The 56,707-nt window shown below is 65.9% G+C and carries 53 protein-coding genes (2 of these 53 only partly in view); 28 read left to right on the top strand and 25 right to left on the bottom strand.

The features are described 5' to 3' along the window. Window positions 1–1,710: the 5' portion of a beta-glucosidase BglX gene (bglX, locus tag FHS94_RS15360; protein ID WP_184059464.1), read on the bottom strand. 576 nt of this gene lie to the left of the window's left edge; 1,710 of the gene's 2,286 nt are visible here — the first part of the coding sequence; it begins with the start codon at window positions 1,708–1,710; its stop codon lies beyond the left edge, outside the window. A 153-nt stretch (window positions 1,711–1,863) separates the two neighbouring features. Between bglX and FHS94_RS15365 the strand changes: the two genes are divergently transcribed. From FHS94_RS15365 to FHS94_RS15390, 6 genes are all read left to right on the top strand, one after another. Further along, complete coding sequence (locus FHS94_RS15365; protein ID WP_184059466.1) at window positions 1,864–2,859, top strand: LacI family DNA-binding transcriptional regulator; 996 nt, start codon at window positions 1,864–1,866, stop codon at window positions 2,857–2,859. Continuing rightward, window positions 2,856–4,274 (top strand): glucoamylase family protein, encoded by a 1,419-nt coding sequence (locus FHS94_RS15370; protein ID WP_184059468.1) that lies wholly within the window; start codon window positions 2,856–2,858, stop codon window positions 4,272–4,274. The genes FHS94_RS15365 and FHS94_RS15370 overlap by 4 nt, the downstream gene beginning before the upstream one ends. Window positions 4,275–4,278: 4 nt before the next feature. Beyond that, window positions 4,279–5,808: a tryptophan halogenase family protein gene (locus tag FHS94_RS15375; RefSeq protein ID WP_343055317.1), complete on the top strand. Its 1,530-nt coding sequence runs from the start codon at window positions 4,279–4,281 to the stop codon at window positions 5,806–5,808. Window positions 5,809–5,953: 145 nt separating this feature from the next. Continuing rightward, window positions 5,954–8,977, top strand: coding sequence for a TonB-dependent receptor plug domain-containing protein (locus FHS94_RS15380; protein WP_184059470.1), 3,024 nt, complete (start codon window positions 5,954–5,956; stop codon window positions 8,975–8,977). A gap of 13 nt (window positions 8,978–8,990) precedes the next feature. After that, a complete protein-coding gene (locus FHS94_RS15385; protein WP_184059472.1) occupies window positions 8,991–9,668 on the top strand; it encodes a DUF6445 family protein in 678 nt (225 codons plus the stop codon). Then, a complete protein-coding gene (locus tag FHS94_RS15390) occupies window positions 9,668–11,485 on the top strand; it encodes a family 43 glycosylhydrolase (RefSeq protein ID WP_184059474.1) in 1,818 nt (605 codons plus the stop codon). The genes FHS94_RS15385 and FHS94_RS15390 overlap by 1 nt, the downstream gene beginning before the upstream one ends. A gap of 9 nt (window positions 11,486–11,494) precedes the next feature. Here the strand turns inward: FHS94_RS15390 and FHS94_RS15395 are convergent, their stop codons facing one another. Beyond that, window positions 11,495–12,898 carry a glycoside hydrolase 5 family protein gene (locus FHS94_RS15395; RefSeq protein WP_184059476.1) on the bottom strand — a complete coding sequence of 468 codons (1,404 nt, stop codon included), beginning with the start codon at window positions 12,896–12,898 and terminating at the stop codon, window positions 11,495–11,497. 119 nt (window positions 12,899–13,017) lie between these two features. On the opposite strand from FHS94_RS15395, the gene glf reads away from it, so the two are divergent. Together glf and FHS94_RS15405 are read left to right on the top strand one after the other, a co-directional pair. Then, window positions 13,018–15,321, top strand: a complete 2,304-nt coding sequence (gene glf / locus FHS94_RS15400) for a UDP-galactopyranose mutase (RefSeq protein ID WP_184059478.1) — start codon at window positions 13,018–13,020, stop codon at window positions 15,319–15,321. Then, window positions 15,318–15,743, top strand: coding sequence for a hypothetical protein (locus FHS94_RS15405; protein ID WP_184059479.1), 426 nt, complete (start codon window positions 15,318–15,320; stop codon window positions 15,741–15,743). The genes glf and FHS94_RS15405 overlap by 4 nt, the downstream gene beginning before the upstream one ends. On the opposite strand, the gene FHS94_RS15410 is transcribed toward FHS94_RS15405, so the two are convergent. Beyond that, a complete protein-coding gene (locus FHS94_RS15410) occupies window positions 15,740–16,312 on the bottom strand; it encodes a PRC-barrel domain-containing protein (RefSeq protein WP_246348653.1) in 573 nt (190 codons plus the stop codon). The genes FHS94_RS15405 and FHS94_RS15410 overlap by 4 nt on opposite strands. A 97-nt stretch (window positions 16,313–16,409) precedes the next feature. Between FHS94_RS15410 and FHS94_RS15415 the strand changes: the two genes are divergently transcribed. The 3 genes from FHS94_RS15415 to phbB are packed head-to-tail and all read left to right on the top strand — an operon-like array spanning window position 16,410 to window position 20,380. Further along, window positions 16,410–18,626: a xanthine dehydrogenase family protein molybdopterin-binding subunit gene (locus tag FHS94_RS15415; RefSeq protein ID WP_184059481.1), complete on the top strand. Its 2,217-nt coding sequence runs from the start codon at window positions 16,410–16,412 to the stop codon at window positions 18,624–18,626. Further along, window positions 18,623–19,630, top strand: coding sequence for a ferrochelatase (hemH, locus tag FHS94_RS15420; protein WP_184059483.1), 1,008 nt, complete (start codon window positions 18,623–18,625; stop codon window positions 19,628–19,630). The genes FHS94_RS15415 and hemH overlap by 4 nt, the downstream gene beginning before the upstream one ends. A 27-nt stretch (window positions 19,631–19,657) precedes the next feature. Continuing rightward, window positions 19,658–20,380, top strand: a complete 723-nt coding sequence (gene phbB, locus FHS94_RS15425) for an acetoacetyl-CoA reductase (RefSeq protein WP_184059484.1) — start codon at window positions 19,658–19,660, stop codon at window positions 20,378–20,380. A 346-nt stretch (window positions 20,381–20,726) separates the two neighbouring features. Here the strand turns inward: phbB and FHS94_RS15430 are convergent, their stop codons facing one another. Next, the gene (locus FHS94_RS15430; RefSeq protein WP_184059486.1) at window positions 20,727–21,086 is read right to left on the bottom strand and encodes a glycine zipper 2TM domain-containing protein; all 360 of its coding nucleotides are present in this window, start codon (window positions 21,084–21,086) and stop codon (window positions 20,727–20,729) included. Between the two features lie 139 nt (window positions 21,087–21,225). On the opposite strand from FHS94_RS15430, the gene FHS94_RS15435 reads away from it, so the two are divergent. Next, window positions 21,226–22,239, top strand: a complete 1,014-nt coding sequence (locus FHS94_RS15435) for an esterase-like activity of phytase family protein (RefSeq protein ID WP_184059488.1) — start codon at window positions 21,226–21,228, stop codon at window positions 22,237–22,239. Between the two features lie 72 nt (window positions 22,240–22,311). On the opposite strand, the gene rpmB is transcribed toward FHS94_RS15435, so the two are convergent. Next, window positions 22,312–22,614: a 50S ribosomal protein L28 gene (gene rpmB, locus FHS94_RS15440; RefSeq protein ID WP_184059491.1), complete on the bottom strand. Its 303-nt coding sequence runs from the start codon at window positions 22,612–22,614 to the stop codon at window positions 22,312–22,314. A 142-nt stretch (window positions 22,615–22,756) separates the two neighbouring features. Here rpmB and FHS94_RS15445 point away from each other — a divergent pair, with 142 nt between their 5' ends. Together FHS94_RS15445 and FHS94_RS15450 are read left to right on the top strand one after the other, a co-directional pair. Beyond that, window positions 22,757–22,978 (top strand): hypothetical protein, encoded by a 222-nt coding sequence (locus tag FHS94_RS15445; RefSeq protein WP_184059493.1) that lies wholly within the window; start codon window positions 22,757–22,759, stop codon window positions 22,976–22,978. A 58-nt stretch (window positions 22,979–23,036) separates the two neighbouring features. Then, window positions 23,037–23,465, top strand: coding sequence for a nucleoside deaminase (locus FHS94_RS15450; protein ID WP_184059709.1), 429 nt, complete (start codon window positions 23,037–23,039; stop codon window positions 23,463–23,465). 45 nt (window positions 23,466–23,510) lie between these two features. Here FHS94_RS15450 and FHS94_RS15455 read toward each other — a convergent pair whose 3' ends face one another. Further along, a complete protein-coding gene (locus tag FHS94_RS15455) occupies window positions 23,511–24,191 on the bottom strand; it encodes a YiaD family glycine zipper/OmpA-like lipoprotein (protein ID WP_184059495.1) in 681 nt (226 codons plus the stop codon). 123 nt (window positions 24,192–24,314) lie between these two features. On the opposite strand from FHS94_RS15455, the gene FHS94_RS15460 reads away from it, so the two are divergent. Continuing rightward, window positions 24,315–25,616, top strand: a complete 1,302-nt coding sequence (locus FHS94_RS15460; protein ID WP_184059496.1) for a hemolysin family protein — start codon at window positions 24,315–24,317, stop codon at window positions 25,614–25,616. A 39-nt stretch (window positions 25,617–25,655) separates the two neighbouring features. Here the strand turns inward: FHS94_RS15460 and FHS94_RS15465 are convergent, their stop codons facing one another. The 4 genes from FHS94_RS15465 to FHS94_RS15480 all read right to left on the bottom strand — a co-directional run bounded on the left by FHS94_RS15465 (window position 25,656) and on the right by FHS94_RS15480 (window position 29,722). After that, entirely contained in the window at window positions 25,656–25,796 is a 141-nt protein-coding gene (locus FHS94_RS15465) for a hypothetical protein (protein ID WP_184059498.1), read from the bottom strand. Window positions 25,797–25,831: 35 nt separating this feature from the next. Then, a complete protein-coding gene (locus FHS94_RS15470) occupies window positions 25,832–26,839 on the bottom strand; it encodes a glycosyltransferase family 4 protein (RefSeq protein ID WP_184059500.1) in 1,008 nt (335 codons plus the stop codon). Between the two features lie 77 nt (window positions 26,840–26,916). Beyond that, complete coding sequence (locus FHS94_RS15475) at window positions 26,917–28,557, bottom strand: alpha-amylase family glycosyl hydrolase (RefSeq protein ID WP_184059502.1); 1,641 nt, start codon at window positions 28,555–28,557, stop codon at window positions 26,917–26,919. A gap of 49 nt (window positions 28,558–28,606) precedes the next feature. Then, window positions 28,607–29,722 (bottom strand): glycoside hydrolase family 130 protein, encoded by a 1,116-nt coding sequence (locus FHS94_RS15480; RefSeq protein ID WP_184059710.1) that lies wholly within the window; start codon window positions 29,720–29,722, stop codon window positions 28,607–28,609. A gap of 157 nt (window positions 29,723–29,879) precedes the next feature. On the opposite strand from FHS94_RS15480, the gene FHS94_RS15485 reads away from it, so the two are divergent. The 7 genes from FHS94_RS15485 to FHS94_RS15515 all read left to right on the top strand — a co-directional run bounded on the left by FHS94_RS15485 (window position 29,880) and on the right by FHS94_RS15515 (window position 38,765). After that, window positions 29,880–30,713 carry an HpcH/HpaI aldolase/citrate lyase family protein gene (locus FHS94_RS15485; protein WP_184059504.1) on the top strand — a complete coding sequence of 278 codons (834 nt, stop codon included), beginning with the start codon at window positions 29,880–29,882 and terminating at the stop codon, window positions 30,711–30,713. Next, window positions 30,710–32,857 (top strand): penicillin acylase family protein, encoded by a 2,148-nt coding sequence (locus tag FHS94_RS15490; protein ID WP_184059506.1) that lies wholly within the window; start codon window positions 30,710–30,712, stop codon window positions 32,855–32,857. The genes FHS94_RS15485 and FHS94_RS15490 overlap by 4 nt, the downstream gene beginning before the upstream one ends. A gap of 46 nt (window positions 32,858–32,903) precedes the next feature. After that, the gene (locus FHS94_RS15495) at window positions 32,904–33,131 is read left to right on the top strand and encodes a hypothetical protein (RefSeq protein ID WP_184059508.1); all 228 of its coding nucleotides are present in this window, start codon (window positions 32,904–32,906) and stop codon (window positions 33,129–33,131) included. Between the two features lie 14 nt (window positions 33,132–33,145). Next, on the top strand, window positions 33,146–33,664 hold the full coding sequence (locus FHS94_RS15500; protein WP_184059509.1) for a ferritin-like domain-containing protein: 519 nt from the start codon (window positions 33,146–33,148) through the stop codon (window positions 33,662–33,664). Between the two features lie 75 nt (window positions 33,665–33,739). Continuing rightward, window positions 33,740–34,984, top strand: coding sequence for an NAD(P)/FAD-dependent oxidoreductase (locus tag FHS94_RS15505; RefSeq protein ID WP_184059511.1), 1,245 nt, complete (start codon window positions 33,740–33,742; stop codon window positions 34,982–34,984). A 93-nt stretch (window positions 34,985–35,077) separates the two neighbouring features. Then, the gene (locus FHS94_RS15510; protein WP_184059512.1) at window positions 35,078–37,960 is read left to right on the top strand and encodes a TonB-dependent receptor; all 2,883 of its coding nucleotides are present in this window, start codon (window positions 35,078–35,080) and stop codon (window positions 37,958–37,960) included. A gap of 25 nt (window positions 37,961–37,985) precedes the next feature. Next, complete coding sequence (locus tag FHS94_RS15515) at window positions 37,986–38,765, top strand: SDR family oxidoreductase (RefSeq protein ID WP_184059514.1); 780 nt, start codon at window positions 37,986–37,988, stop codon at window positions 38,763–38,765. Between the two features lie 18 nt (window positions 38,766–38,783). Here FHS94_RS15515 and FHS94_RS15520 read toward each other — a convergent pair whose 3' ends face one another. Together FHS94_RS15520 and FHS94_RS15525 are read right to left on the bottom strand one after the other, a co-directional pair. Then, window positions 38,784–39,479, bottom strand: coding sequence for a Crp/Fnr family transcriptional regulator (locus FHS94_RS15520; protein WP_221234805.1), 696 nt, complete (start codon window positions 39,477–39,479; stop codon window positions 38,784–38,786). 311 nt (window positions 39,480–39,790) lie between these two features. Beyond that, on the bottom strand, window positions 39,791–40,084 hold the full coding sequence (locus FHS94_RS15525; RefSeq protein ID WP_184059518.1) for a 4a-hydroxytetrahydrobiopterin dehydratase: 294 nt from the start codon (window positions 40,082–40,084) through the stop codon (window positions 39,791–39,793). A 39-nt stretch (window positions 40,085–40,123) separates the two neighbouring features. Between FHS94_RS15525 and FHS94_RS15530 the strand changes: the two genes are divergently transcribed. Genes FHS94_RS15530 through FHS94_RS15540 form a run of 3 tightly spaced genes read left to right on the top strand, consistent with a single transcriptional unit; the run spans window position 40,124 to window position 41,741 of the window. Then, window positions 40,124–40,525 (top strand): metallopeptidase family protein, encoded by a 402-nt coding sequence (locus FHS94_RS15530; RefSeq protein WP_246348654.1) that lies wholly within the window; start codon window positions 40,124–40,126, stop codon window positions 40,523–40,525. A 32-nt stretch (window positions 40,526–40,557) separates the two neighbouring features. Then, window positions 40,558–41,094 (top strand): ABC transporter ATP-binding protein, encoded by a 537-nt coding sequence (locus tag FHS94_RS15535; protein WP_246348655.1) that lies wholly within the window; start codon window positions 40,558–40,560, stop codon window positions 41,092–41,094. Then, the gene (locus FHS94_RS15540) at window positions 41,091–41,741 is read left to right on the top strand and encodes a heme exporter protein CcmB (RefSeq protein WP_184059522.1); all 651 of its coding nucleotides are present in this window, start codon (window positions 41,091–41,093) and stop codon (window positions 41,739–41,741) included. The genes FHS94_RS15535 and FHS94_RS15540 overlap by 4 nt, the downstream gene beginning before the upstream one ends. A 123-nt stretch (window positions 41,742–41,864) precedes the next feature. On the opposite strand, the gene FHS94_RS15545 is transcribed toward FHS94_RS15540, so the two are convergent. The 9 genes from FHS94_RS15545 to FHS94_RS15580 form a co-directional block, all read right to left on the bottom strand. After that, on the bottom strand, window positions 41,865–42,077 hold the full coding sequence (locus tag FHS94_RS15545; RefSeq protein WP_184059524.1) for a hypothetical protein: 213 nt from the start codon (window positions 42,075–42,077) through the stop codon (window positions 41,865–41,867). A gap of 19 nt (window positions 42,078–42,096) precedes the next feature. Then, entirely contained in the window at window positions 42,097–42,288 is a 192-nt protein-coding gene (locus tag FHS94_RS15550; protein ID WP_184059526.1) for a hypothetical protein, read from the bottom strand. Between the two features lie 42 nt (window positions 42,289–42,330). Beyond that, on the bottom strand, window positions 42,331–43,215 hold the full coding sequence (locus FHS94_RS15555) for an RsmD family RNA methyltransferase (RefSeq protein ID WP_184059528.1): 885 nt from the start codon (window positions 43,213–43,215) through the stop codon (window positions 42,331–42,333). After that, window positions 43,212–44,606, bottom strand: a complete 1,395-nt coding sequence (thrC, locus tag FHS94_RS15560; protein ID WP_184059530.1) for a threonine synthase — start codon at window positions 44,604–44,606, stop codon at window positions 43,212–43,214. Before thrC ends, FHS94_RS15555 begins: the two co-directional genes overlap by 4 nt. Before the next feature lie 63 nt (window positions 44,607–44,669). Continuing rightward, complete coding sequence (locus FHS94_RS15565; protein WP_184059532.1) at window positions 44,670–45,290, bottom strand: SURF1 family cytochrome oxidase biogenesis protein; 621 nt, start codon at window positions 45,288–45,290, stop codon at window positions 44,670–44,672. Between the two features lie 314 nt (window positions 45,291–45,604). Next, complete coding sequence (locus tag FHS94_RS15570) at window positions 45,605–46,540, bottom strand: cytochrome c oxidase subunit 3 (RefSeq protein WP_184059534.1); 936 nt, start codon at window positions 46,538–46,540, stop codon at window positions 45,605–45,607. A gap of 44 nt (window positions 46,541–46,584) precedes the next feature. Then, on the bottom strand, window positions 46,585–47,118 hold the full coding sequence (locus FHS94_RS15575) for a cytochrome c oxidase assembly protein (RefSeq protein ID WP_184059536.1): 534 nt from the start codon (window positions 47,116–47,118) through the stop codon (window positions 46,585–46,587). Window positions 47,119–47,122: 4 nt separating this feature from the next. After that, entirely contained in the window at window positions 47,123–47,257 is a 135-nt protein-coding gene (locus FHS94_RS19705) for a hypothetical protein (protein WP_281396923.1), read from the bottom strand. Further along, entirely contained in the window at window positions 47,254–48,153 is a 900-nt protein-coding gene (locus FHS94_RS15580) for a heme o synthase (protein WP_184059538.1), read from the bottom strand. Before FHS94_RS15580 ends, FHS94_RS19705 begins: the two co-directional genes overlap by 4 nt. 119 nt (window positions 48,154–48,272) lie before the next feature. Here FHS94_RS15580 and FHS94_RS15585 point away from each other — a divergent pair, with 119 nt between their 5' ends. Then, entirely contained in the window at window positions 48,273–48,689 is a 417-nt protein-coding gene (locus FHS94_RS15585; RefSeq protein ID WP_184059540.1) for a cupin domain-containing protein, read from the top strand. Between the two features lie 308 nt (window positions 48,690–48,997). Further along, window positions 48,998–52,096, top strand: a complete 3,099-nt coding sequence (locus FHS94_RS15590; RefSeq protein ID WP_184059542.1) for a TonB-dependent receptor domain-containing protein — start codon at window positions 48,998–49,000, stop codon at window positions 52,094–52,096. Between the two features lie 59 nt (window positions 52,097–52,155). Here the strand turns inward: FHS94_RS15590 and def are convergent, their stop codons facing one another. The 4 genes from def to FHS94_RS15610 form a co-directional block, all read right to left on the bottom strand. Beyond that, complete coding sequence (def, locus tag FHS94_RS15595) at window positions 52,156–52,695, bottom strand: peptide deformylase (protein ID WP_184059543.1); 540 nt, start codon at window positions 52,693–52,695, stop codon at window positions 52,156–52,158. A gap of 40 nt (window positions 52,696–52,735) precedes the next feature. Further along, window positions 52,736–53,677, bottom strand: a complete 942-nt coding sequence (epsC, locus tag FHS94_RS15600; RefSeq protein ID WP_184059545.1) for a serine O-acetyltransferase EpsC — start codon at window positions 53,675–53,677, stop codon at window positions 52,736–52,738. A 188-nt stretch (window positions 53,678–53,865) separates the two neighbouring features. After that, window positions 53,866–54,960 (bottom strand): cellulase family glycosylhydrolase, encoded by a 1,095-nt coding sequence (locus tag FHS94_RS15605; RefSeq protein WP_221234806.1) that lies wholly within the window; start codon window positions 54,958–54,960, stop codon window positions 53,866–53,868. A 630-nt stretch (window positions 54,961–55,590) separates the two neighbouring features. Beyond that, window positions 55,591–56,343, bottom strand: a complete 753-nt coding sequence (locus FHS94_RS15610; RefSeq protein ID WP_184059549.1) for an HAD family hydrolase — start codon at window positions 56,341–56,343, stop codon at window positions 55,591–55,593. A 143-nt stretch (window positions 56,344–56,486) separates the two neighbouring features. On the opposite strand from FHS94_RS15610, the gene FHS94_RS15615 reads away from it, so the two are divergent. Beyond that, on the top strand, window positions 56,487–56,707 hold the 5' portion of the coding sequence (locus tag FHS94_RS15615) for a cysteine hydrolase family protein (RefSeq protein WP_184059551.1). Its footprint extends 367 nt past the window's final position; the window shows 221 of its 588 coding nt (coding positions 1–221); its start codon is at window positions 56,487–56,489; its stop codon lies beyond the right edge, outside the window.

A 56,707-nucleotide genomic window follows, 5' to 3' on the forward strand; every position in this document is an offset into this window, starting at 1 on the left:
GCTTTCCGAACCCAGGAACCAGGTGACAAGGACAGCAGGCGCATCGCGCACGGCGCCCTGAAGCGCGAGTGCGCGGCCATTCTTGAGCACCACGACCACCGGCTTGCCGGTCGCCGCGACAGCCTCGGCCAGTGCCATTTGCGGCGCGGGCACGACGATGTCGGTGCGAGATTGCGCTTCGCCCGACATGCCCTCGCTTTCACCAATGGCGAGCAGCACCACATCAGCCGCCTGTGCCGCCGCAACCGCAGCTTCTATGCCGCCGGCCAGCGGCTCCTCGACGCCCGAGCCGGGGGCCACGGTGACACGGCCATTGCCGACGACGGCGCGAACACCCGTTGCGAGATCCACGGCTTGTACGTTGTCGCCGTACACGACCCAGGGGCCGTTCAGGTCGTGCTGACCACTGGCGAACGGGCCGATGATCGCGACGCGGGCGTCGCGGCGCAGCGGCAGGATGTCGCCTTCGTTCTTCAGCAGCACGATCGACTTGCGCCCTGCCTCGCGCGACAGGGCAAGGCTGGTGCGGGTGCGCGAGCGCGCCTTTTCACGACGCGGGTCGATGCGGCGAAAGGGGTCGTCGAACAGGCCGAGCTGATGCTTGGCCGCGAGCACACGGCGTACCGAGCGGTCGAGCAGTTCCTGCGACACGGTGCCATCGCGAACCAGGCCGGGCAGGTGCAGCATGTACAGGTTGGACTGCATCGCCATGTCCACGCCCGCCAGGAAGGCAATGCGCGCGGCATCGCGGCCGTCCTTTGCAAACCCTGCCGCGATCATTTCCTCGTCACCGGTATAATCCCCGACCACGAAGCCCTCAAAGTGCCATTGGTCGCGCAGCAGCGTCTTCAGCAGCCAGGGGTTGCCGTGGGATGGGATGCCGTTTATCTCGTTGAACGAGGCCATTGCCGATCCTGCGCCCGCATCGAACCCGGCCTTGTAGGGTGGCAGGTAGACCTCCCGCAGCGTGCGATCGGAAATGTCGACGGGATTGTAGTCGAGCCCGCTTTCCGCCGCACCATAAGCGGCGAAATGCTTTACGCAGGCCATCATGGAGTCGGTCGCGGCAATGCTGTCGCCCTGGAACCCGCGCACGCGTGCGGCGGCGAACATCTGGCCGAGCAAGACGTCCTCGCCCGCGCCCTCCATGGTCCGGCCCCAGCGCTGGTCGCGTGCGATGTCGACCATGGGGAAAAAGGTCCAGTCGATCCCCGCTGCTGCCCCTTCCAGCGCCGCGACCCGCGCGGTGCGTCGGGCGAGATCGGGATCGAAGCTTGCTGCTTCGCCGACCGGCACGGGAAAGATGGTGCGGTGGCCGTGGATCACGTCGGCGGCAAACAACAGCGGGATCTTGAGCCGCGAGCTTTTCATCACGGCCGCCTGCATTCGGCGGGCCATCTCCGCGCCGTTGCCATTGAACACGCCGGTCAGGCGGCCGGCCACGGCGTCCGCGATCTGCTGGTCAAAGCCACCGCCCTGCGACGGCGGATTGAGCTGGGTCGCAACGCCGCCGGACCAGGCGGCGGCGTTGAGCGTCAGCTGCCCCGCCTTTTCCTCCAGGGTCATGCGGCCGATCAATGCATCAACGGCTGGTTGAACGGGCGCACGGTCGGCTGCTGCGAGCAGCGCGCGCGCCGGACTTGTCGCCCAGGCCGCGATCGCGCCTGCGCCGATCAGTGCGCCGCGCCGCGTGATCCTTTGATCCGTCATAGCCTGTCCTCCCCTGCCGTCCGTCATCATGCTCCCTCGCGCCAATTGGGCGTTGACGGGTCCGTGTAACCGGTTACCTACCTTGTGAGTAGACGTGGCCCGGGCGAAAACGCAACGGGTTTCGAGCATCAAGGGAAGGGGGAAATCGCCCGAATGGCTTCGGCAACGATTCGCGATGTGGCGCGACAGGCGGACGTGTCCGTCGCATCGGTCAGTCGGGCTCTAAACGGTCACAGCAACGTCCACCCCGAAACGCGAGCGCGTGTGGTGGAAGCGGCCAAGGCTCTGGGCTATGTGCCCCATGCCGGTGCACGCAGCCTGTCCCTGGCACGCAATCATGCGATCGGCGTCGTGCTGCCCGACCTTCACGGCGAGTTCTTTTCGGAGATCGTGCGCGGCATTGATCGTGAGACGACGGCACGTGGCTATCACCTGCTCCTGTCCAACATGCACGCGGACGCCGAGCTAGCGGCACAGGCGATGCGTTCCATGCGGGGACGGGTCGACGGGTTGATCGTGATGGCGCCGCAGCTCGATCCCGCGGCGCTGAACGAAGCGCTGCCGAAGGGTACGCCCGCGGTGTTGGTCAACACGTCGGACGGGGGGGAGCGGCAGGCGATGCGGGTCGACAACCGCGCCGGCATGGAGACCATCGTTCGCCACCTGTTGTTCACCGGCCGACGCTCTCTGGTCCACATAGCCGGGCCGGCGGGCAACATCGACGCGCGTGAGCGGCGTGAGGCATTTACCGCGACCCTGGCCGAGCACGCGCCGAACGTGCCCGTTCGGATTGTGGAAGGTAATTTCCGCGAAGAAGCCGGCGCACGCGCGACGGCGGCGCTGCTGGATGCGGGCGAGCCGGTGGACGCAATCGTCGCGGCCAACGACATGATGGCGCTGGGCGCAATGAACGCGTTGAAGGATGCCGGTGTTGTGGTGCCGGGAGAGGTCGCGGTTACCGGCTTCGATGACATTCCGCTTGCCCGCTACATGGGACTGACCACCGTGCAGGTACGCTCCGCTGATCTTGGCGCGCGAGCGGTGGCGCGATTGATCGGTGCACTGGAGGGGGCGCGGGATGCCGGGGTCGAGTTCGTGACGCCCGAGCTTATCGTACGATCGACCAGCGACCGGCAGAGCGCGGCATGACCACGGGACGTCGCGATGTGCTGCGCGGCGCGCTTGCGTTGCCGGCGCTGGCGGCAACACCTGTGTTGGCCGCGCCCCTCGGCACCACGCTGCCGCCCTTGTTCGACGACATTGAGCAGCGCACGTTTCGCTGGTTCTGGGACACTGCCAACACGCGCAACGGGCTGGTGCCCGATCGCTGGCCGACCCCGTCCTTTTGCTCGATCGCATCCGTCGGCTTTGCGCTGACCGCGTACCCGATCGGGGTGGAGCGGGGCTGGATCACCCGGGCTGCGGCGCGCGACCGAACGCTGACCACCCTGCGCACCTTTGCGACCCTGCCTCAAGGGGCTGCGCCAAGTGGCACGGCGGGACACCAGGGCTTCTTCTACCACTTCATCGACATGAACACCGGGCTGCGCTTCCGGAAGGTCGAGCTGTCGAGCGTCGATACGACGCTGCTGTTCCTCGGCATCCTGTTCGCTGGCGTCTGGTTTGATCGCGGCGATGACCCGGCCGAGGCAGAGATACGGCGGCTCGCCACGCAGATCACCGATCGGGCGGACTGGCGCTGGTTCACCAATACGCGCGGGTCGGTGTCGATGGGCTGGCACCCGGAGAGCGGCTTTATCGAGCGCGCCTGGGAAGGCTATAACGAGGGCATGATGGTGTACCTTATTGGGCTCGGCTCAACAGGGGCGGGCGCGCTGGCGGACGGCGCCTGGAGTGCCTGGACGCGCACCTATCCGTCATTCTGGCGAGGGCAGGGGGACACGCGCCACCTCGCCTTTGCGCCCTTGTTCGGGCACCAATACAGCCAGATGTGGGTCGACTTTCGCGGCATCCGCGATGCGGCCATGCAGGGAGTCGGGCTCGACTATTTCGAGAACAGCCGGCGCGCAACCTATGCCAACCGCGCTTATTGCATCGCTAATCCGGGCAAATGGGCGGGCTATGGCCGGGACATCTGGGGGCTGACGGCGTGCGACGGGCCGGGCGGGTTCACGCTGCCCGCCGCGGGGCGGATCCGCACTTTCCAGGGCTATTCGGCGCGGGGACCGATCGGACAGCCGGACGGCAATGACGATGGCACGTTGGCGCCCACTGCGGCGCTCGGCAGCCTGGCATTCGCGCCGGAGATCGTCGTGCCCGCGGCACAGGCGTTGCGGGGCTGGCCGGGGCTTTACGGCCTTTATGGCTTTCGCGACAGCTTCAACCCGAGTTTCCGCGCGACCGACCAGGTGGTCACGACCGGCACCGTGCGCGCCAGGAGCGGATGGGTTGCGACCGATCACCTCGGCATCGATCAGGGGGCGATACTGGGCGCGATCGCCAACACCCGTAATGAGGGCGTGTGGCGTGTCATGCGGCGATCGCCGGTTATCCGCCGGGGGTTGAAGCGGGCGGGCTTCACTGGCGGATGGCTAGGGCACTGAGGCGGTGACGGAGCGCGCCAACCCGCCGATCCAGGAGATCACCATTGTTGGTGGCGGCACGGCCGGATGGATGGCGGCAGCGCTGTTGTCGCGGCTGTTCGTCGAGGGCGCCTACCGGATCCGGCTGGTCGAATCGGATGAGATCGGCACCATCGGGGTGGGCGAGGCGACGATCCCCGCCATCCGCACCTATTGCGGTCTCGCCGGCATCGACGAGTTCGAGATGGTGCGCGCGACCCAGGCGACGTTCAAGCTCGGGATCGAGTTCCGCAACTGGCGCGCGCCGGGCTCCAGCTACATTCATGGCTTCGGCAAGATCGGGCAGGACCTTTACTGGCTGCGCTGCCACCAGTTCTGGCTGAAGGAGCGCGCGGCCGGGCGCGCCAAGCACTTCGACCATTATTCGCTGAACACGCTGGCGGCGCGGATGAACCGGTTCTGCCTGCCGGACCCGGGCAATCCTACCTCCCCCATCGCCGATCTCGATTACGCCTATCACCTGGATGCGACGCTGCTTGCCCGCTTCCTGCGCGGGCGGGCCGAAGCGGCCGGGGTGGAGCGGATCGAGGGGCGGATCGTGGCCGTTAACCGCCGTCCTGCGGACGGCCATGTCGATCACCTGGTGCTTGCAGATGGGCGTCAGGTCGGCGGCGACCTGTTTATCGATTGTTCGGGCATGCGCTCGCTGCTGATCGGGCAGGCGATGGGGGTCGGCTTTGAGGACTGGAGCCACTGGCTGCCGTGCGACCGGGCGCTGGCGGTCCCGTGCGAGAGCGCTGGGGAGCTTACGCCCTATACCCGCTCCACCGCCGGCACGGCGGGCTGGCAATGGCGCATCCCGCTACAGCATCGCACCGGGAACGGGCTTGTCTATGCCAGCGCTCACCTGGGCGATGAGGACGCCGCCCGCGTGCTGCTTACCGGCCTGGACGGGCGTGCCCTGGCCGATCCCCGGCCAGTGCGGTTCACACCCGGCAAGCGACACCGCGCGTGGGAGGGTAATGTGGTCGCGCTGGGCCTGGCAGGGGGGTTCCTGGAGCCATTGGAGTCGACCAGCATTCACCTGATCCAAACCGGTATCCTGCGCTTACTGGCTCTCTTTCCCGGCCGCGGCTTCAATCCGGCGGACATCGCCGAGTACAACCGGCAGTTCGATTTCGAATATCGCGACGTCCGCGACTTCATCATCGCGCATTACAAGGTGACGGATCGCGAGGACACGCCGTTCTGGGCCTATGTCCGGAACATGCCGGTACCCGACAGCCTGCAGGAACGGCTGGATCTGTTTCGTGCCTCTGCCCGCTTCTTCATGCACGGCAAGGCGGAGCTGTTCCGGGAAGAAAGCTGGGTGCAGGTGCTGATCGGCCAGGGGCTCGACCCGCATTATGATCCCGTGGTCGACATGGTGCCCGAGGCGCAGTCGACCGCATTCCTTGGTGATGTCGAAGAGGTGGTCGCCGACGTGGCGCGTGCGATGCCCGGCCACGCCGCCTTTATCGCCCGCCATTGCCGAGCACCCAGCATTCAATCTTAACTCTGTTGCACTTCAGCAACAATCGGCTTGCGAATAATCGGGCCGGAGTGGCCCCCGGTTGTAACCGGTTACCGGTCGATGTAATCGGTTCCAGAAACTTCGCCCGTCGAGCGGAGTCCAATCAATGATGTGGGGGAGGAGCCTGATGACCGGCCATCGTCGTTCGATACTGGGACGCGGCATTTCGGCTGCCGCCGTGGCATTTGCGCTGGCGAGTGCCGGTCCGGCCCTGGCGCAGTCCAGTTCCACCCTGCGCGGCCATGTCGAGGGCGCAGCGGCCGGTACGGCGGTGGTTGCGACCGACCTGACCACGGGGCAGGTGGTGAACGGCCGCGTCAACGCGAATGGCGACTACACCATCCCCGGCCTTCGTCCGAGTACCTACCGCGTGGCGGTTCAGGGACAGCAGCCCCAACAGGTCGTGGTCCCGGTGGGGCAGACGGTCACGCTCGACATCGGAACACCTGCCGCCACTGCGGAAGCGGGAACCACCGAAGCGACGACGTCGGGTGACGCGGGCGCAGGCACGGGCAGCGACGTGGTCGTTCGCGGTCGCCGCACGCAGGAGGTGCGTACCGCGGAGGTCGCCACCAACATCTCGCAGCAGCAGATCGAAAGCCTGCCGCAGAATGATCGCAACTTCCTGAACTTCGCCGCGCTTGCGCCGGGTGTCGCCGTGTCGCCATCGGGTGGCAGTCGTCAGGTTCAGGCGGGCGCGACCAGCGCCGACAACGTCAACGTGTTCATCGATGGCCTCAGCCTGAAGAACCAGGTCAACCACGGCGGCGTCGCGGGTCAGAACTTCAGCCGCGGCAATCCCTTCCCGCAGCTTGCGGTGCAGGAGTTCAAGGTCGACACCCAGAACTTCAAGGCTGAGTATGAGCAGGCGGGCTCCGCGATCATCACCGCGGTGACCAAGTCGGGTGGCACGTCTTTCCACGGCGACCTGTTTGGCGAATGGCAGCCCAAGGCATTCCTTGGCCGCCCGTATTTCGACCGGCCGGGCAAGGCGAATAATCGCGACGGGTCGATCGCCAAGCCCGATTACGATCGCAAGCAATATGGCGGCGACCTGGGCGGACCCATCATCAAGGATGTGCTGCACTTCTATGCAGCATTCGAAGGCACGTCGCAGAAGCTGCCGTCGAGCTCGGTTATACTCAACACCACCAACGATAACCCGAACCAGGCGGTGCCACAGGCGATCGCCGACCAGTATAATGGCAGCTACGGACAGAGCTTCGATCAGAAACTGTATTTCGGCAAGCTGACCGCGTTCGTCACCGACCGCGACACGGTGAACCTGTCCGCCTTCCTGCGCCGCGAGAACAACCTGGCTGATTACGGCGGCACCGCCGTACCCAGCCACGGTCACAATCTCGAATCGCGCATCGACCTTTACCAGCTGGAGTACAACCACCGCGGCGACTCCTGGCTCAACGAGCTGATCCTCGCCTATAACAAGGTGTTCAACGGCACCCCGCGCGTGACCGACGGGCCGGAAATTAACCTAGGCAGTCCTGGCAGCATCGTTGCGGCCCTGGGAGCCAATGGATTCGAGCAGGCCGACAACCAGGAAACCTGGACCTTCAAGAACAACATCACCTTCTTCGGTGACGCACATGTTGTGAAGGCGGGGGTGAAGGCGTCGTACAACAAGCTGTCACGCCGCGAAGACAATATCTCCAATGGCAGTTATTACTTCCAGCCGTCGCTGTTCACCACGTTCGAGGCGTCCACGCCGACCGTCGGGCAGATCGCGCTGGTGCCGGTCGAGGCGGCGCGCGCCAAGGATACCCAGATCGGCCTGTTCATTCAGGACGACTGGACGGTGGACGATCACTTCACGATCAATGCCGGCATTCGTTGGGATTACGAGACCAACGCCAAGAACGACAAGTTCGTGACCCCGGCCCCGATCGCGGCGGCGCTGCGGGCGTATCAGCCTTGGCAGGCAGCCGGTATCGATCCCGAGGATTATATCTCCACCGGCAAGAACCGCGATCCGTACTGGAAGGCGTTTCAGCCGCGTCTGGGCGTGTCCTATGACGTCTATGGCGACCGCAACACCGTGCTGTTTGCCGGCGCAGGTCGCTATTATGACCGGCCGCTGTTCATCACCGCCGGCATCGAGACGGTGAAGGCGTTGTACCAGCGCACGGTGACGCTGAATTTCTGCGACGGCGGCAGCGGCCAGCCGACCTGTGATTCGGTGCGCGCCGGCAATGGCGGCGTGCTGCCCGCGACGACGCTTGCCTACAATCCCGCATTCAAGGATGTGGAAACGCTGCGTGCCGCCGCGACCGCGACCGGGGTGGGCGGCGACATCTGGCTGCTCAACAACGACACCAAGCTGCCCTTTTCGGATCAGTTCAACGTCGGCGTGCGCCAGCGGTTTGGCGCGATCCAGACCTCGGTCACCTTCAGCCACGTCCGCAGCCACAACATCTTCAAGTATGTGCGCGGCAACCGGCTGCCGACCGGAGAGTATACCAGCCAGGGCGACCAGTGGATCGAGGACAACTTCCCTGCGTCCGGTATTCTGCCCGGCTATAGTGGCAAGCTGAACATCGGGTCGAACGATGGCAAGTCGGTCTACAATGCGATCTTCGTCACCGCCGAAAAGCCGTTCGTCGCGGGATCGCGCTGGGGCTTTACCGCGGCGCTGACACTGCAAAAGGCGCGCAGCAACGTTGCGCAGGAGTTGCAGGGCGACGAATTCTTCAACGGGCCACGCGTCGACGCTTATGGCTGGAATTATGTGGCAGGCGTCGAGAAGTGGCGCTTCGTCGGTACCGGTATCGCGCGCGGGCCATGGGACACCAAGATCTCGGTCACGGGCACCTTCAGCTCGGGTCCGTCATTCGGGCAGGTCATCTTCCCGCCCAATCCGCCCGAAAACGCTAATGCCTCCGGGAACTTCGGTGGCGTGTTCTGGCCAGGCGAGATCGTCGGCTATGCCAATGTCGATGCGCGCATTGCCAAGAACTTCAAGCTGCCCTGGGGGCATGACCTTGAGCTCAACTTCGCGGCGTTCAACCTGTTCGACTCGGTCAACCGGGCCTATTCGGCATGGGGCGCGGGATCGGGGCTGCGGCCGACCAAGAAGGAGAACGGGACAGTGGGCAACGCCCGCTCGTTCCAGGTAGGCGCGCGCTACAAGTTTTGACGGAGAAGCCGGCGTGACGCCCGAACTGCGCCGCGTCGGCAATTCGCAAAGCCCCGTGGTCGTGATCGACGGCGCGCTCGGCGATGTCGCCAAAGTGGTCGACATCGCCGCTGCCCTGGCGCCGTTTCCGCCGATCCCGGACAGCTACTATCCCGGGCTGCGAAGGATCATCGACGCTGACGATATCGCCGCGCATGACTACGCCACCCGCCTGCTCGAAACGGTGGCGCCGTTCATCGGTGGCGCGTTCGAGATCGATCGGTTCGACTGGGTGGAGGCGAGCTTCTCCATGGTGACAGCTGCTCCCGAAACGCTGAGCCCGGCACAGCGGGCGCCGCATTTCGATAGCGTCGATGCGCGCCACCTCGCCATCCTTCACTATCTGTCGGACACGCCGGGAACCGGCACAGCCTTCTACCGGCAACGCTCCACCGAAATCGAGGTAGTGACCCCAGCCAATGTCGACCGCTTCGTCACCGCCGCCAAGCGGGAGAGCGCGGCGCTGGCCGGCTACACGGCGGGGTCGAACGCCGCCTTCGAGCAGATCGGGGCGGTGGAGGCGCGGGCCGATCGCGTGCTGATCTATTCGGGCAGCCTGCTCCATTCGGGTATCATCCCCGCCGACATGGATCGCAGCGCCGACCCGCGGCGTGGGCGGCTGACGGCGAACCTGTTCGTTCAGGGTCATTGATGCGTACGGCCGTCCTGGCCGCGCTGCAGCTCGTTGCCGGGCCGGCAAGGGCGCAGACCTATGCCAACCCGCTCGACCTCGACTACCGGTACAATTTCGAACAGATCAACGAGGGCATCTCCTACCGCACCGGCGCCGATCCGGTGGTGGTGCGCTTCGGCGACGCTTACTACCTCTTCGCGACGTTGGCTGACGGGTATTGGCGCTCAACCGACCTTGTCACCTGGCGCTTTGTCACGCCCAGCCGCTGGCCCGCGGAGAGCATCGTCGCGCCGGCGGTCACGTCCGATGGCGAGCGACTGCTGATCCTGCCATCCACCACCGAACAGTCGGCCATCCTGTCGAGCCGCGATCCAGCCGGTGGCAAGCTCGACTATTTCGTTCGTCGCCTGCCGGGGCTCCCGGGGGCGGTGATGTCGGGCCAGGAGGGGCAGATAAAGCCAGGCGAGGTGCCGCCAGGGCCCTGGGATCCCGACCTGTTCCGCGACAATGACGGGCGCTGGTACCTGTATTGGGGGTCGTCCAACGTCTTCCCGCTATACGGCGCGCCGATCACGTTCGCAGAGGGGCGGATGCGCTATGACGCGCGGCCCGCGCCGCTGCTGTCGCTGCACCCGGAATTGCATGGGTGGGAGCGGTTCGGGCCCGACCATAGCGGCGCCTTGCCCAATGGCACGCCGATCAAGCCGTTCATGGAAGGTGCCTGGATGAACCGGGTCGGCGACCGCTATTACCTGCAATACGGGGCGCCCGGGACCGAATACAATGCTTATGCGACGGGCGTGTACACCGCCTCTGCGCCACTCGGCCCTTTCACCTACGCGCCTTATAATCCGGTCGGGTACAAGCCGGGCGGCTTTGTTCAGGGAGCGGGGCACGGGTCGACGTTCCAGGACGTGTACGGCAACTGGTGGAACACCGGAACGCCGTGGATCGGGCAGAACTGGGCGTTTGAGCGGCGGGTCGGCATGTGGCCGGCAGCGTTCGAGGCGGACGGACAGATGCGTGTGTCGACCCGCTTTGGCGACTTCCCGCACCGCGTACCCAAAGGACGAAACGCCGATCCCGAGGCGCTGTTTACCGGCTGGATGCTGTTGTCCTATTGCGCAAAGGCGACTGCCTCATCCTCGCTGGACGGGCACGGGCCGGCGGCGGTGACCGACGAAGACCCGCGCAGCTTCTGGGTTGCGGGCGCGAACCGGCCGGGGGAGACGCTGACGCTGGACTTGGGCCACGCCAAAACGGTGCGCGCTGTGCAGGTGAACTTCGCCGACTACAAATCGGACCGGTTCGCGGACGGGCCCGACATCTACACCGAGTTCCGGCTGGAAGGATCGTTGGACGGGGAGCACTGGCAGCCGCTCGCCGCCACCGACACCGGGGTGGGGCGCCGCGACCGGCCGAACGCTTATTTCGAGTTGCCCGCGCCCCGCACGCTGCGATTCCTCCGCTATGTCCACGGCCATGTCGGGGCGGCGACGCTGGCGATCAGCGATGTTCGGGTGTTCGGTTCCGGAGGCGGGCGAGCGCCCGCGCAGCCGGGCGCAATCACGGCGGTTCGCGACAGCGACGCCCGCAACGCGCGAGTGTCATGGCGGCCGGTGCAGGGGGCGATCGGCTATAATGTGCGCTGGGGCATCCGGCCTGATCGATTGACGCTCACCTATCAGGTCTGGGCGGATCAGGTCCGACAGGAGGGCGGGCGCGCGGTGCTGGACCTGCGCGCGCTCACCAAGGGGCAGCGTTACGCCGTCGCCGTGGAGGCGTTCAACGACACGGGCGTATCGCCGCTCAGCGCGGTACGTTCGCTGCGCTGAGCGCCATCCTCAGCCCTCGATACGGCGAATGGCAAAGGCGCGATCGGCCCCGAGCGCCGGTGTCGTGAAGCTAAGGCCGCGTTCGTCGGCCACCCCCTGTGTCGGGGCAAGCGCCGCGCCCGCGGCAGTGTCCCACGACTCGACCCGATAGCGGCCCGGCGGCATGGGTAGGGTGATCTGCTGTTCGGGGGTGACCCGCGCCGGGTCGACCCGTCCGTCAGCCATCCGACCACCGCGGCGGACCAGCCATATGACCGCCTGGCGCTCGTCACCGCTCCCCAGCGCGTGAAAGCCGGGCGCGCGCACGGGGAAGGGCTGGCGACGGAAGCGCTGCCAGTCGACCAAGGGCAGGAACCGGGACATCGCCCCCTGTGCCTGGTGCATGCCTTGCGTCAGAACGTGGGGCTTCCGATTGGGCCAGCGCATGCCACCGCCGACGCCGCCGCTCGCCAGGTGCGCCCAGCTCATGTGGCGAAAATACTCGTCGTCGAACGCTTCTGGCAGCGTCTTGTGCTTGTCCTTGAAGCTGTGGATCGGGCCGTGTTCGGTATCAAAAAACGGACGCCCATCGGCGATCTCGCGCAGGCAATGCCGGACGATCCGCCCCATTGCGAGCGCCGGGCGTACGGTATCGGTTGGGTTGTCGATCGTGCCGCTGCGATAAATGTGGATGCTCGCGAAATCGAGGTCGGGGTGACGGAAGATCGGTTCGGCGAGCGGCAGGTCGGGACGCCACCATAGTTCGGGCCCGAACAAGGACACGGTTTGCGGGTGGCTGCGACCGTAAAGGCGCTGTTCAAGCGTACGGACGTGGTTCGACAGGTCCGCGATGAACTCCGGAAAGCAATCGGCGGTATCGCCTGCTTGCGCATAATGAATCTCGTTCCACAGATCCCAGGCGAACAGCGCGCCCGATCCGCCCCAGCGTTCCACCATGAAGGTCAGGCGCGCCTTGATGGCGGTGCGCGTGGTGCCGCACAGCAAAAGGCGGGATGGATGATCAAGGGGGCCGCCATTGGTCTTGTTCCACGGGTGGTGACGCCAGTGCAGCCACATCCAGAATGTATCCACCGGCGTCAGCAGGATCCGCATCCCGACTCGCTCGCACATGGCGAACAGATCATCCCACAACTGAACCATCGCCGGCACGGGTCGTCCAACGGGCCGTTCAAAATAGCGGTGGCGGACCTGCGCATATTCTACCATCAATCGCAGGCAGGTGACGCCATGGGCGACCAGATCGCGCAAGTGTTGTTCCACCGCCGGCAGGTCCCGCCGCTTGAACAAGGGCAGCAAATTCGCCCAGCTTATCGCCTCGTTATGGCCGATAGGCGTCCAATCTTCTCCCTGGTCAGTGATGAAATAAGGCGCGCCGGGCGCAACAGTGATCCAGGGCAGGTGATCGGAATTCATCGTACGCCCTGTGCCCGGTTCCACGGCGAAGGCAATCTTTTGTCATGATATGGATCAAAGACCGCGCCTTTCTCGTTGATTAACAAGGGTGACGGGCGGGGGCCTGACTGGAGTTGTCTATGAACGCTGCCCGCTTGCCTGCCAGTTCCCATCGACATGCAGGCACGGGCCTGTTGGTGTGCTTCTCCCATCTGCGTTGGAACTTCGTATTTCAGCGACCGCAGCACCTGCTTACCCGCTTTGCCCGCCACTATCCGGTTGTCGTATGGGAAGAGCCAGAGCATGGCGCGGCCGAGCCCGGCCTGCTGGTCCGGGAAGAAGCTGACGGGCTGCGCGTGGTTACTCCGCAGCTGCCCCACGGCCTTTCCACGGCGGCGGAGCGCGAGGCGCTGGGCACGCTTCTCGATGGCTTCCTCGCGGGCGAGCCGCCTGTGGCGGTACGCTGGTATTACACCCCGATGATGCTCGCCTTTTCGCGACAGGTCAGGGCTGCGGTCACCGTGTACGACTGCATGGACGAGCTGTCCGCCTTCCGCTTCGCGCCGGCCGAACTGCTCGCCCTTGAAGAAGAGCTCCTGCGCGCCTCGGACCTGGTGTTTACCGGCGGCTATAGCCTTTACGAGGCAAAGCAGGCTCGCCATCCCAGCGTGCATCCGTTTCCGTCGAGCGTCGACGTGCCGCATTTCGCGCGGGCACGCGACCGCGAACCCGGCCGTCAGGCGACACCGCGGCTTGGCTTCTATGGCGTGATCGATGAACGCATGGACCTTGAGCTGCTGGGCCATCTCGCCGCAGCGCGGCCCGAATGGCAGATCGAGGTGGTCGGCCCGGTCGTGAAGATCGATCCTTCCGAACTGCCGCGGCACGAGAACCTCCATTATCCCGGTTCCCGTTCCTATGACGAACTGCCCGCAACGGTGGCGGGCTGGGACGTGGCATTGATGCCGTTCGCCATCAACGAGGCGACCCGCTTCATCAGCCCGACCAAGACGCCCGAGTATCTCGCGGCAGGCCGCCCGGTCGTGTCGACGCCGGTGGTCGACGTGGTGCGTCATTATGGCTCGCTCGACGCGGTTCGGATCGCGGAAGCGGGCGACGCTTTCGTGCAGGCCTGTGACGAAGCCCTGGCGCTGGTGCGCGGCGGGGATCGTGGCTGGCGCAAGCAGGCGGATGCGGTGTTGGCCGCGGGATCATGGGACGATGTGGCCGCTGCGATGCTGGCGGCCATCAGGAAGGTTGGCACGGCAATGGCTACAACAAACACGACCACCACGGGAGGCGCGGACCGCCCCCATTACGACTATCTGGTCGTGGGCGCCGGCTTTGCGGGATCCGTGATGGCGGAGCGGCTGGCAGCGGACGCTGGCAAGAAGGTGCTGGTGATCGATCGCCGCCCGCATGTCGCCGGCAATGCTTACGATGTGCAGGACGAATCAGGCATCCTGATCCACCAATATGGTCCGCACATCTTCCACACCAACTCGGACGAGGTGTTCAGCTATCTGTCGCGTTTCACCGAGTGGCGGCCCTATGAGCATCGCGTGCTCGCCGAGGTTCGCGGACAGCAGGTGCCGATCCCGATCAACCGGACGACGCTGAACAAGCTGTTCGACGCGGGCCTGGAAACCGATGAGGATGCCGCAGCCTTTCTCGCGGCGCGTGCCGAGCCGGTCGCGGAAGTGCGCACGTCCGAGGACGTCGTGGTGTCCGCGGTGGGTGAGGAACTCTATCGCCTGTTCTTCCGTGGCTACACCCGCAAGCAGTGGGGCCTTGACCCGTCAGAGCTCGACAAGTCGGTGACCGCGCGCGTGCCGACCCGGACCAACCTGGACGACCGGTACTTCGGCGATACGCACCAAGCGATGCCAGCCCATGGCTTCACCGCCATGTTCACTCGGATGCTCGACCACCCGAACATCACCGTGATGCTCGACACCGACTTCGCCGAACTGGAAGGCACCGCGACCTGGGGTAAGATGGTCTATACCGGGCCGATCGACGAGTATTTCGGCCACCGCTATGGCAAGCTGCCTTATCGGTCGCTCCGGTTCGAGCATCGCACGCTTCAGACCGAGTGGCACCAGGCGGTCGCCGTGGTGAACTACCCGGACGAGGCGGTACCCTACACCCGCGTTACCGAATACAAGCACCTGACCGGCCAAGATTCGCAGGTGACCAGCGTCACGTTCGAATATCCGGCATCCGAGGGCGATCCTTACTACCCGATCCCCCGGCCGGAGAACCAAGCGCTGTTCAAGCGCTATGAGGCGCTGTCCCTGGCCGAGCCGGATGTGATCTTTGTCGGACGGCTTGCGACTTACCGTTACTACAACATGGACCAGGTCGTTGGGCAGGCGTTGGCGACGTATCGCCGGCTGAAGGCTCGCGAGGAAGAATCGGTGCTGGCCGACGCGGCTGAATGAACCGCAAAGGAGTGACGCGGATCGAAGCGGCGCGACCGGACGTCGCGCCCCCGGTCTGCGAAGTATTGCTGATCGGGCGCGACGGGTTCCTCGGTGACTATGTCGCCGAGGGTTTGCGGCGGGCAGGGCTGGTCGTGCTTACCCTGTCGCCCGGTGAGATGCCGCACCCTGGCGTGGAAGGCTGCGGCGGCGCGGTGATGGATATCGGGCTGCCTACCGACGACTTGCTGCGGGCCAGCAACTGGTTGGCCGAACGCAACATCCCGGTTGTGCTGATCGGCGGAGCTGCCGCCCGATTGCCCCCGGAATGGCAGCGCCGGCCGGTGTTGCTCCAGCCTTTTGCCAGCTTTCAGGTAGTTGAGCAGCTACGGCTGCTGGGTGTCCCCCTGCAGATGACGGTGAACCAGGCGATGCCCCTCTAGAGACTGGCCGGCCAGTTATCCGCCTCCAGGACCGGACGCGCCGCCAAGGCCGCGGCGTCCAGGTCGCAATGAACGCCATCTTCCGAAAAGCGCACGTCCTGCGGGGAGAGGGCGTGCAGGCGCTCGCCCAAGCCGCCGACGCCGCCCTCGCTCACCACCAGATAGGCAAGGCCGGTGCCGGCGCACTGCATCATCGCCTCGATCACCGTGCCGATCGCCGCGCCATCCTTTCCGGTGACCGTCGCCCCGCCAAGCCTGCCGATTGGAAACAAGGTCGGCACACGTGCAACGGCGGCGCTGCGCCGGGTCGCGGCCGCACCACCATCTTCATATCGGGCTTGCCGGCCCAGCCAGCGCCAGATGCCGATCAGGTTCACCAGGGTCAGAAAGCCGTTGCTCCAGAGCAGGTTGTTCTGGCCGGTGCCGATCGCGACCATGATCCACCCAATCGAACCGACTGTGAAGACGATGAAACCCCATCCCGTGACACGGGCGCCGAGATTCGCCGCGGTCATCATGGCCGCGATCATGGTAGCGGCCGGGGCGACCCAGCCGGCGATCTCCGTCATAGAAGCGTGTTCCTGGTATTGCCGTTGCGGCGCTTAACGGCCGGCCCGCCATTTTCGGTCCCTTTACGTCGGTCGCAGCGCCGCTAAGGCACGATCGATGGCGACGGGGCGGATTACCAGGCGCGGGCTGCTGGTTGGCGGTGGCGCGGGGGCAGGGCTGCTGGTCGCCTGGGCGCTGTGGCCGCGCCGCTACGCGGAAACATTGGTCACCGGCCCTGGCGAGCATCTGTTCGGCGCATGGCTGAAGATCGGCGAGGATGGTCGCGTGATCGTGGCAGTGCCGCAGGTGGAGCACGGCCAGGGCGTGTTCACCGCCCTGCCGCAGATCGTGGCGGACGAGCTCGGCGCAGACTGGCGCACGGTGGCGGTTGAGCCGACACCAGCCAGTCCGCTTTATGCCAATCCGCTTGCGCTCGACGAGCTATGGGGCGGCGCCTTCGACCAGGTGCCGGCCCCGGTGCGTGGTGAGTGGGCAAGGCGCGCGGCGCTGATGCTGACCGGTGGGTCGACCTCTGTGCGCCAGTTCGAGGATGACTTGCGCGTCGCGGGCGCCACGGCGCGGGCGCTGCTGCTGAAGGCGGCGGCACGCCGTTGGGATGTCGACTGGACGCAATGCCGGACCCAGGCGGGCTTTGTGGTCACCGGGCGAAACCGCCTCCGCTTCGCCGAGCTCGCCGCCGCCGCTGCAAGCGAGGAGGCGCCGGACCCGCTGCCCCAGGGCGTCCAGGGGGCGGGCGCGCTGGCGGGAAAGCCCCTGCCCCGGCTCGACGCGCCGGCCAAGGTGGACGGGTCGGCGAACTTTGCCGCCGACATCCGCCTCGCGGACATGGTGCATGTTGCCGTGCGGGCTGGCCCGCAGGGCGACACTCGCCTGGTCCACGCCGATCGGGCGGCCGCCGACCGCGTGGCAGGGGTGGTTGCTGTCGTCGAGAACCGGCGCTGGGTCGCCGCGGCCGCGACGACGAGTTGGGCCGCGCAACGCGGGCTGGATGCGCTGGCGCCCCGTTTCGAGTCTCGCGGCGCTCTCGCCGACGATGCCGGGATCGAGGGCGCGTTACGGCGGGCGTTGGCGGACAAGGGGCACCGGGTCGCGTCGGCGGGAAGCCTGGGTCAGCTTCTATCCGGGGGCGGGGTCGTCGAGGCGGAGTTTCAGGTCGCGCCCGCGCTTCATGCCGCGATCGAGACACCTTCCGCAACCGCGTCCTTTCATGACGGGCGGCTGGAGCTATGGCTTCAGACACAAGCGCCGACGATCGCGCGCGCCGCTGCCGCACGGGCGGCCGGCCTGGCCGAGCACGCTGTAACGGTGCATCCGATGATGATCGGCGGGTCATTCGGCGCCGCGCTGGACCATGAGGTAGCCGAACAGGCAGCCGTGCTGGCAATGACGCTGAAGCGGCCGATCAGCCTTATCTGGTCACGTGGCGAAAGCCTGATTCACGACCGCTGCCGCACGGCCGTGATAGCGCGCATGCGCGGAAGGTTGGCGGCGAACGGAACGCCCGTGGCGTGGAACGCCCAGATTGCAGCCCCGGCGACGGGGCGCGCCATGGCTCAGCGCATGCTGCCGGCGAGTGTGGCTGACCTTGCTGACCTGGGTCGCGGCGGTGACGCGCAAGCGGTCGGCGGCGCGGTGCCGTCTTACCGGATCGCGAACTGGGCGGTGGATCACCATCCAGCCGACCTTCCGCTGCAATCCGGCTATTTGCGGGGTGGGGCGGACGGCTACACTGCCTTCTTCAACGAGTGCTTCATGGACGAGCTTGCCGCGACGGCGGGAACCGAGCCGGTGTCGTTCCGGATCGGCATGCTGGGCGGCGATCCACGGCTCGCGCGCTGCCTGTCCACGGCGGCATCGCTGGGGGGCTGGGATGGCGGCGTTGCTGGCAGCGGGCAGGGGATCGCCTGCCACCGATTGCGCGGGAGTGCGGTCGCGGTGATGGCAGAAGCGCGTATCGAGCGTGGCCAGCCGGTGGTTGAGCGCCTGGTCGCAGCGGTTGATTGCGGCCGCGTGGTCAACCCCGACCTGGTACGGCAGCAAATCGAGGGCGGGTTGGTCTTTGGCCTGGCGCAAGCTCTTGGTGCGACGACAGGATATGAGCGTGGACTGGCACGGGTGCGCGGCTTCGACACGCTGCATCTGCCCCGACTGGCCGACACGCCCGACATAACGGTGGAGCTGATCCGGTCCGACGAGGCGCCGGGCGGCGTATCGGAAATCGGCATTCCGGCGGTCGCGCCGGCACTAGCTGGCGCCTTACATAGTTTAACCGGCAAACGTCTCCGCTCTCTCCCGCTGGTGATCCCTGCATGAACCGTCCTGCCAATCATCCCGCAATCCCGCCCGCCCGCATCGGTGTGCTGTTGATAAACCTAGGCACGCCGGACGCGGCCGATGCGCATTCGGTGCGCCGCTATCTCGCCGAGTTTCTATCGGACCGGCGAGTGGTGGAGATACCGCAGCTCTTGTGGCAGCCGATCCTGCGTGGCGCGATCCTGACCACCCGGCCCAAGAAATCCGCCCACGCCTATGCGCAGGTTTGGACGGAAGAAGGTTCCCCGCTGGCGGCGATCACGCGTGCTCAAGCCATCGCGTTGAAGGATGCGTTCGGGCCGGAGGTTAGCGTCGATTACGCGATGCGCTATGGCCGGCCCGCGATCGGCGACCGGCTGCAGGCGCTGAAGGATGCGGGGTGCGAGCGGATCCTGCTCGCGCCGCTCTACCCGCAATATTGCGCAGCAACGACCGCGACGGCGAATGACAAGGCATTCCTGGCCCTCGCCGGCATGCGCTGGCAGCCGGCAATCCGGACATTGCCACCCTATTATGACGACCCGGCCTATATCGACGCGCTCAAGACGTCGGTGGAGGCAGGCCTCGCCGCACTGGATTTCGAGCCTGACCTGCTGCTCGCCAGCTTTCACGGCATGCCGCAGCGAACGCTGGAGCTCGGCGACCCTTATCACTGCCACTGCCAGAAAACAGCGCGGCTGCTGAAGGAGGCTCTTGGGCGAGACCTGACGATCACCTTCCAGTCGCGATTCGGTCGGGCCAAGTGGCTGGAGCCCGCCACCGACACGGTACTGGCGTCGTTGCCGGCCAAGGGTGTGCGCAAGGTGGCGATTGTGGCCCCGGGATTTTCCGCCGATTGCGTCGAAACGCTCGAGGAACTCGCGATCCGGGGACGAGAAACCTTTGAAGAAGCGGGCGGTACCCACTTCGCGGCACTGCCTTGCCTCAACGCCAGCGATCCGGGCATCGATATGCTGCGCAGCATTGTGCGCCGCGAGCTTGCCGGGTGGACGGCCACGCCGTAGCGTCTTCCCCGAAACAGGGAGAGGCTCATGGCACGGGTTGCGATCGTCACTGGCGGCACACGCGGCATTGGCGAGGCGATCAGCCTTGCCCTGAAGGAAGCGGGGCTGAACGTTGCAGCCAACTACGCTGGCAATGAAGAGCGCGCACGCGAGTTCACCAGCCGGACGGGGATACAGTCGTTCCGCTGGGACGTGGCCGATCACGAGGCCTGCCTGAACGGGGTAAAGGAGGTCGAGGCGGCACTTGGGCCGGTCGACGTGCTGGTCAACAATGCCGGCATCACCCGCGACGGCACGATCATGAAGCTTACTTATCAGGCATGGAAAGAGGTGATAGACACCAACCTTGGCGGATGCTTCAACATGGCCAAGGCGGTGTTCCCCGGCATGCGCGATCGCAAATGGGGTCGCATCGTCAATATCGGCTCGATCAACGGCCAGGCAGGGCAGTACGGGCAGGTCAACTACGCGGCCGCGAAATCGGGCATCCACGGCTTCACCAAGGCCCTGGCGCAGGAGGGCGCGCGCGCAGGGGTGACGGTGAACGCGATCGCGCCAGGCTATATCGACACGGACATGGTCGCGGCAGTGCCAGGGGACGTGCTTGAGAAGATCGTCGCGCGGATTCCGGTCGGACGGCTGGGGCAGGCGGCCGAGATTGCCCGCGGCGTCGCGTTCCTGTGTTCCGAGGACGCTGGGTTCGTGACCGGTTCGACGTTGAGCATCAACGGCGGCCAGCACATGTACTGACGGTCGCAGCCCTGCGGCCGGCACGGCCGGCGGGTCGACGGCAACGCCGTTTGAACCCGTCCGACATCACGCCGGCGGCGTGGCCGTTGGCGGTTGACTGAGTCCTTGAAGGGGTTGAGACGGCGAAGCCGCCGCTTGCCCGTCAGACGGGATCGGCTGCGCCGACCCGCTGGCCGGTTCGGGCGCTGGCGGGCGCGACCGGCCGCAGTTGCGGCCTGCGCCCGAACAAAGGGGCCAGCTCCTTTCGGAACCGGCCCCCCGCTCCCCGATACGCTACGCGTGGGAGCTCACACACACTGCGCTGGTGGCGTGCCGGGCAGCCTTTCGGCCCGCCCGGCGGCCAGGATCAGCGGCAGTACCTCGGGTTATCCGACTTATCGATCGCGTGGCCCGCGAGGGCACCGGCGGCCCCGCCCAGAACCGTGCCGAGCGTCCGGTCACCGCGGCTGTCGATGGTGCGGCCAAGCAAGCCACCCGCAATCGCGCCGACAAGGGTGCCGCCGGTGTTGTCGCAACCGCGGCCGCCCCGGCGTGAATAGCCACGGTCACCCCGGTAGGAGCGCGGGCCATGGTTATAGCCGTCGTCATAGGCGCGGCTGTAACCCCGGTCGTAACCGCGATAGCGCTGCGCATCAGCCGGCGCAGAAGCGATGCTGGTGGTGCCAATGGCCAGGGCGGTGGCGGCGAGAGCAATCTTCTTAAACATGGTTCGAACTCCCATTTCGTCGGCGACGCGTTCGTCGTCGTTGAGGTGCTTATGGGTGATTCGCGTTGAGCCGACCCTGAATGCGCTCGTTATCCATCATTCATGCTGGCGAGGCCGGGCGTCGCCCCTAGAAGGCGCCATGCGTCGCCCGGTAACCCTGCTTCTTGTCACGGCGCTGGTGCTCGCAATCGTGCCTGGCTGGACCGGTGAGGCGCGCCTTCGCCTGTTAGGGCGTCGCGCGGAGGTGAAGGCGCGTGAAATTGCGCTCGATCCTGCCGACCCGGCGCACAATCGGCTGGGAGCGCTCGATTTCCTGGATGGCGTCGAACTGACCAGCCCTGACCCGGCCTCTGGTGGATTTTCGGCGCTGCTGGTAGCGGGTCGGCGCGTGACGCTGCTCAGCGACGGCGGCAACGTCGTTGCCTTCACGCGTGCCGCGGACGGTCAGGTGATTGCACCTGCCTTCGCCAACTTGCCTGACGGGCCCGGGATCGGGTGGGACAAAGTTGACCGTGACAGCGAATCGCTCGCCTTCGACGCTGCGACGGGGCGGCTGTGGGTCGGGTTCGAAAAGTATAACATGATCATGCGCTTTGCCCCGGGCTTCGCACGCAGCGATGGCGCGGTCAGGCCTGTGGCCATGCGGAAGTGGCCCGATGCGGGTGGGCCCGAATCGCTGGTGCGGCTGCCGGACGGACGCTTCGTCTCGATCAGCGAATCGGCAAGGCCGCCGGCAAAGTCATGGGGCGCGCGCGGTGGACGCGGTCAGGCGCGACAGGGGCTGATCTGGGCGGGTGATCCGGTCGACCCCGGACGGGAGCCTGCCCGCTTCACCTACATCGCGGAGGGCAAGTTCGATGTTGCGGACGCCGCGGCGCTGCCAGACGGGCGGTTGCTGGTCCTGGAGCGCGCATTCGACGCGCCATTCCGGTTTCACAACCGCATTGTGCTGGTGCCGGCCGGTGCAGTTCGGCCGGGAGCCGTTGTGAAGGGGGCGTTGCTCGCCGAACTCGACGCGCCCTTGGTCCACGACAACTTCGAAGGGATCACAGCCACCCAGGAGGGCGCGGACACGGTGATCTGGCTCGTTTCCGACGACAACCGCACACCGGTGCTCCAGCGCACGCTGCTGCTGCGCTTTCGCCTGCGCTAGATCGATGATCGCTCAAACGACTACGGCCCGCCGCCCGAAGGTGGCAGGCCGTTGTATCAGGAACGCGTCAGCTTAAGCGGCGACGGGCTCGGCCGCAGCAAGCTTCTTCACGATGTCGCGCTTCAGCCGGCGGCAACGCAGCGACAGCTTGTCGTCGGACGTCTTGACCAGCCAGTTATCCAGGCCGCCATTGTGCTCGACGGAGCGAAGCCCGTGCGTCGACACACGCAGGCGCACGCTGGTTTCGAGAGCGTCGGACAGCAGCGTGACATTCTGCAGGTTGGGCAAGAAGGTCCGCTTGGTCTTGTTATTGGCGTGGGAAACGTTGTTACCCACCTGCCGGCCCTTGCCGGTCAGCTCGCAGATGCGCGACATGACTGTTGATCCTGGTCGTCGTTGGACGGAAAGGCTGCGCCCCTACCGACCGGGTGCGCAAAGGTCAACCGTTGGCGTGCAACTTGCCCCGGATGACGGCGTTGTTACGGGCACGAACCGTTTTAGGGAAGGCTTGAAAGCGATGCGCGTGATTCTGGTATTGCTTGGCCTGGGGCTGCTGATCGTCGCAGGATTGCTGATGACGGGGATGCTCAGCATCGACCAGACTCGTTCGGCCGTGGTGCAGGCGCCCGAGTTCCGCGCGGACATGGGGAAGGTGACGGTAGGATCGGAAAAGAAGACGGTGGAGGTTCCCCGCATCAACGTTGAAAAGGCCGGGAACACCGCCCAGCCGGCGCAATAGCTTTACGACCCGGGCCCCGCCGGCCAAGAGCGGGGCCATGTTTCCCTTGCCTCAGCCGATGAAGATGGCGCTGGCCGCTGCGCGTGACGCGGCAGCGGCGGGGGAAGTGCCTGTCGGTGCGGCACTGGTCCACCGGGGGCAGGTCATCGCGCTGACCGCCAATGCGCCCCGGGCGCTGTGCGACCCGACGGCCCATGCCGAGATGCTGGCGATACGCGAAGGTGCGGCCCGGTTGGGGCGCGAGCGGCTGGAAGATTGCGACCTGTGGGTGACGCTGGAGCCGTGCGCGATGTGCGCGGGGGCGATTGCCCATGCCCGCGTGAGCCGGCTTTATTACGGCGCCCCCGATCCCAAGGGCGGCGCCGTGGAGCATGGGCCCCGCTTCTTCGGTCAGCCGACCTGCCATCACCGGCCGGAGATCTATTCGGGGATAGGCGAAGCCGAGGCCGGAGCGCTGTTGCGGGACTTCTTCACCGCTCGTCGATGATGAGAGGCACCCGGCGCGGCATTCCAGCCGGCCGGGCGCGATGGATCAGCCCTGCACGTCGGCCTGGGTGATCGGCACCAACTTGATTTCCACGCGGCGGTTGGCTGCACGGCCCGCGTCGGTGTCGTTGGACGCGATCGGCTGGGTTTCGCCATAGCCACGGGTGGCAATCCGGGCGGTCTGGACGCCGTGCCCGGCGAGGTAATCGGCGACTGCCGTCGCGCGCCGTTGCGACAGGCCGAGATTATAATCGTCGCTGCCGGTCGAATCGGTGTGGCCGTACACGTCGACAAAGGTTTCGTTGTACTGCGACAGCGTGCCGGCGACCTGATCCAGCGTCCGGCGAAACTGCGGCTGCACGTCCGAGCTGTCATAGGCGAAGGTGATGCCCGACGGGATATTGAGTACCAGGTTGTCGCCCTGGCGGATCACCTGAACATCGGTGCCAGCGGTGCGGGCGCGCAGGTCGCGCTCCTGCTTGTCCATGTACGCGCCGATACCTGCGCCAGCGAGGCCGCCAAGACCCGCGCCCACCAGCTTCTCCGTCCGATCGCGCCGTCCACCGACCAGGTCGCCCAGCAGATAGCCGCCTAGCGCACCGCCGATGCCGCCAATGGCGGTCTTGCTGATCCGCCGTTCGCCCGTCTGGGGATCGGTCGTACAGGCCGTGGTCGTGCCAAGCAGGGCCAACAGGGCCGCGGCGGCAACGGATTTGGTACGCAACATCGAGTATTCCTCCTTTTTGTTCGGGAAAACCGAAACGGCGGTGCGATTGTTCCGGACGCGCACCGATCCCGCGAAGGGCGTTGCCTCGTCCGCCATGCTCGGGCAAGGATGCTTCCCAAGCCAATGGCACCTCCTTTCCCCTGGACTGACGTTTTCATCATTCTCGCGCTGGTTGCGCTGAATGGTGTGTTCTCGATGAGCGAACTCGCCATCGTTTCCGCTCGCAAGGCGCGGATGGAGGCGCTTGCCCGGGCCGGAAGCCGCGGTGCGCGCACTGCCATCGAGCTTGCTGCCGATCCCGGCAAGTTCCTGTCCACCGTGCAAATCGGCATCACACTGATTGGCGTCATCTCGGGCGCTTATTCGGGCGCGAGCCTGGGCGGCCCCGTGGCCATTCGCCTGCAGGGGCTTGGCTTTGTGCCGAGCACTGCCGAGACGCTTGGTTTCGCGCTGGTGATCGGGGTCACGACCTTTGCATCGCTGGTGATCGGCGAACTAGTTCCCAAGCAATTCGCACTCCGCAACCCAGAGCCGATCGCGGCGGCGATGGCGCTGCCGATGCGCTGGTTGTCGATTGGAACGGCGCCGATCGTATGGCTGCTCGATTCAACCAGCGGCGCGCTGTTTCGGCTGCTCGGGCTGAAACGCGAGGCGGAGGATCAGGTAACGGCCGAGGAACTCCACCTCGTCGTCGCGGAAGCGTCGAAATCGGGCGTGATCGAGGAGCATGAACGCTCGATCATCTCGGGCGTGGTGCGGCTGGCGGATCGTCCGGTGCGCGAGGTGATGACCCCGCGAACGGAGGTCGACTGGCTGGATTGCACGCTGGACGAGGCAGGCGTTCGGGCGTCCCTGCTGGACACGCCGCACACGCGCTTGCCGGTGTGTGATGGCTCCATCGACGCGGTGGTTGGCGTCGTGCAGGCACGTGACATCGCCACCGCGTTGTTCCGGGGCGAGCCGCTCGACCTGCGTCGCCTGATGCGCAAGGCACCGGTCGTGATCGACCAGATCGACGCGATGGATGCCTTGACCGCCCTGCGGGAGGCTGAAGTGCCAATGGCGCTGATCCATGACGAATATGGACATTTTGAAGGGATCGTGACCCCGGCGGATCTGCTCGCGGCGATCGCGGGGGCCTTTGCTTCGGACGCGGACCCGGACGAAACGCCGGCGATTGTCGAGCGGGAGGATGGGTCACTGCTGGTCGCAGGGACAGCCGCGGCCGACCTGCTGGCTGAGCGTCTGGGGCTGGACCTGGACGAGGACCGCGACTTCGCCACCGTTGCCGGGTTGGCGCTGGACGTGCTGAAGCATCTGCCGGACGAGGGTGAGTATTTCAGCCTTCAGGGCTGGCGATTCGAGGTGATCGACCTGGACGGCCGGCGGATCGACAAGCTGCTGGTCAGCGCCGAGGAGCGCTGACGGGTGCCGCCCGCCGGCCAGTGAGATCGCGCGGCTGGGCTATTTGTGGCCGCCGTGACCCGCGTTCTGGTTGTTGTTGCGGCTGTCGGTGTTGTTAGGATTATCCTGCTTCTTGTTGCCGCCGACATCGCCGTGGCTGCTGGTCTTGTGGAAGTCGCCCTTCTTCTTGTGGTCGGTCATGATACGCTCTCCTTGGGCCGGAAGAACGCGCCACGTCAGCCGAGGATGCGCCGGTAGAGCGCCAGATACTCGTCAGCCATGCGATCAACGCTGAAGCGCTGTTCGGCGGCCCGGCGGCAGGCAGCCCGGTCGATGCCATCCAATTGCCCAATGGCCTCGATCGCTTCGGCGCTGTTGTTGACCAGAAATCCGGTGACGCCATGCCCGATCAACTCGGGCATCGAGCCCCGGTTGGTGGCGATCACGGGCGTGCCGCAAGCGAGCGCCTCGGCCACCGACAACCCGAATGGCTCATCGAAGTTGATGAGGTGCAGCAGCGCCTTCGCCCCGCCCAGGGCCCGCACCCGCGCCTCCCCACCGAGCGGGCCGTCATAGCGGATCTGATCCCCGTCGATCAGCGGCTCCACCTGCTCGCGGTAATAGCCCTCATCCTGGACGATACCGGCCATCAGCAGCCGCCGTCCGGTTGCCTTGGCGACGTCGATCGCCTCGCGGGCGCCCTTGTCGGGGTGAATGCGGCCAAAGAACAACAGGTCCTCGCTGCCCTGCGGATCAAACGGGAAGTCGACGATCGGGATGCCGTGGTGGATCGTGGCGGCGTAGCGAAGTTGCGGCGAGCGGTCGGCCTGCGAGATCGCGACATAATGCACCCTGTCCTCATAGGGCTTGTACATCGGCAGGATGCGGTCGGACGAGAAGCCGTGGATGGTGGTCACCATCGGCGTCGGCACCAGGTGCGAAAAGGCGTGGGCGGGAAAATCCGCCTGATTGTGGATCAGGTCGAACTCGCCAGCACGATCAAACAGATGGGCCAGGTGACGAAATTCCCAGACCTTGGCATCGACGGCGGGATCCTCCGAATAGCCGGCTGGCACCACCGCGGCGAGCGTGCCGGCGGTGATGCTGTCCTGCGTCGCAAACAGCGTCACATTGATCCCCTTGGCGACCAGCGCTTCGGTCAGAAGGCTCGTGACCAGCTCCCATGGGCCATAGTGCCGTGGCGGGGTGCGCCACGAAATCGGGGCAAGCATCGCGATCTTCATTGGCCGGCTTTGGCGTTGATGGCGGCTATCGCCAACCTCTTTGTGTCCACGGGCTGCGGCCTGTCGCAGAACACCGGTCAGGGCGCGGCGATGAAGACCAGCCCTTCGTTCGGTCGGAGCGTGAAAGGGCCGGCAACGGGTGGCGGAAGCGCTGCCAGGGTGGATGCGACGGGGTGCCACTCACCAGGCGGCGGCGTCAGCGGCGCGTCCGCGTTGCCGAGGTTGAGCGCGACGAGCACGTCCTCTCCACGGCGGTACGAAAGGACATTGGCTTCTGCATCGAGGAGTCGAAGGTCGCCTGTGGCAAGGGCAGGGTTTGAACGGCGAAGTCGAAGGAGATGGCGCACCAGCGACAGCATCGATCGCGGGTCCCCTTGCTCCGCGGCGATGTTGCGCGCCGGCCAGTCGGGGCCGAGCGGCAACCAGGGCGTACCGATGGTGAAGCCGGCGTTCTCGCTTGCGTCCCATGGCATGGGCGTGCGGACCGGATCGCGGCCAAGGCCGATGGCGGGCTCGCGCAGCTCACGCGGGTCCTGAACCTGATCCGCCGGGATCGCGACATCCGTCATGCCGAGCTCGTCGCCATAGTAGAGAGTCGGCGTCCCGCGCAGCGTGAGCAGCAGCATCTGCGCGACACGCGCCTGGGCCTCGCCCCGCTTGGTCGCGATGCGAGGGCGATCATGGTTGCCGAGCACCCAATTGGGCCAGCCATCGGCGGGCAACGCCGCCTCATAATCCAGGATCAGTTGATGCAGAGCGCGGGCGTTCCATGGCGCGTCGATCAACGTGAAGTTGAAGGGCAACTGCACCTCGGGCGCGTCGGCTGAGCCGTAATAGGTCATCAGCCGATCGAAGGGCAGGTAGATTTCCCCGATCAGCAGCGCGCCAAATTCGTCGCCGAGGGCCCGCATCCGGGCGGCGATCTCGTGTACCTCGGGCTGGTCGGTCGAGTGCGTCTGGTGAACGCGAAACATGTCGCCCATGCCGGGTTGCCAGTCGAGGTTGACCGGATTGTCGATGAACTCGGCGTGCTTCACCATGTGCCAGAGCACGTCGATACGAAAGCCGTCGACCCCGCGTTCATACCAGAAGCGCATCGCGGCAAGCATCGCCTCGATCACCTCGGGGTTGCGCCAGTTCAGGTCCGGCTGCTGCGGCAGGAAGGCGTGTGAATAATATTGGCCCGTCGCCTCGTCCCACTCCCAGGCCGGGCCGCCAAAGTCGCTGATCCAGTTGTTGGGCGGGCCGCCGTCCGGTGCCGGGTCTCGCCAGACATACCAGTCGCGCTTGGGATTGGTGCGCGAGGAACGGCTTTCCCGGAACCAGGGGTGCTGGTCAGAGGAGTGGTTGGGCACGAAATCGAGCAGCACTTTCAACCCGAGCCCGTGGGCGCTTTCGACCAGCCGGTCGAAGTCGGCCATCGTGCCGAATCGCGGGTCGATGCCGATATAGTCCGCTACGTCATAGCCGAAATCAGCCATGGGGGATGGGAAGATCGGGCTGATCCAGATCGCGTCGATGCCCAGGTCGGCAAGGTAGGGCAGGCGCGCCGTGATGCCCGGCAGATCGCCGATGCCGTCACCGTTCGTGTCCTGGAACGAGCGTGGATAGATCTGGTAGATCGTGCCCGACCGCCACCAATGATCGGCTGTCAGCTCGGGCTGATCCCCGCTTGATGCACCAGGTTGGTCGGCGGTGCTGCCGGGCTGGCTCGTCATGGCTTCTTTCCTTGTGCCGCGGCGTCACGACGACCCGGGGGCGGGACTCCTAGGCAAAGCGGGACCTGGGAACATAGGTGATCCGGCACGCGAGGTCGGCCTCCCCTGATGCGACGATCCAGTCGTCTCCGGCGTCGACCATCCCGGTTGAAAAAACGACCGGGGTGGGCAGGTAGAGCCGGTCGGCCATCGACGCGGTCAACGCGGGGTTCGCCTCGATCAGCGGCGTGTCGTCCTCGATGCGGAGCACGCGTCCCGGATCATCCCGGTCGTGGAGCGCCCAAAAGCTGCGATAAATGCCGACGGTCTCGCGCCGCTCCACACCGTGCCAGATGTGAAGCCAGCCATCGTTGGTCTGGACGGGCGGGGTGCCGCCGCCGACCTTCATGGCGCTGATCGACCCTTTTCGCGCGCGGATGCCGGGCGCTTCCATCGGCTTCCAGTGCAGCGCGTCGGGGGAGGTCGCGAGGTTGATCGAGGGGCCGCCGACATATGGAGCGTCCTCGGGATACGCGAAATAGACCTCTCCCAGTGGCCGGGTCAGCGCGACGAACTTGCCCGCGACCTTTCCCTGGAAAAACAGCATGTCCTTGTTCTGATGGTCGAGGATGATCCCCTGGAGCTGCCAGTCAAGGCCGTTGCCGCTGGTGTGGAGCGCGGTGCAGTGCCGCTCCGCCGACACGGAACATTCCGTCATGTAGTAGCGGCCGTCGATCAGGCTGATCCGCGCATCCTCGACGCCATAGTCCTGCCAGGTCGCGGCAGGTTCGATGGCGCGTTCATAGTGAACGGCCACCACCGAGCGGCCATCGGAAGACAGCTCCACGGGCAACAGCCAGGAGAGCGAGGTCAGCCCCAGCATCCGGTGAGCCAGGCCGCGCAGTTCGAACTGGCGGGGATCGCGCGTATCGACTCCGGCAAGGGAATGGCGGTCGAGCACATAGCCGTCGGGCGTCCAGCGGATGGCCCGGACATGGGACCCGTCGATCGGCTCCGACAAGGCCTCGGCCACCCGTACCATCAGCAGCAGATTGCCTGTGGGCAGGCGAGTGAAACCCGGATTGAACGCGCCGAGCACGAAGGTAGGCTCGGCAATGCCACGGCGAAGCGGCGAGCGTGCAAGGTCCACGTCGTCGGGAGTGAAGATAAGGAAGTCATCGGGCATCGTGGGCGGAAACGGGCCCTGCACGCCTGTGTTCCGCCGGCGTAGGCCTGAGTTCAGTCCTGACAAGGCGCGACGCGCCGGTAGTCAGGTCGTGTTCGGGCGCCGAACTCGCCGGGGGCGGTTGCATTGTGCAGGGCGCGCAGTGACAAACCCCTTCATGTCTCGACCCCGCCGCAGCGCCTTGTTTCTCCCAGCCTCAAACCCGCGTGCGATCGCGAAAGCACGGGGGCTGGATTGCGACGCGGTGATCCTGGACCTGGAGGATGCGGTCGCGCCGGACGCCAAGGCCGAGGCGCGAGCGGCCGCTGTTGAAGCGGTGCGCCAGGGCGACTGGGGTCATCGCGAAATCGTGGTGCGGGTGAACGCGGTCGAGACGGAGTGGGGCGCCACGGACCTCGCCGCTCTCGTGGGCAGCGGGATTGATGCGGTGTTGCTGCCCAAGCTGTCATCGCCCGATACGCTGGCGCAGGCCCGCGGCGCGCTGGGCGATCGCCCGGCCTTGTGGGCGATGATCGAAACGCCGCGTGGCGTGCTCGACCTGCCACGGATCGTCGATGCCGGGCAGGGCCTCGCCGTGCTGGTCGCGGGCACGAATGATCTTGCCAAGGAACTTCGCTGCCGACCGGGACCGGACCGCACGGCCCTGTTGCCGGCACTATCGCACATCGTGATCGCCGGCCGGGCTGCAGGGCTCATGGTGCTGGACGGGGTATCGAACGTGATCGGCGACCCGGATGCGGTGGAGGCGGAATGCCGACAGGGTCGCGACCTGGGCTTTGACGGCAAGTCACTGATCCACCCGAGCCAGATCGACCCCGCCAACCGCGTCTTCTCGCCCGACGAGGCAGAGGTCGAATGGGCGCGCAAGATAGTTGCCGCATTTGAAGGAGAGGAGCGCGGCGTGATCCGGCTGGATGGACAGATGGTGGAACGGCTTCATCTAGCCGATGCGGATCGCGTACTGAAGATTCACCGGGCTACCCGGCGATGAGGCGGTTGCTGCTGCTCGCGCCGCTGCTGTTGTCGGCTGCACCGGACCCTGAGGGCGCGCGACTGCGGGCCCGTGCCGACAGCGTGACCATTGCCCGTGACGACTGGGGCATCGCGCACATTCGCGGACAGACCGACGCCGACGCGGTATTCGGAATGATCTATGCCCAGGCCGAGGATGATTTCCCTCGGATCGAGGCCAATTACCTGACCGCGCTGGGCCGCACGGCGGAGGCGGACGGGGAGGGGGCGATCTGGGCGGACCTGCGCCAGAGGCTGTGGAACGACCCCGAACGGTTGAAGGCCGACTATGCCCGCGCCCCCGCCTGGCTGCGCAAGCTGTGCCAGGGCTGGGCGGACGGGCTGAACCTCTACCTTCAGACGCATCCGACCGTGCATCCGCGCGTGCTGACCCGGTTCGAGCCCTGGATGCCGCTCGCTTTCAGTGAGGGCAGCATCGGCGGTGACATCGAACGTGTGCCGCTGACGCAGTTGCGCTCTTTCTACGAGGGGCGGCAGCTTGCGTGGACCGCCGACGAGCGCGGTCGCATTTTCCACGAGCCAAAGGGATCAAACGGCATCGCGATCGCGCCGGCGCGGACGCGGGACGGCCACGCGTTGCTGCTGATCAACCCGCACACCAGCTTCTTCTTCCGTGCCGAGCAGCAGGTGACGAGTGGCGAGGGCCTGAACGCGTATGGCGCGGCAACCTGGGGCCAGTTCTTCATCTATCAGGGCTGGAATCCGGACGCCGGCTGGATGCACACGTCGAGCGGTGTCGATAATGTCGACGAGTTCGCGGAAGATGTGACGGGCAGCCGGTATCGCTATGGCCAGGAGCAGCGGCGACTGACCACGCGCGCGGTGACCATCCGGTTTCGTCGTGGCAATGGCTCGGTCGGATTGCGCACCTTCACGACCTACGCGACCCATCACGGGCCGATCACGCGCGCCGAAGGCGGACGCTGGATTGCGACGGCGCTGATGAACCGTCCGCTGGCAGCGCTGGAACAAAGCTTCCTGCGCACGAAAACGCGCAATCTTGCGGGCTATACCAAGGTCGCGGGCCTGCAGGCGAACTCGTCGAACAATACGCTGTTCGCGGACCGGAAAGGTGAGATCGCGTTCCTGATGCCGCAGTTCATGCCGGTACGCGATGCGCGATTTGATTATACCAGGCCCGTCGACGGCAGCGACCCGGCAACGGGCTGGCACGGGCTGCACAGCCTTTCGAGCCTGCCGCAGGCGGTTCAGCCCAGCAGCGGATGGGCGTACAACAGCAACGACGCACCCTGGAGCGCTGCGGGCGCGGGCAGCATCAACCAGGCGACCTATCCAGGGTATTTCGACCAGGTTGGCCGCAATGCCCGAACGTTGCATGCGCTGGAACTTCTTCAGAAGACAGCGCCGTCCCCCTGGACGCTGGACAAACTCGTCGGTGCTGCGTTCGACACGCGCCTGCCGGCCTTCGACATCCTGCTGCCACGACTGACGGCGGCATGGGCCACGCTTGCACCCTCTGATCCGCGTCGCGCCGCCTTGGCGCAGCCAGTCATGCTGCTGAAGAACTGGGACCGTCGCTGGGGCACTGAGTCGACCGCGACCTCGTTGGCGGTGTTCTGGGGTGAGGAACTGTTCGAGGCGACCGGCGGTGGCGGCGCGCGAAGCCTGGCGCGGTTCGACATGGCAGCCGCTGCGCCGGACGAAGTGCAGCTCGCGGTGCTGTCGCGTGCCGTGGCGCGGCTCAACGCCGACTTCGGTCGCTGGCAAGTGCCCTGGGGCGAGATAAACCGGTTCCAGCGCAACGACGGCGCCATCGTCCAGCGATTTGATGACAACAAGCCGTCGCTCCCGGTCGGCTTCCCGTCGGCGCAGTGGGGCACGCTAGCCTCGTTTGGAGGGAAGCGTTACCCGGGCACCCGGCGCTACTACGGCACCAGCGGCAACAGCTTTGTCGCGGCGGTGGAGTTCGGCCCCCGGGTGCGGGCGCGTGCGGTGACGGCGGGCGGCGAAAGCGGCGACCCTGCCTCACCCCACTTCAACGATCAGGCCACGCGCTACGCGACCGGCGCGCTTCGCCCCGTTTACTTTTGGCCCGACGAGCTGCGCGGCCATATCGAACGGGAATATCGACCGGGACGGTGAACGCCTTTCGCTCCAGCGCGTTGAGCCGCGCAAGGGAGACGATCCGATGCGCGATAACAGCGGCAAGGGCGAGGCGGCCAGCCAGACCCGCGACCCTACGCTCGACGAGAATAGCGGCGGGACCGGCAATCGTGGCGCCGACTTCACCGAAGGCGCCGAATTCGACCTTGGTCGCTCGGAAGAGCCCGGTGCCAAGCATTCCCCCAGCGATCGTGGCCGCGGCGAAACCGCCGATGCGCAGAACGGCGCCCCCATCGACATCAGCCAAGCCTGAGGAGCAGATCTACAATGGCAAGCTATTCCCCCGACGTGTTGCAGTCCGTTTTCGTTACCGGCCTGAAGAATGTGCATGGTGTCGAGCATCAGGCGCTGTCGCTGATTGATCGGCAGCTCGACCACCTGGAAAATTATCCGGAAGTGGCCGACATGCTGCGCCGACACCGCGTGGAAACCGAACAGCAGATCGAGCGCGTCGATACGATCCTGCAGGGCTTTGGTGAAACTCCGTCGAGCCTGAAGGACGCGGTGCTAAGCTTCACGGGAAACATGGCCGCGCTTGCCCACCTGCCCGCGCCCGACGAAATCCTGAAGAACAGCTTCGCGAACCAGGCGTTCGAGAATTTCGAAATGGCGGCCTACACGTCGCTGATCGCGCTGGCGGAGGCGGGCTTTGCCAACACCGTGTCGGCACTTCGTCAGTCGCTGACCGAAGAGCAGCGCACGGCGCAGTGGTTTGCGGACAATATTCCGAACATCACCCTGAAATATGTGTCGCTTCGCGCGGAAGGCGAAACGGCAAGCCATTGATCGTGCGTTCTGCCCCGGCCTGACGCTGGGGCAAATCGCTGGCAGGGTTACCTTGCTTGGGGTAGCGGCTCGGGAATGAACGAGCCGCTACCCCTTGTCTTTGATGTCCTGATCGTCGGCGCGGGCCATGGTGGCGCCGCTTGTGCCATCGCGCTGCGCCAGGTGGGGTTTGCGGGCACGATCGGGCTGGTCGGCGATGAGCCCGAACTGCCTTACGAGCGGCCGCCGCTCTCCAAGGAGTATCTGTCGGGCGAAAAGCCGTGGGAGCGGCTGCTGATCCGGCCCGCCAGCTTCTGGACGGAACGCGCGATAACTCTGCTGCCGGGCCGGCGCGCGGTATCGGTGGACTCCGACGCACGCACCGTGTCGGCCGAAAGTGGCGAAACCTTTGGGTATCGAAAGCTGGTCTGGGCAACGGGCGGATCACCGCGGCGCCTGACCTGTGACGGGCATGACGCGGTCGGCGTGCATGCAATCCGCACGCGCGCCGATGTCGACCGCCTGATTGGTGAGTTGCCCGGCGTCACCAAGGCCGTGGTGATCGGCGGCGGTTATATCGGGCTGGAAGCGGCGGCGGTGTTGCGCAAGCTGGACAAGGCGGTGACGCTGGTGGAGGCGCAATCGCGCGTGCTGGCGCGGGTCGCCGGCGAGGATCTGTCGCGCTTCATCGAAGCTGAGCATCGTGCGCAGGGCGTCGATCTTCGCGTTGGGACCGGCGTGGAAAGCATTGTCGAGGAAGATGGCCGCGCGACGGGGGTGCGCATGGCGGATGGCGAACTCCTGACGTGCGAGTTGGTCATCATAGGCGTCGGGATCGAGCCTGTGGTGGCCCCGCTCTTGGCTGCCGGGGCCGAAGCGGCGGGCGGCGGGGTCGTGGTCGACGCGCATTGCCGCACGACCTTGGTTGACGTGTACGCGATCGGCGATGGTGCCGCACGGCCGAGCCGCTGGGCCGGAGGGGCGACCCTGCGCATCGAGTCCGTCCAGAACGCGACCGATCAGGCCACCTGCGTCGCCAAGCTGATCGCCGGTGCCAGCGAGGCCCCCTATGACGCAGTGCCCTGGTTCTGGTCCAACCAGTACGACCTGAAGCTGCAAACGGTGGGCCTGTCCGTCGGTTATGACGCGACCGTGCTGCGCGGCGATCCCGCCACGCGCAGCTTTTCGGTCGTGTACCTGCATGAAGGGCGCGTGGTCGCGCTCGACTGCATCAACGCGACGCGTGATTATGTGGGCGGGCGTGCGCTGGTCGTGAACGGGGCCACGCCCGATCGGTCGGTGCTGGCTGACCCAGCGGTGGCGCTCAAGACACTGGCGTGACGCGTTCAGCACAGGTGAACCCTGGGTCGGCATAGTCTTGCGACAAATCGCGGCTAGGTGACGCGGTTCGTTGAGTAACAGGGCAGGAACATCATGGCATTCTGGGGTATCGGACTGGCGGCGCTTGCCGTGAGCCAGGCAGCAGCGGCGCAGCAAGCGCCAGCGCCCGTGCCGGCACCAGCCCCCGCTGCGCCGGTGGTCCAGGAGGACCCCGCTGCATCCGCGCCAGCAGCCGAGAATGGCCCCGCGACCCCGCCCGAGGCGCAACAGGGTGCCGCGCAGGCGGAGGACACGCCCGAGGAGCCGGACGTCATCGTTCGCGGCACGCGTACGCTGCCCGGCGCCGTGATCGGCGACATTCCTCCCGAAGAGCAGCTGGGGCCGGCGGACATCCGGTCCTATGGGGTCAGTTCGGTCGCGGACCTGCTGAACGAGCTTGCGCCACAAACGCGCAGCGGGCGCGGATCGGGCGGTGCCCCGGTGGTGCTGGTCAACGGCCGGCGCATCTCAGGCGTTCAGGAGATCCGCGACCTGCCGACGGAGGCGATCGCGCGCGTCGACATTCTGCCGGAGGAGGTCGCGCTGAAATATGGCTATCGCGCCGATCAGCGGGTGGTGAACTTCGTGCTGCGCCGCCGCTTCCGTGCGGCAACGGTGGAACTGGCGGACCGCGTCGCGACGGAGGGGGGCCGTAACCAGGCCAATCCCGAACTCGACCTGTTGTCGATCCGCGGCCAGGGGCGCGCGAACCTGCATCTGGAATACCAGGAAAGCTCCGGCCTGACCGAGGCGGAGCGGGGCATCACTCAGCAATCGGGACAGCTCTCGCCGGGTGGCACCGTGACCGCCGCCGCGGGAGCGCTCGATCCGCGGCTGGGCGGCGCCACCACGACGCCGGTGCCAGGGACCGCGGCAACCGGGACGCCGACCTTTGCCGATTTCTCGGCAGCAACGGGCAGCACGGGCAGCGGGGATCTGGGCGCGTTCCGCTCGCTGCTTGCCAGCCAGCAGCAATTCAACGCCAATGCCGTGTACGCCCGCACGCTGGGCACAATTGGCGCGACGCTGAATGGCACGCTGGAGGTGACCAACACCGACAGCCTGCAGGGCCTTGCCGGCGCGAGCATCCCGGTGCCTGCCGGCAATCCATTCAATCCCTTTGCGGGCGCGGTCACGGTCAACCGCGCGCTCGGCGAGTTCGACCCACTTCGCCAGAGCAGCCAGTCGATCGCGGCACATCTGGGCGCCAGCGCCAACGGCGCGCTCGGGCGCGGGTGGCTGTGGTCTCTGACCGGGAACTATGACCGGACGACCAGCGATACGGTAACCGAGCTCGGCTTCGACTTGTCCGCTTACCGCGCGCGAGTCGCGGCAGATGATCCGCTCGCCAACCCTTATGCCCTGTTGGCGGCGCGCAATGTCGGCGTGCTGCCCGCCAACAGCGCGCACTCGCTCACATCGCAGGGTGGCCTGGACGCTCTAGTGACGGGATCGCCGTTCAGCCTGCCCGCAGGGCCGGTTACGACCAGCATCCGCATCGGCGCGACCACCAGTGACCTCAACAGCCGCTCCTTCAGGTCGGGGCTGGTCACGCGCGGTGACGTGTCGCGTGACGTGGGATCGGGGCAGGTCAATGTCGACCTGCCGATCAGCAGCCGCACGCGCGGCGTGCTGAGCGCGATCGGCAGCCTGTCGCTGAACGGCAATTTCGGCATCGACCAGGTGTCGAACTTCGGCACGCTGACCACGGTCGGCTATGGCGCCAACTGGTCGCCCATCGATGCGTTGCGGATCATTGCATCCCATACCGACGACGAGAACGCGCCGGGTGCCGGGCAACTCGGCAACCCAACCGTGGTCACGCCGGGCGTGCGGGTGTTTGACTATGTTCGCGGCACCACGGCGACCATCACGCGGGTCAGCGGTGGCAATCCCGACCTGCTCGCCGACAACCGCCACACCACCAAGATCGGGGTCACGGCCAAGCCGCTGAAGACCACCGAGCTGACACTCAGCGCCAATTACATCCGCCAGCGGACCGACAACGTCATTGCGGGCTTCCCAACGCCCACCGCCGCGATCGAGGCGGCATTTCCGCAGCGTTTCGTGCGCGACGCGAACGGGCAGTTGCTGAGCCTTGATTCCCGACCGATCAACTTCGCGCGGTCCGAACGATCCGAGCTGCGCTATGGCTTTGACCTGTCGTTCCCGATCAAGTCGCAACTGCAAAGGCAGATCGAGGCGTTCCGCGCCGGGACTGGGCCGAACCCGTTCGCAGGGCTTCGCTTCCCCGGCGGGCAAGGGCGTGCCGGCGCGACCGGTGGACAGCAGCCGAGCGGGCAGCAAACTGGTCAGCCAGGGGCGACCCCACAGGCCGGAGGACAGGAGGGTGGCGGCCTTGGCGGCCGCGGTCCGGGTGGCGGAGGTTTTGGGGGTGGCGGTTTTCGTGGCCGGGGCGGCGGTTTTGGTGGCCGCGGCGGCGCGGGCGGAGGACGGATCCAGTTCGCGCTTTACCACACCTGGCACTTCACCGACCGGGTGGACATCGGCACCAGCGGGCCGTTCCTCGACCTGCTCAACGGCGATGCGATCGGCCAGTCGGGCGGGTCGTCGCGTCACGAGCTGGAAGGGCAGGCGGGATATTCGAACAACGGGCTCGGCGCACGGCTGTCCGTCAACTTCCGCAGTGCCACCACCGTCAATGGGGGTACGCTGGCCAACCCGACGCAACTCGACTTTTCGAGCCTGACCACCGCCAATCTCCGCCTGTTCGCGGATCTGGGCAACCGCATCGACCTGTTGCGCAAGCAACCCTGCCTGCGCGGTACGCGGGTATCGCTGTCGTTCGACAATGTGTTCAACCAGCGCCAGACGGTTCGCGACGGGGCAGGGGCGACGCCGGTCAGTCTACAGCCGGGCTATCTCGACCCGCTTGGCCGCTCCGTACGGTTGTCCATTCGCAAACTGTTCTTCTAGGGTCGCCCGGACAGGGGAGGGCTTCATGGCAGAGCGCAAGGCGATCTTCATCACCGGCGGCGCGTCGGGTATCGGCCGGGCAACCGCACGCCTGTTTGCCGCGCGTGGCTGGCTGGTCGGGCTGGCCGACGTGAACGAGGCGGGCCTGGCGGAGACGGCGGCATTGCTGCCGGCGGGCGCTGCCGAGCAATATGTCATGGATGTGCGGGATCGTGACGCGTGGGAGCGTAGCCTGGCCGCGTTCACGATCGTCAGCGGCGGTCGGCTCGACGTGCTGCACAACAATGCGGGTATCGGCACCGGTGGCCCGTTCGCCAGCGCAAGCTTTGCAGAGATCGACCGCACGGTGGAGATCAACTTCGTCGGCGTGCTCAACGGAGCGCGGATCGGTTACGCGTACCTGGCCAAAACGCCGGGATCCTGCCTGCTCAATACCGCGTCGGCGTCGGCCATCTATGGCTCATCCGGGCTCGCAACATATTCGGCCACCAAGTTCGCCGTGCGAGCGCTGACGGAGGCGCTGGACGGTGAGTGGTTCGGGGCAGGGATCAAGGTCCGTAGCCTGATTCCCAGCTTCATCGAAACCCCGCTGCTCGACACGGTGCCCGAGGGTAGCAACCGGACGATCCGCGACCGTGTGACCGGCGCCGGGTTGGAACTGACCGACGTGGAGGAAGTCGCGAAGGCGGCATGGCGCGCAGTTCATGGCCGGGCGGTCCACACCTATGTGGGCAAAACGGCGCACCGCCTGCGCTTTGCCGCCCGCTGGTTTCCGTATGCCCTGCGCCGGCGGAGCCGGCGATAACTCCAGTGATCGGGCGCCCTAGTTCCGGCTAGGGGCAACCGGCATGGGCGGCAATGCGCTCCACGGCCGCACCGTCGTCGTGGAGCGATCAATGGCGCTGCGCAGCGACGGCAAGTCGGGCAGCGTGATCTGGCCGGCAATCCAGCAAAGCTCGCCAATCCGACGCGATTGCTGCACCATGCGATTCACATGGACCGAGGTCAGCCCGAGCGCGTCCGCCGTGATCTCCTGCGTCAAGGGGAAGGCGAAGCTGTTGCCTTCCACCAATCCCGCCAGCGACAATCGTTCGAAAAGCTCGATGATCAGGTCCAGGATACGCTCGCGCGCCGTGAACCGGCCCAGACGGATGATTTGCGCGACCAGGCACGCTTCATCCAGCGCGCCACTGATCGAGTAGGCCCGCTCCAGATCAGGCAGTTCGGTGCTGTCGGGAAGGGGGCAGACTTGTACATCGGTCAGCGCCACCACCGTCGACGTCGCGACCGGGTCGGGGTAGGTGTAATGGCCCATTATGTCGCCCGGCAGCACAAAGCTGATGAACTGTCGGCGCCCGTCATGCAGCACGCGGACGCGCGCCGCCCAGCCGTTTAGGAGCAGCAGGGGCGACCGGATCGCCTGGCCTTCGGTTTGAAGCTCACGCCGTGCGCCGACGGGGTATGACAGCGACGCAGCCTCAACGATCGCGACTTTCGACCGGTCATCCAAGGAACTCAAGGCGTCCAGCCGTAACAACGCTGGCGTTGGGCTGGCTTTGTCGCGTGGAGACACCCTCATGATGCAATCCTCGCCGTCCGAGGCAGAGCACCGCCTCTCGTCCCCACGGCAGGGCCGCGCGCACTCGCGATGCCTTCGCGCCGAAAGCATGTTCTTCCCTGACGATGATGTTCGATCGTCATGTGCCCTCGATGCCGTCGCGGCGGAAAACCTGTGCCGGGGTGGAACGGGTATTCGGCCGTGCGTATCGTAATCACTAGTTAAGAATAAGCACTGTCGCCTTGATGTAGGTTGCGGCGGCAGTAAGCCGGTCAATCTCCGACAATGGCATCGATAGCTTCGGCCAGCTCGATGTCGCGCGAGGACAGGCCGCCCGCATCATGGGTAGTGAGCGTCATATCGACCCTGTTATAGACGTTAGACCATTCGGGATGGTGGTTCATCCGCTCCGCGATCAGGGCGACCTGAGTCATGAATCCAAATGCCTCGACGAAGTCAGCAAAGACCAACTGCCGCGTGATCGCGTCGCGCGCATCGTTGAAGTCCCATTCGGGCAGGCCGTCCAGTGCATCGGCTCGCTCGGTTTCGTTCAACGGTTCGATCATGTGTTGGCCCTCCCTGGCCCTATCGCTATGCCAGCACGGATGAGCGGACAAGGTGGCAGTGCGCCCGATGCCGGCGCCATCGAGGCGATCGCCCGCGACACGGTGGCGCGGCTTCCTGCCGCGTTTCGCGCGCACCTGGGCGATGTTGTGCTGATCGTGGAAGAATGGGCCGACGAGGAAACGCTGAACGCGCTCGGGGTCGAGCACCCGCTCGACCTGACCGGCCTATACCATGGGCAACCGATCGGGGAAAAATCGTCCATGGCGTCGGGTGCGATGCCGGACCGCATTCACCTGTATCGCCGCGCGATCCTGGATGAATGGATCGAGACCGGAGTGAGGCTGGACGATCTGGTGCGTCATGTCACGATCCACGAGATCGGCCAACATTTCGGGCTTAGCGATGCCGACATGCACGCGCTGGAAAGCGAAGCGGATTGACCGCCGCCGCCCGTGAAGGGCTGGGAGAGCTCTTGTTGCTCGAGAGGGTCGCCGTCGCACGCGGCGGGCGCGAGCTGGTGCGCGACCTGTCGCTTGCACTCGGACCGGGCGATGCTGCGCTGGTCACCGGCCCGAACGGCGCGGGTAAATCGAGCCTTATCCGCGTGTGTGCCGGGTTGCTCCGTCCTGTCGCGGGCCGCGTGGCGGCGTCGACCAGCGCGCTGGCCGATGCGCGGTTGGCCTTGGATGAGGAGCGGCCGCTCCAACGCGCGCTCGCTTTCTGGGGTGGCACTGTCGAGGACGCGCTTCGCGCGCTGAACCTGCTCGCACTCGCCGACGTGCCGGTTCGGTTCCTGTCCACGGGTCAGCGTCAACGTGCCAACCTGGCACGAGTGGTCGCAAGCGGCGCGCCCCTTTGGTTGCTCGACGAGCCGATAAACGGCCTCGACGCAGAGTCGACCGACGTGATCGAGACGCTGGTCGCCAGCCATCGGGCGAATGGTGGCGCGGTGGTGGTGGCGACGCACATTCCGATGTCGCTGCCCGGCGCGACGGAGTTGCGTTTGTGAGTGGCGTCGGCGCGCGGGCGCTGGTGGCGCGCGAACTGCGGCGTGCCTGGACCGGGGGCGGTCTGGTCACGCCGGTCGTCTTTTTCCTGCTGGTCGCGGTGCTGTTCCCCTTTGCCGTCGGGCCCGATGCAAGGCTGTTGGCGCGGGTGGGCGGCGGCGTGATCTGGGCTGCGGCGCTGCTCGCGGCGCTTCTCCCGGTGGAGCGGTTGGTCGGGCCGGACCTGGAAGCGGGCGTGCTGGATCAGCTTGCCGTGCGTGGCGTGCCCCTGCCGGGCGTGATGCTGGCCAAGATCGCCGCGCATTGGCTTGGCTTTGCACCCGCGTTGATGCTGGCGGCCGTGATCGCGGCGGGGCTGCTCGGCCTCTCGGTAGAGACGCTGGTGCGGGTGGAGGCAGGGCTTGTTATCGGAACTGCCGGGCTTGCGGCGCTGGCCGTCGCGACGGGAGCGCTGACGGCCGGGCTGCGCGGGGCGGGTGCGCTTGCCGGGTTGCTGATGCTGCCGCTCGCAGTGCCGCTGCTGATCTTCGGCGCGGGTGCCGTGACAGACGGGACGGGGGCGCTGAAGCTGCTTGCCGCGGTCAGCCTGCTCTACTTGGCTGGCGCACCGCCGGTGGCGGCAGCTGCCGTCCGCGCGGGCATGGACTAGCGGCAGCCTAGCAACGCCCGTGATGGACATAATGGCGCGACCGCGGTCGGGAGAGCCTTGAACCGCGCGCCGGCCCCCTTGACCTGATCGCGCTGGGCTGGCCCCCTAAGCCGCTGTGAACACTCATCTCTCGCCCGGCGTCTCCTCAACGTCAGGTTTCAGGCCGGCATCGCTTGTAACGGTGCCGCTGGGCAGTTGCTTGCCGAGCGCTTCTTCGCCTTCGCGGGTATACGCCTGGCCGGAATAGCTGTCGGGATCGTCCGTGACGGCGCCCGTGCGGCGTTCTGGGTCGATCCAGTCGTGTTTGGGATCATCGGGCCTGCTGGAGTCGGTCATCATTGGATCTCCTGAGTTGTCAGCCAACCGCAGGCGAATGGGAAAGGCCGATCGCGTCACCGCCCGAACCTTCGCCCGCGCGCGTTACCTTGATCCCTCCCTCGGCCAGGTCATCTGACCCGGCGGGCGCGGCAGGATCCTGGTCGCGTCCGGCCGCGGCAAGGTCGGCAACCTTGGGATTACCCGGTTTGGGATTGGTCTGGTCTGTCACAACACCGCTCCTGCGTGTGACACCATTAACGCGCGGGATCGTTCAGCGTTGCCAGCGCGCCCAGATTGCGGTCGGAAGCACCAGCCCGCGCGCTTCTTCGCGCACGCCAAGCTCGCCTGCCTCCACGGTGCCGGGCAGGTCGGCAAAGGCCTGGCGCACCAGTTCGCCGATCGCCAGCGCACTCATCCGCACCGCATAGACAGTCAGGAACAGGAAGCGGGATCGCTCGTCGAGCAAGCGGCGGCAATCAGCGACGAGGGGCGCGAGATCCTCTTCGAGCCGCCAGATCTCGCCTTCAGGCCCGCGGCCATATTTGGGAGGGTCAAGCAGGATACCGTCATACCGGCGGCCGCGGCGTACCTCACGGCTGACAAACTTGGCGGCGTCGTCGATCAGCCAGCGAACGGGCGCGTCGGAAAGGCCGGAAAGCTGCGCGTTGGCGCGGGCCGCTTCGACCGACTTCTTGGACGCATCAACGTGGACCATGCGTACGCCCTGGCTGGCCAACGCCAGCGTGCCGACACCCGTATAGCCAAACAGGTTCAGGCATTCGGGCGCGTCATGCCCATCCAATTGCCCGCGCATCCATGCCCAGACCGGCGCCATGTCGGGAAAGAAGCCGAGGTGTCGGAACGGGGTGCACTGCGCCGTGAAGCGGGCTTCGTGCCAGCGGAGCGGCCAACCATCGCGCGGGACGGGCTCGGCGAAGTTCCAGCGACCGCCTCCCTCCTCGTCGGAACCGGGCACGAACTCGGCATGAGGGCGCAAGTGCGGCGCCTGCCAGTCGGCGTGCGCTGGCGCCCACATCGCTTGCGGCTCCGGTCGGACGAAGCGAAATCGGCCATAGCGTTCGAGCTTGCGGCCGTTCCCGCAGTCGAGCAGCCCGTAATCGGGCCATGGTTCGCCCACCAATGCTTCAAGCTTCATGCGGACGGCACCGCGCGTTCGCAGATGTACGCCGACACCGCATCATAGGTAGCGGGGAGAGTGACGAACCGCTCCTCGCGGTCGAACAAGTCGCCGACACGGGCGGGCAGTGCCGGGCGGCCGCCCGTCGCCTGCTCCACCGCGTCGGGGAACTTGGCGGGATGGGCGGTGGCGAGCGTCACCACTGGGACATCGAGCCCGGCGCGCCGCGCCGCTGCAAGCGCGACGGCGGTGTGCGGGTCGATCACTTCACCGGCCTGCGAGAAGGCCCAGCGCATCGCGCCGGTCATGGCGTGGGCGTCGACGCGATCGCTCGACAACAATCCAGCGTGTCCCTCGCTTTGCGCATTGGTCAGTCGCATCACGCCGGTCCGCTCGAACTCGGCCATTTGCTGCGCCAGCGCCCGACCGTCGCGCCCGCCGGCATCGAACAACAGGCGTTCGAAATTGGAGGATACCTGGATGTCCATCGACGGCGTGGCGGTCTGCTGCACGCTGCCCTTGGAATAGTCACCCGACGCGATGGCGCGATGGAGGATGTCGTTGACGTTGGTGGCGACGATAAGTCGCTGGATCGGCAACCCCATCCGGCTAGCAACATAGCCCGCGAACACGTCGCCGAAATTGCCCGTCGGTACGGAGAAGGCGACCCGCCCCTCGGGAGCGCCGAGACGGACCGCGGCGTAGAAGTAATAGACCACTTGCGCCATCAGCCGGGCCCAGTTGATCGAGTTCACCGCCGACAGGCTGAACCGGTCCGCGACCGCGCGGTCGTTGAACATGGCCTTGACCAGCGCCTGCGCGGTGTCAAAGTCGCCCTCGATCGCGATGTTGTGGACGTTGGGGGCGAGCACGGTGGTCATTTGCCGCCGCTGTACGTCCGACACGCGCCCGACGGGGTGGAGCATGAAGATGTCCACGCCATCACGGCCCGCTACCGCGTCAATCGCGGCAGAGCCGGTGTCTCCGCTGGTCGCGCCAACAATGGTCAGGTGTTGATTGGTGCCCGCCAGGAACCGCTCGAACAACAGGCCGAGCAGTTGCAGTGCCACGTCCTTGAAGGCGAGCGTTGGGCCATGGAACAGCTCCAGCAACCAATGCTGGTGATCGATCTGGACGAGCGGGGTGACTGCCGCGTGGGAGAAGCGGCCATAGGCTGCCTCGCACAATTGCCGCAGCTCCGCTTCCGCCAGGTCATCCCCGACAAAGGGCAGCATGACGCGGACAGCCGTTTCCGCATAGGACAGCCCAGCCAACGCTCCGATCTCGGCAGGCGACATGGTGGGCCAGGCGTCGGGCAGGTACAGGCCGCCGTCAGAGGCGAGCCCGGTCAGGGTTGCTTCGCGAAAGCCGATGGCCGGCGCGGTCCCGCGGGTGCTGACATAGCGCATCCGAGCGGACCTAGCCGGGCCGGCGCAGCGCCACAACCCAGGGCGGCTCAGGCCGAAGCGAACTCAGGCCTTGGTCGGCGCGGGTGGGCGCAGGCGGTTGCGAACCGCCAGTGCATAGATGATCGCGGCGATCGCGGCGAAGAAGAACCATTGCCCGGCATAGGCGAGGTGGTTGTTGGGTACCGCGCCAACATCGGGAGCGGGATTGGCGGACAGGCCGGCGGCGGGGCTCGCCGCCACCAGCATCATGCGTTGCGGCTGATGGCGGACCAGTGTTTCGATCAGCGAGCGGCTGTCGGGCGCGTGGCTGATGTACCCGGACACCGGCCCGCCGTTCCAGACAGGCTTCGCCATGGGATCGCGCGTGGTGCCAAGCTGGACCAGCATGCCCGGCCCTTCAGCGCCCGTCCGGCACGCACCGATCGCCCGGTAACCGGCCGATCCCGCGCCCGCGAGGGTGATCGACACAGGCGGAAGGCAAAAGCCGCTCGATCGGCGGAACAGCAGCGTATCGTCGGGACCGCGGGGAAACGCGACAGGCGGGCGCCCCGGGTTCTGTTCAAGCCGCGCGAGAAAGGCTTCCTTCTGCGGCAATCGGTCGAGCAGCTGCCACAAGCCGAGGCCGATCATCGCGGCGACGGCGAGCGTGACCAGCAAAGTCGGGATAAGCGGGACGCGTTTCATGTCTGGGAAGTCCCTAGCGCACCGCGGTCTGGAGTTCGAGCGCAACGGACACGCGATGAGGGCCGCTCCATCACTTCAGCAGGTCGGAGGAGAGTGAGGAGGTTCGGGAACTCTGCCGGATCGCCACTACTCGGAGCGACCGCCGGTCGATGAACAGAAGGCTCGTAGAGGGGGGTAGCCCAGTGCACGGTCCTGGGAGCGTCCGCACTGCCTGCTGGCTCGCCGGATCCAGGCAACTTCGTTCGGCGGCTCGGGCCAATGCCAAAGCGCGAGGGGGACGGGTGGGCTGAGTGCAGCCCACCCGAATGTTCAGCTCAGCCTGCGCCGTGAACGGGGGCGCCCCAGCCGCCCCAGACGTAGATGGTGACGAACAGGAACAGCCACACCACGTCGACGAAGTGCCAGTACCAGGCAGCGGCTTCGAAGCCGAAATGCTGTCGTGGCGTGAAGTCACCCTTGTAGGCGCGGATCAGGCAGACGATCAGGAAGATGGTGCCGACCAGAACGTGGAAGCCGTGGAACCCGGTCGCCATAAAGAAGGACGCGCCATAGTTGATGCCCTTGAAGGGGAACGGCGCCTCGGCATACTCGTACGCCTGGATGGAGCTGAACAGCGCGCCCAGGATCACGGTCAGCCACAGGCCCTTGAGCACGCCGTCGCGGTCGCCAACGCCGATCAGGCCCCAAAGCCCACGCTTCTCACCGCCACGCTGGCCATGGATCAGCGCGTGGTGTGCCCAGGTCACCGTGGTGCCGCTGGTCAGCAGGATCATGGTGTTGAGCAGCGGGAACTTGAACGGGTCGATGACTTCCAGCCCCTTGGGCGGCCACTGCGCTGCGACGGCGGCGGCGCCCTCTGCGGCGCGCTCAACCTGGCCGTCGACGAAGCTCATCGCGGTCGGGAAAAGGGAAAAGTCGAAAAAGGCCCAGAACCAGCCAACAAAGAACATCACCTCCGAGGCGATGAACAGGATCATGCCATAGCGGAAATGGAGCTGGACGACGGGGGTGTGGTCGCCATGGTGCGCTTCGCGGATGACGCTCGACCACCAGGAGAACACGGCTGCGATCAGCAGGCCGCCGCTGATGAGCGCCAGCCAGCCCATGCCATTGGCATGTTCGGGCCCGGTATGCCCGCCGTGCATCCAGCCGATGAACCCGGCCGCAGTGCCGAGTGACAGCATGGACACCAGGAACGGATGAATGTCGGGCGGCAGGATATGATAGTCGTGGTTCTTGGCGCCGGCCATGCGAGGCTTCCCCAGTAGATCAGTAAGCGTTTCAGCTGAACGCTCTAGCCGCGCGTTTTGCCGGAATCCACAGGGTAAAATGTATAGGACAGGGTGATCGTGTCGATGTCGACCGCGTCCGGGTCCTTCAGGATCTTCGGATCCACATAGAAAATGACGGGCATTCGCGCGGTTTCACCGGGCTTCAGCGTCTGCTGCGTGAAGCAGAAGCACTGGATCTTGGTGAAATATTTTCCCGCTTGTGCCGGCGTCACGTTGAAAGTCGCCGTGCCGGTGATCGGGTGGTTGGCGCGGTTGGTGGCGAGGAAAAACACCATGTCGCGCGCGCCGACCGCCACTGTATCCGATGGGTTCTCCGGCCGGAAATGCCAGGGCAGCTTGGGGCTGACATTGGTGTCGAAGTCGACACGGATCTGGCGATCGACGGCGCCCGGCGCCTGATCGCCCCGCTGCGTCGTGCCGTTCAGCCCCGTGACCTGGCAGAACATCCGGTACAGCGGCACGCTGGCCCAGGCGAGGCCGGACATGAAGCCGATCCCGACCAGCAATAGGACCAGGGTGCGGGTGGTGCGCGTCATCGAGTCACGCCATCCCCGTGCGGATCTTTGCAATGGTGATCGCGAACACCAGGACCACGAGCGCCCCGAGCAGCAGGCCCATCACGATAGCCCGCCCGCGCTGACGCCGGCGAATCAGGTCGCGGTCGTCGGGCGTCACGCGAACCACCGATCGGCCACAAGAGCGCCGAACACGACGAAAAGGTACAGAACTGAATAGCCGAACAAGCGCTTCTCCGGTTTCATAGCGTCGCCCGGCACTTGGCGACGGGTCGCCACCTGCGCCGCCATGAGCGCGAACACAGCGGTGGTGGCCAAGGCGATGACGCCATAGATCGCGCCGGTCAGCCCCAGCGGCCATGGCAACACGGCGGCAAGCGCCATGGGAATGGTGTAAAGCCCGATCTGGGTGCGCGTCACCGCCTCACCACGCACCACCGGAAGCATCGGCACGCCGGCATTGGCGTAATCGGTCTTCACGAACAGCGCGAGCGCCCAGAAGTGCGGTGGCGTCCAAAGGAACACGAGCGCGAACAGCAGCAATGGCAGAGGCGCGATGTCGCCGGTCGCCGCGGCCCAGCCGATCAGCGGGGGGAAGGCGCCTGCCGCCCCACCGATCACGATGTTCTGCGGGGTGCGACGCTTCAGCCATACGGTGTAGACCAGGACGTAGAACAGGATGGAGACAGTCAGGATCGCCGCGGCCACCATGTTCACCGCGAGCTCCATCAGCAGCACGGAAAAGGCGGCAAGCCCGACACCGAAATGCAGCGCGGACTGCCGCTCCATGCGTCCGGCCGGCAGAGGACGACCCGAGGTCCGGCGCATCTGCGAGTCGATGTCCGCTTCGTACCATTGGTTGAGCGCACCCGCCGCGCCCGCGCCCAGAGCGATGCACAGGATGGCCGTGAACCCGATCACCGGATTGATCGACACTGGCGCGGCCAACATGCCGCAAAGCCCGGTGAACACCACCAGCGTCATCACCCGCGGCTTGGTCAGCGCCAGGAAATCGCGCCAGTCGGCCGGGGGTAGCAGGGGGGCAACAGTTTGCATGGTCAGCCGCGATATAGGGGCGGGCAGGCGCCGGGGAAAGCCGCATCGGGCAGCGACGGCTCCATCGCGCGCGCTGCGCGTTCACCCCGCCGCACCATCCTTAACACAGGAGAAGAATGATGGCCGTGTTCAACAAGGAAATGAACAAGCTCGCCGAGGCAAACGACTTCTTCCAGAAGGAGGTCTACCTCGACAAGCAGATCCAGATCGTCCTGATGAGCCTCCTGCCGGGCGAGGAGATCGGGATGGAAACGCACCGGGCTGACCAGTCCACCTTCTTTGTCGCTGGCGAGGGCCAGGCGATCGTTGATGGCCAGCAAAGCAAGGTCGCGCCCGGCCACCTGGTCGTGATCCCCAAGGGCGCCGAGCACAACATCATCAACAAGGGGTCCGAGCCGCTGAAGCTCTTCTCCGTTTATGCCCCGCCAGCCGAGCCGGAAGGTGCCGCCTTCAAGACCAAGGCCGATGCCGAGGCGGCCGAGGAGAGCTTTGTGTCTCGCGCGGCCAAAAAGGCCAAGGAACTGGTCGGACGCTGAGTTACGGGGGCCGGCTCGTAAGAGCCGGCCCTTTCCCGCGCAACCGAGATCGCTTGGGGCGCCGGCAACTTGCCCGTCTGAACATCGTCCTTGCTGGGCCACTGTTCGCCCTCTTGCGACCTGGCTGGGCACCGCTTCGCTGCCCAAATGCCAGCTATTCTGCCCCTTCGTTGCAACACAGCATCAGTGCGTAGCGATTATTTACGCGGCCGGTTCGGGCCCGTTTACAAGTGACAATGAAGAAACCACCATCCCGGCGGCTTCGAGAAGCGGGCGCACGTTGACCCGCGAAGCCAGGGGGATTGTGAATGACGACAGCGGGATTTCGTTCGCGTTTGATTGGCGGGGCAGCGACGCTGTCCGTGATGGCAATGCTCGCCCAGCCTGCGCTGGCGCAGGACGTGCCAGCTCAGCCCGCCCAGTCTGGCGCGCCGCAGACGCCGGCCGCAGTCGACATCGAACAGCAGCAAACCGCCCCTGATTCGCCCCAGGGCATCAGCGACCAGGGTGGAGGAGGCGACGTCGTCGTCACCGGATCGCTGCTGCGCCGGACCAACACCGAAACCCCGTCGCCCGTCACCGTGCTGACCAGCGACAACCTTGCCAAGGCCGGTATCACCACAGCCACCGAGGCGATCCGCTCCATTTCCGCCGACAGCGCCGGTTCCATCGGTACCGGCTTCCAGAGCGGCTTCTCGGCTGGCGGTTCGGCCGTGTCGCTTCGTGGCCTGGGCGTTTCATCGACGCTGGTGGTGATCGACGGGCTTCGTTCAGCGAACTTCCCGATCAACGATGACGGCCACAACGCCTATGTGGACCTGAACTCCATTCCGTTCAGCCTGATCGACCGGATCGAGGTGCTGAAGGACGGTGCGTCATCCACCTATGGCGCTGACGCCATTGGCGGCGTGGTCAACCTGATCCTGAAGAAGCACATTACCGGCGTCGACGGCCTGGCCGAAGGCGGGATCGCCGAGCGCGGCGACGCGAGCCATTACCGCGCCTATCTGACGGCGGGCATCGGCGATTATGAGGACAAGGGCTGGAACGCCTACATCAATGCCGAATACCAGCGTGACGGGCGTGTTTCGAACCATAGCCGCGGCTTTCCGTTCAACACGCAGGATCTGACCCGGATCGGCGGCAACGACAACAACGCCGCGGACGGTGGCCTGACCACCAACACGCCCACCGCCTATGTGGTGCGAACCACGCAATCCGACCTCAACAACCCGCTCTCGGGCGGCGCGGCGGTCATCAACGATCCCGGCCAGAGCTTCGCCACCTACACCGCCCTTGGCCTGAACAACTGCGCCCGTCCGACGTACAGCATCACCACTGGTGGTGCGCGCGGGGTCGGGTGCCCCTACGATCTGACCGACCTGTACCGGCAAATCCAGCCGCTGCAGGAGCGTTATTCGTTCAACGGTCGCATCAGTGTGCGGCTCAGTGACGCGATCGAGGGGTACATCACCGGCAGCTACAGCCGTGACTTCGTCAGCATCACCAGTGGCCCGCCCTCCGCGATCCGGCAAACCCAGCCATTCGGCGGGTCGCCGCTGGTGGCGAGCAGTAACCCGGGTATCGTGCTGCCCTACTTTGTCTGCGCGGCGGGCACCAACTGCGCGACGGCAACCGATCGACGCCTCAACCCGAACAACCCTTACGCGACCAACGCGGCTGCTACCCCCGCCATCGCGGCCCAGAATGCGGCCCGCATTTATTACCTGTTCGGCGACATTCCGGGCGGCAGCGATCGCACCAACGAAGTGTTGAGGTTCTCGGCGGGGCTGAACGGTCGTTTTGGCGACGACTGGACCTGGCGGGTAGAGGGAGTGGCTGCACGCGACGACCTCAGCATCACGCAGCACGGCCTGATCAACATCGCGGCGCTCAGCAACGTGATCAACACTGGCGCGTACAATTTCGTCAACCCGCAACAGAACACCCAGGCGGTTCGCGACGCGCTTGCGCCCGACAAGACGACGCCGTCCAACTCGCAGCTGTATTCGCTTGACGCGTCGATCACCAAGGCGCTGTTCGACCTACCGGGCGGCCCGCTGCAGATCGCGGTCGGCGGCCAGGTGCGGCGTGAAAAGCTGACCAACCGCAACCAGAACGCCGCGCTCGACACCTATGCGTTGACGACCTCGTCGGCGTTTGGGCAGCGTACCGTGTGGGCCGCCTATGGCGAGCTCGACGCGCCGGTGTTCGAGCAGCTCGATGTCAACCTGTCTGGCCGCTATGACCATTATTCCGAAGGTTATGGCCGCTTCTCGCCAAAGGTGGGCGCTAAGTTCACGCCGTTCCGACAGTTGGCAATCCGTGGCACCTATTCGCAGGGCTTCCGCGCGCCAACCTTTGCCGAAGCCGGATCGCGCAGCCAGTATGCGGGCTTCGTCAGCATCGCACCGCCTGGCGCCTTCTGCGCCCAGCATGGCGGTTCTGCGTCGGGAACCGGTTCCTGCGTAGCCAACGGCAACCCGTATAACCTCAACTACAATGTCGGCCGTGGGTTTGTCGGCAATCCAGACCTGAAGCCCGAAACGTCGCGCAGCTTCACGGCCGGTGCGATCTTCCAGCCGGTGCGCTGGTTCAGCGCCACGGTCGATTACTACAACATCAAGAAGAACAACCTGATCGTTGCAGGGCCGCTCGCGGGCCAGGCGATCACCGCTTATTACTCTGTGGCGGGTTCGGCGACCCCGACCTCGACTGCGGGATGCGCGGCGGTTGCGGCCGTTGGGCCGGGCTATTCGTGCAACCTGATCGACGCGGTCGATCCGCTGTTCCCGAACGCCCTGCCGCGCGTGCTGATCGTCAACGCACCGTTCGTGAACGTGAACTCGGACAAGACCGAAGGTCTCGACTTCTCGGCAACCGCGAACGTGCCGCTGAGCGGTGACATCCGGTTCACCAGCCGGATCGAGGCAACCTATGTCCTGAAGTACGACCGCCTGACGGCCACCGGTGTGCAGCGCTTTGCGGGTACGCTTGGGCCGTACGACCTGTCATCGGGCAACGGTACCCCACGCATCCGTGGCAACTGGCAGAACACGCTGGACTTCGGCAGCTACTCGATCAGCGCGACGACCTATTATGTCGGGCGCATCAAGGAGGTCGCGACCGACCAGGGCAACCTGTCCCTTGGTTGCGATGCCAATCTGTACCGGACCAGCAACCTGCAGAATTTCTGCTATGTGCGGCCGTTCATCCATGTCGACCTGAACCAGACGTTCAAGGTCAACGACAAGTTCGGCTTCTTCGTGAACGTGCAGAACCTGCTGGACGCCCGGGCGCCGGTTGCGCCGGCAGCTTATGCCAGCGCGCCGAACTTCCTGACGACCTGGCACTATGCGGGCCTGATCGGCCGGCAGTACCGGGCCGGCGCGTCGTTCCGCTTCTGATGTGACGGTGATCGGGGCCGGGGTGATTTCATCACCGGCCCCGCCATCATGAGCAGAGTCTAGCTTGCGCCCGATCGCGTCAGGTCGCTGTCCGGGAACAAGGCCTCGATGAATCCGAATTTGGTCATGTCGACCATGCGCTGCGGGTAGAGCACGCCGTTCAGATGATCGACCTCATGCTGAACGATCCGGGCGTGAAAGCCACGCGCCTCCCGTTCAACAATGGCGCCATCCGCGCCCAATCCGCCATAACGAATGTGACTTGCTCGCGGCACTTGCCCGCGCAGTCCCGGGATCGACAGGCATCCCTCCCACCCATCCTCGACCTCGTCGGACAGGAACTCGACCCACGGGTTGACCAGCGCGATCATCGGAACGCCGGGCTCGTCGGGGTAGCGCGGGCTGTGATCGAACCCGAACACGATGACACGCTGATCGACGCCGATCTGCGGAGCCGCAAGGCCGACCCCGCCCGCCCCGGCCATGGTATCGAACATGTCCCCGATCAGCTGCTGCGTGGCGCTGCTGCCGAGATCCGTCACTGGCTGGGCAATACGGAGCAGCCGCGCGTCACCCATCTTCAGCAGATCGCGGATCATCCCTGACCCGCAACCGGCAGGCGGCGAGGCCGGTCTGCGATCATGCTCCGCCCTCCCGGCGAGTCAGCGGGCGGAAGGTCGGTGTCGGCGTCTCGACCAAGGTGTCGGGTGGCACCTCCTGCCTCAACCAGACATTGCCGCCGATCCGCGATCGCGCGCCGATGGTGACGCGGCCGACAATGCTCGCATTGGCATAGATCACCACGTCATCCTCGACGATCGGGTGGCGGGGCTTGTCCGTTTTGTCTTCGGAAAGGTCGGGGTCACCGCCCAGGGTAACGCCCTGATAGAGGCGGACCCGTTCCCCGAGGATCGCGGTCTCCCCGATCACCACGCCCGTGCCGTGGTCGATGAAGAAGCGGCCACCGATCTGCGCGGCGGGATGAATGTCGATGCCAGTGTCGGCATGGGCGATCTCCGCGATCAACCGCGCGACCAGGGGGGCGCCGAGCCGGTAAAGGCGATGCGCGACCCGATGATAGATGATGGCGATGAAGGACGGGTAGGCGACCAGCACTTCGTCCACACTGCGCGCGGCGGGATCGGCGGCATAGGCAGCTTCCACATCGCTATCGAGCAGGCGGCGGAGCTGCGGCAGGCTGGCGGCAAAGGCCCCGATCACCCCGTCTGTGCGCGCCGCCACTTCTGGCGAACTGATATCGCCCTCGCGATAGCCAAGCTCCAGCCCGATCTGCGCTGCCAGCTGCGACAGCGTCGACTCGAGCGAAGCGGCGATAAAGGCGTTCTCGTTCGCCGCGGTGATCTCCGACGGGCCTAGCCGAAGGGGGAAGAGCGCGGTGCTCAGCTCACGCGTGATACGCTTCAACGCCTGTCGTGACGGAAAATAGCTGCCCCGCTCGTCGTTACGGGCATGAGCGGTGCGCCAGTCGAGGCGAGCCAGCCGCAACCCGTCCACCACGGTGCCAAGCTCCTGCGGAAAGGCGATCGGGGCCGTGTCGTCGGTTGCGTTCGGGTCGACCATGACGCTGCTTGTCCTGTTGAGCACGCACAGGCGCGCGCGTGGCGAGATGCAGCCTCTTTCCACGCCAGCCCGCCGCCGAGGCAACCGAGGTTGGTTTGCGGCGGGACAAGCCTGGATTTCAAGGGCAGGGGCGGCGATCCGGCCTGGCGCCCCGGTCCCCTATCTGCCGATTGCGTCAACCCGCTCGATCAGCGACCCGTGATAGCCAGCAGGTAGATGCTCGACGCGGCAGAGGAGAACGTGCCCTTCGCCGGTTCGATCTTGTACAGGTAATCTTCCTTCCAGTGCGGGCCGCCACCCCACCAGCTGACCCCGGCATAGGTCCGCGGCATCGCCCGCATCCTTGCGATGAACTCGGCGCCCAGGGCGGCGCAGGTCGCGCTGACCCCGGCGTGGTTACCAAAGGCGAACTCGCCCACCCAAAGCTTCAACCCTCGCGCGGCAGCGGCCTCGTCCGTGTTCGACACGAGTTGCGCGCCCGTACTGTTGGCGACGCAGGTGGCGCTTGTGCCCGAGCCGTCGGCATCCGGATAGCGATGGCCGGAGATCATGGTCAGCCCAAGCGGATCCTTCAGGCCGCCGGCGCGATCAAAGGAGCAGGCCGGGCTTTCGCACGCCTTGGTCGCTGCCTCCTTCTTGTCGAACCGGCTCATCCCCGACGAGCCCCGCCATTCAATCAACAGCTTGTGCCGGAAACCCGCCTTTTGGAAAGCGCTGATCCCGGCGTTCACCTCCGTCGCGTAGGATTTGCCGGTGGCAGGGTCGAGCTCATAGGGAGCGCCGGTCTTTGGCTCGTTCATGGTGTCGATCATCACCCGCTCCGCATCGGGAAACGCGGTGATGAACTTCGCCCACCATGAGGCAAGGTCGGGATCGAAGGTCGCTCCGTAATCATGGCGGTCCAGGATCACATATGCGCCGCGCGTCGTTGCGGCATCCGCAGCCGCCTTGATCTTCGCCACCACCGCGGCATTATCGGCCTGCGCGCCCCTGAACGGGATGCGAAAGGCGCGAAAACCCTTGTCGAAATATGCATCGACAATAGCCGGGGTCGGGCAGAGTGCGCCATCGGCAGCAAACTCGCAGCCTGACAGGTTGACGCCCAGCAATGGCGCGTTGCCGAGATTGATGTTGGCCGACGCGCTCGGTTGCGCCTCCGATGTTGGCGTTGGCGTTGGCGACGGGGTTGAACTGGGCGTTGGCGCCGGCGATGGCGCCTGGACCGGGTTGGTCGCCGCGGCCGGCGATGCGGTCGATCCCGTAACCGCCACAGGCGCGGCCACGGGACTCGCGGCCCATCCTCCGCCGCAGGCCGACAAACCAAGCGCGCAAAGGGCGGTGGCGAGCACGCGGAAAACTCCAGGGTGGCAATGCATAATAGGCTCGTTCGCTCGGGTCGCGAAGCGAGAAGAAGCCGCTTCTTCTCGGACGAGCGGTCCTTGTGGCGAGCAAGGGTTAACAGACCGTCTGGACGGGCGAGACGGAGCTTACGGCGCCATCGGTTCGCCCGAGGCTCTCACTCGATTGCCCCGCCGAGGGAGATAACCGGAACAACGCTGGGCTGAAAGACGCACGACCGCCGCATCATCATTTACACACGTGTAAGTAATCCAGGGTAACGTTTACCTCCGTAAAACTTGTGTGGGGCAGGGCGGCGCCGTAATTGCGATCGCTCCAGGAGGTTTGCGTTGCCGTACGAAGAAGCTATTAATTTGATCGACCGGTTTGGCGATACGGGCACGGTTGTACGGCACATCGTTGGTCAGATGATCACGAATCCTGAAGCAGAGGACCACTGGCGGGCAATCGCCTCAGCGTGCTGCGAGCTCTTTCAGGCAAGCTGGCAGTGATCCCGGACCGTCGCGGTGCGGCGGTACGCCTTCGACACTGAAGGCCAAACGCCGGGCGCGATTTCAGCGCCTGTTATCCGTTCCGGCGATGCTCAGCGATCGACCGCCTTCGTGATCGAGTCCGTTCAGTTGATCGATCAATGCCGGAAGGTCAGCCAGGCTTTCAAGCAGCCTGTACCTTTCCGTTTCGGTCGGCGGGGCGGCTTGTTCGTGGCTCCATGCGCCTGGTTGCGGAACGTACGCGGCCCAGGCTCCCGCCTGTAGAGCAGGCAACACGTCCGATCGCATCGAATCCCCGGCCATGATCATGTCGCCTGCTGGCACGCCATAGCGCTCGCAGATCCTGCGAAACGTGTCGGCTGTCTTGTCGCTGACGATCTCGATCCCGGAGAAACGCTCATCCAGCCCGGATGCCGCCAGCTTGGCTTCCTGGTGGAGCAGGTCGCCCTTGGTGACCAGGACCAGGCGGCCGCGCTCGGAAAGACGTTCCAGCGTGTCGGCAATGCCCTGCAACAGCTCTACTGGATGAGCGAGCAGCGAGCGCCCGGCGGACAGCAGTTTGGTCACGAGAGCAGGGGTCAGCGCATCCCCGCATAGCTCAACCGCGGTTTCGATCATCGACAGGGTAAACCCCTTCGCCCCATAGCCATACAGCGGCAGATTGCGCGCTTCGCACGTTTCCAGGGCCTGCCGGGCAACCCCGGCTTCTGCAAAGGGCCTGACCATGTCGACCAGGGCTGTTTCGGCATCATGGAAGTGGCGCATGTTGTGCCAGAGTGTGTCGTCGGCATCGAGGCAAATAAGGCGGATCGTCATGCCGCAACCATTCCATCAAAGAGCAAAGCAGCCAAGATCGTCGGTCCGGCCGGGTGGATTATCGCTTGATGGCGCTTCGCTTGATCCAGGCTGTCGTTGTTGCAGGATTCTTGTCGTAGCGCGCGGCGCGTAGGAGAGCGCGCATGGCGAATGCAGAAATTGAATCCAAGGCAGCGGGCGCAACAGCGCTGCTGATCATCGACATGATCACGGACCTCGACTTTACTGGTGGCAAGGAGATGCTGCCGGGCGTGAAGAGTGCTGCGGAGGCGATCGCGCGGCTTTGCGACGAGTGCCGCGCCGCCGGCGTGCCGATCGTTTATGTGAACGACAATTACGGGCAATGGCACTCAGAACGGTCCAA

The sequence above is a fragment of the Sphingomonas aerophila genome (assembly GCF_014199305.1).
Classification (GTDB): Bacteria; Pseudomonadota; Alphaproteobacteria; order Sphingomonadales; family Sphingomonadaceae; genus Sphingomonas; species Sphingomonas aerophila.

Excerpts from the sequence above, each read along its gene's own strand:
- FHS94_RS15365 (WP_184059466.1), top strand. The coding sequence starts at position 1,864 with ATGGCTTCGGCAACGATTCGCGATGTGGCGCGACAGGCGGACGTGTCC.
- FHS94_RS15370 (WP_184059468.1), top strand. The coding sequence starts at position 2,856 with ATGACCACGGGACGTCGCGATGTGCTGCGCGGCGCGCTTGCGTTGCCG.
- FHS94_RS15380 (WP_184059470.1), top strand. The coding sequence starts at position 5,954 with ATGACCGGCCATCGTCGTTCGATACTGGGACGCGGCATTTCGGCTGCC.
- FHS94_RS15390 (WP_184059474.1), top strand. The coding sequence starts at position 9,668 with ATGCGTACGGCCGTCCTGGCCGCGCTGCAGCTCGTTGCCGGGCCGGCA.
- FHS94_RS15395 (WP_184059476.1), bottom strand. The coding sequence starts at position 12,898 with ATGAATTCCGATCACCTGCCCTGGATCACTGTTGCGCCCGGCGCGCCT.
- glf (WP_184059478.1), top strand. The coding sequence starts at position 13,018 with ATGAACGCTGCCCGCTTGCCTGCCAGTTCCCATCGACATGCAGGCACG.
- FHS94_RS15405 (WP_184059479.1), top strand. The coding sequence starts at position 15,318 with ATGAACCGCAAAGGAGTGACGCGGATCGAAGCGGCGCGACCGGACGTC.
- FHS94_RS15410 (WP_246348653.1), bottom strand. The coding sequence starts at position 16,312 with ATGACGGAGATCGCCGGCTGGGTCGCCCCGGCCGCTACCATGATCGCG.
- FHS94_RS15415 (WP_184059481.1), top strand. The coding sequence starts at position 16,410 with ATGGCGACGGGGCGGATTACCAGGCGCGGGCTGCTGGTTGGCGGTGGC.
- hemH (WP_184059483.1), top strand. The coding sequence starts at position 18,623 with ATGAACCGTCCTGCCAATCATCCCGCAATCCCGCCCGCCCGCATCGGT.
- phbB (WP_184059484.1), top strand. The coding sequence starts at position 19,658 with ATGGCACGGGTTGCGATCGTCACTGGCGGCACACGCGGCATTGGCGAG.
- FHS94_RS15430 (WP_184059486.1), bottom strand. The coding sequence starts at position 21,086 with ATGTTTAAGAAGATTGCTCTCGCCGCCACCGCCCTGGCCATTGGCACC.
- FHS94_RS15435 (WP_184059488.1), top strand. The coding sequence starts at position 21,226 with ATGCGTCGCCCGGTAACCCTGCTTCTTGTCACGGCGCTGGTGCTCGCA.
- rpmB (WP_184059491.1), bottom strand. The coding sequence starts at position 22,614 with ATGTCGCGCATCTGCGAGCTGACCGGCAAGGGCCGGCAGGTGGGTAAC.
- FHS94_RS15445 (WP_184059493.1), top strand. The coding sequence starts at position 22,757 with ATGCGCGTGATTCTGGTATTGCTTGGCCTGGGGCTGCTGATCGTCGCA.
- FHS94_RS15450 (WP_184059709.1), top strand. The coding sequence starts at position 23,037 with ATGAAGATGGCGCTGGCCGCTGCGCGTGACGCGGCAGCGGCGGGGGAA.
- FHS94_RS15455 (WP_184059495.1), bottom strand. The coding sequence starts at position 24,191 with ATGTTGCGTACCAAATCCGTTGCCGCCGCGGCCCTGTTGGCCCTGCTT.
- FHS94_RS15460 (WP_184059496.1), top strand. The coding sequence starts at position 24,315 with ATGGCACCTCCTTTCCCCTGGACTGACGTTTTCATCATTCTCGCGCTG.
- FHS94_RS15465 (WP_184059498.1), bottom strand. The coding sequence starts at position 25,796 with ATGACCGACCACAAGAAGAAGGGCGACTTCCACAAGACCAGCAGCCAC.
- FHS94_RS15470 (WP_184059500.1), bottom strand. The coding sequence starts at position 26,839 with ATGAAGATCGCGATGCTTGCCCCGATTTCGTGGCGCACCCCGCCACGG.
- FHS94_RS15475 (WP_184059502.1), bottom strand. The coding sequence starts at position 28,557 with ATGACGAGCCAGCCCGGCAGCACCGCCGACCAACCTGGTGCATCAAGC.
- FHS94_RS15480 (WP_184059710.1), bottom strand. The coding sequence starts at position 29,722 with ATGCCCGATGACTTCCTTATCTTCACTCCCGACGACGTGGACCTTGCA.
- FHS94_RS15485 (WP_184059504.1), top strand. The coding sequence starts at position 29,880 with ATGTCTCGACCCCGCCGCAGCGCCTTGTTTCTCCCAGCCTCAAACCCG.
- FHS94_RS15490 (WP_184059506.1), top strand. The coding sequence starts at position 30,710 with ATGAGGCGGTTGCTGCTGCTCGCGCCGCTGCTGTTGTCGGCTGCACCG.
- FHS94_RS15495 (WP_184059508.1), top strand. The coding sequence starts at position 32,904 with ATGCGCGATAACAGCGGCAAGGGCGAGGCGGCCAGCCAGACCCGCGAC.
- FHS94_RS15500 (WP_184059509.1), top strand. The coding sequence starts at position 33,146 with ATGGCAAGCTATTCCCCCGACGTGTTGCAGTCCGTTTTCGTTACCGGC.
- FHS94_RS15505 (WP_184059511.1), top strand. The coding sequence starts at position 33,740 with ATGAACGAGCCGCTACCCCTTGTCTTTGATGTCCTGATCGTCGGCGCG.
- FHS94_RS15510 (WP_184059512.1), top strand. The coding sequence starts at position 35,078 with ATGGCATTCTGGGGTATCGGACTGGCGGCGCTTGCCGTGAGCCAGGCA.
- FHS94_RS15515 (WP_184059514.1), top strand. The coding sequence starts at position 37,986 with ATGGCAGAGCGCAAGGCGATCTTCATCACCGGCGGCGCGTCGGGTATC.
- FHS94_RS15525 (WP_184059518.1), bottom strand. The coding sequence starts at position 40,084 with ATGATCGAACCGTTGAACGAAACCGAGCGAGCCGATGCACTGGACGGC.
- FHS94_RS15530 (WP_246348654.1), top strand. The coding sequence starts at position 40,124 with ATGAGCGGACAAGGTGGCAGTGCGCCCGATGCCGGCGCCATCGAGGCG.
- FHS94_RS15545 (WP_184059524.1), bottom strand. The coding sequence starts at position 42,077 with ATGACCGACTCCAGCAGGCCCGATGATCCCAAACACGACTGGATCGAC.
- FHS94_RS15555 (WP_184059528.1), bottom strand. The coding sequence starts at position 43,215 with ATGAAGCTTGAAGCATTGGTGGGCGAACCATGGCCCGATTACGGGCTG.
- thrC (WP_184059530.1), bottom strand. The coding sequence starts at position 44,606 with ATGCGCTATGTCAGCACCCGCGGGACCGCGCCGGCCATCGGCTTTCGC.
- FHS94_RS15565 (WP_184059532.1), bottom strand. The coding sequence starts at position 45,290 with ATGAAACGCGTCCCGCTTATCCCGACTTTGCTGGTCACGCTCGCCGTC.
- FHS94_RS15570 (WP_184059534.1), bottom strand. The coding sequence starts at position 46,540 with ATGGCCGGCGCCAAGAACCACGACTATCATATCCTGCCGCCCGACATT.
- FHS94_RS15575 (WP_184059536.1), bottom strand. The coding sequence starts at position 47,118 with ATGACGCGCACCACCCGCACCCTGGTCCTATTGCTGGTCGGGATCGGC.
- FHS94_RS15580 (WP_184059538.1), bottom strand. The coding sequence starts at position 48,153 with ATGCAAACTGTTGCCCCCCTGCTACCCCCGGCCGACTGGCGCGATTTC.
- FHS94_RS15585 (WP_184059540.1), top strand. The coding sequence starts at position 48,273 with ATGGCCGTGTTCAACAAGGAAATGAACAAGCTCGCCGAGGCAAACGAC.
- FHS94_RS15590 (WP_184059542.1), top strand. The coding sequence starts at position 48,998 with ATGACGACAGCGGGATTTCGTTCGCGTTTGATTGGCGGGGCAGCGACG.
- def (WP_184059543.1), bottom strand. The coding sequence starts at position 52,695 with ATGATCCGCGATCTGCTGAAGATGGGTGACGCGCGGCTGCTCCGTATT.
- epsC (WP_184059545.1), bottom strand. The coding sequence starts at position 53,677 with ATGGTCGACCCGAACGCAACCGACGACACGGCCCCGATCGCCTTTCCG.
- FHS94_RS15610 (WP_184059549.1), bottom strand. The coding sequence starts at position 56,343 with ATGACGATCCGCCTTATTTGCCTCGATGCCGACGACACACTCTGGCAC.